Raw genomic sequence first — 57,671 nt, forward strand, 5'->3', positions numbered from 1 at the left:
TTTGAAGGCTTCAAAATCAAACTCGTTGGTCATAGTAGTGAAAGTTAGAGTTTTTATTCCCTTTATTCACCTGTGACACAGTTTAGCGAGCAGTCTCACGTCGTTAAAACTTTTTTAAAACAACAATGACTTAAAATGATAGAGACAGTTGTAAATAATTTAAATTTTATTTCAGAAGCTGAATTTATTATTTTAAAAATCGGGAAAATCGTTGCCTTAGTAAGGCGTTCCAGTCAACCAAAATCGTTCAGATAAATCCCTACTTCGTCAAACATGCTGCACTATTTAATTGAACGGTTTTTCTGAACGCAAAAAGGCCATTTCAAGCACCTTCCCTCCTACTCGGCCACCGTTCAGAAAAACGTCCAAATAAAATTCAGGATAAGACACACCGTAGGCTGCTACTTGAGTTGGGTAGCTATTAAACCTATAAAACGAATAACTCTAGCCTAATATTCGTATATGTTCCGTCTCAAAAAAATGCTCCCATGTGAGACAGAGGCTTACGGTACTGCCTCAAAATTGGGGCGTTTCGTGAAAGGGTACTTTAAGGTTGTTTGAGCGATTCGCAAAGTCAGCCCGCCTTCTCTCACGGTCTAGTTGTATATAGCTGCTCTACTCACTATAGAGTCGACTTTAAAAAGTCCAAACTACGGTGCACCCTAGGCACTCGTCGACTTAGGCTACTGCGTAAGCTTTGAGATCTGGCTACAATTCGAGCGCCAGTCCAAGTCGAGGCGACAATCATCCCGGCTGCCACCAAAATAATATCCTTGATAATATATTGAGCAGCTAGCGTGGGGGCATGGTGAGGTCCAGAAAAAAGCTCTCCCGGAAAGAGGAGAAGCGGAGACATAGCCCCGATCATTTGAGCCGCCATTAACCAAACACCCACCCGAAGGAAGCGACCCGAAATAAAGCAAATTCCTATAATACACTCCAGACCAGCCACGAAATCCATAGCGCCGTGTCCTCTTAGCATACCAAGGGTAAGGATGGTGGTAGTCCGGGTTGCCAAATCCTCAATCGGGCTGATGCCTGGAAAAAACTTTAATATCCCGAATCCCAGAAAAACCAGCCCTAAAGAGATTCGCAGTAAGGAGATACTATGAGCGACTAACCAGCCATTGATGGCGGTATCCAACCGGTCGAATCGGTCGAAAAGATGAGTTATTGTTTTCATGGTCGAGTGTATATGTTGATTAATTTCCATGAACCTACGATCATTCTTGATGGATGGATTTATCACCAAACATCTTACTACCAAGTTATATATGTATCCAATTATTGAAATTAATAGAAATGCACTTTTTTTTATATAATATTTTTTTTCATAAATCCAATTTTAAAACCCTTGCGTATGTGTGGAACTCTGCTTCGATTTTCGAGGATGGATTCACTAATCTTACGTACTCATTAATGGAAAATCAACCCAATGACCAGACCAAGGCACTAATGGGCCTGTCCGGTAAGGCATCGGCGGCCTTGGGACGTCGGCTATTTCTGCGGTATATCGGGGCTACTGCAGCCGCTGGTGTTGCCCTGAGTGCCTGTCACGATCAAGTATTTGATCCATCCAGCCCCGGCTCAGCCCGCGCTGGCTTTAATACCGTTGACCTTGGTGATGTAGGTGTTAACGATGTTGGTGTACTAAACTACGCTTATGCGCTCGAGCAGTTAGAAGCGGCCTATTACACCCAGGTGATTGCGACGCCCTACACCAACATGACTGACGCCGAGCGGATGATTCTAACCGAGATTCGGGATCACGAAATTGTTCACCGTGAATTTTTTAAGGCTGCTTTGGGTAGCGCGGCTATTCCTGGGCTGACCCCTGACTTTAGCAGCATCAACTTTAGTAGTCGGGCGAACGTATTGGCGGTGGCTCGGTTATACGAAAATGTGGGTGTATCGGCCTATAATGGAGCGGCCCAATATATTATGAACGCTGATTATCTGCTACTGGCCGGAAAAATTGTCTCGGTCGAAGCGCGTCATGCATCGCTGATCGCCACGTTGATTGAACCACAAGGTACTACGTTCGCCGGTGATGATGTGATCTTCCCCCAATCAGGTCTGGAAGAAATCCGTGTACCGGGCGAGGTGCTGCAATTAGTAGCTCCTTACATCAAAGAAACCGTCAATGGCATGATGGCAGCTCGTAAAGTATAACCTCTAAACGCTAACAATCATGAATTTACAAAATATTTTGAATGAAATTGAGCAGGTAGATGCTGATGTGTATGAGCGTATAGAGCACGTCTCTCGTCGACACGTATTCGGCAGTTTTCTCAAGAAGGCTGCAGCAGGTGTAGCACCAATGGCGTTTGCTGCGGTAGTTAACAAGACCTATGCGCAGAGCAACGTGGTCGTTGAAATCCTTAACTTTGCCCTAACGCTTGAATACCTGGAAGCTGAATTTTACAATCGTAGTATTAGCTCCGGTATCATTCCGACGGCTGCCCTGCCCTACTATCAGCAAATTGCCAAACATGAGAATGCGCACGTTGCCTTACTGCGATCTGCACTAGGTAGTGCGGCTGTTGCCAAGCCCACGTTTGACTTTACTGCCAAAGGAGCATTTCCAGATGTATTCACCAATGTTGTGACGAATTACGCGGTTGCTCAAGCTTTTGAGGATACTGGTGTTCGTGCCTATAAAGGTCAGGCTGGTCGTCTAATTCCATTTCCTGCCGTGCTGACGACAGCTTTGCAGATTCATTCGGTCGAAGCGCGCCATGCAGCTCGCATCCGTTATCTGCGTGCTCAGATCAATGGAGTTGGCCAGAAAGCGTATATCACCGCTGCCGGCGCTGGTGGATTACCTGCGGCTATTTACGCTGGTGAAGAAAACGTCATGCAGGGTGGCGTCAATGTATCTACTTTAGTGTCAGGTATGGGTATCAGCATGGATCGGGTTACCGAAGCCTTCGATGAACCCCTGACTAAAGAACAAGTGCTGGCTATTGCAGGTCCATTTATAGTTGGGTAACAGTAGCATTTATGTGGCCAGCGACTAGGAACTGGCTTTAGACTCAAAAATGTATTACAGAAAAAGAACCGGCCCATTTGAGCCGGTTTTTTCTTAGCCATACATGAAGTGAGCTTTGCTAGCAATAGAACTGATTTATATCGTTACTATAGTGCTTTTTTAATTGTTGCATCACTAATCGATACCGAGTTTTAACGGTGCCAAGTGGTAAACTAAGCTGGTCAGCTACCTCTTGATGAGTATACGATTTAAAATAGATCAACTCAATGATTTTCCGATATTTAGCGTGGAATCGTGCCAAGGGAAATGTCTCAGCATTTCCTTCTGGCATTCCTTGAAACGCATTTGCTGTTGATTGGTCATATATGTATTGATGCGCTACTGAATGGAGTTGCTTACTCTTTAATTCGTCCAGTGTCAAGCGTTTTGCGATAGTCACAATCCAGGTGAATAGACTACCAAGCTGGGGATTAAATGAATCACTTTTTGTCCAGGCTTTTACAAAGGTATCTTGTAATAAATCTTGGGCTACTGTTTCGTCTTTAACCCAGCGAACCAGCAAACGGTAAACAGGTTGAGCATAGGCACTATAGACTTGGGAGAATGTTTCTGTTTTTTGATGTTGAAAACCATAACTAAGTTGAGTGTCTTTCTGGTAGTGAGTGTCCATATGTAAGAAAAAAGTAGTGGAATCTATCTAATAGATTTCTGATTAAGAGACAGTTATGCAATACTATTAATAACTCTTTCATAACGTTGAGCCCTTACTATATTGCGTAAGGTGAATAACCTACCGGATAAAAAATGGTTATGTGTCTAAGGCTGATATCAGAGGATATATATTAAAAGGTATCAATTATAGTCTACTAAATACAGTGCCTTTGCGAGATATAAGAACTAACATGATATATAAAGCCTATGTCCTTACCCCGTTCGATGAGCCAGTTTTGACTAGAATTTAAGCCGCCTGTCGGTATTCAACCGGCGTCATAAACTTCAATGCTTGATGAGGCCGTTCAGTGTTGTATTCCAACAGCCACTCATCTACCAATCGCCGTACCTGCCTGATGCTCGTGAAAATGTGAGCATCTAAAACCTCTCGACGAAAGGTCCCATTGAAGCGTTCGATGTAGGCATTCTGAGTCGGTTTACCCGGTTCGATCCAATGTAAACCGATTTCCTTGCCCGAGCACCAATCCTGCAAGGCTTGACTAATAAACTCAGGGCCATTATCACTGCGTAATCGTTCTGGCTTACCATACTGCTCGACCAGCCGATCTAATAAGCGGGTTACCCGCTGGGCTGGCAGTGAATAATCCACTTCGATGCCCAGAGCTTCTCGGTTGTAATCGTCAACCACATTCAAGGTGCGAAACTTACGACCACCCGTCAAGTTATCCGAGGTGAAATCTAGCGACCAGCATTGATTACAAGCCGTTGCTTTAGGCAGCGGACGACGCACAGCCTCCGGTAGTCGTTTCTTCGTCTTTCGCCGTAAGCTTAAACCTAGGCTTCTGTACAAACGTCTAATTCGCTTATGGTTAACTAACTCTCCCTGCTTGCGCAACCGACGGTAAATCTTCAGTACGCCCCACTGTTTGTACCGCCGGGCCAATTGCTCGATCCGGCTTGCCAGTGCTTTATCCTTGTCTTTAATGACTACTGGCTCAGCCATTGCATTGCGGCTAAGGCCCACCCAACGACAGGCTTTGCGTTGACTAATCTGTTTCTGATCAACCATCCACTTGACCACTATTCGACGCTCGGCGGGCCTCACCACTTTTTTGCCAGGGCTTCCTTGATGATTTCGTTTTGTAAACTCAGCTCAGCGTACATCTTTTTGAGTCGGCGGTTCTCGTCCTCCAACTCTTTAAGGCGCTTCACTTCAGAGACCTGCATACCGCCATATTTAGCTCGCCAATTATAAAACGTGGCCTCGCTAATGCCATGCTCGCGGGTAATCTGGGCGACGGTCTGGCCGTTGTCCTGTTGTTTAAGAATCGCCACGATCTGCGATTCTGAGAATCGTCCTGCTTTCATTTCCCTTTCCAATTACCAGTGAAATTTAAGTGTTTTACTCTTTTTTTCACTGGCTCACTTTCAAGGGTTCAGGACACCTAGATCTTAGGACTAATAAAACCTTTTGGAAGACCAAGCACCATTTAAACCATATTTCTCACAAAACGCTCGATATAAACAAACCTCCCATCTTAGACTCTGAAACAGTTGACGCACAGCAGGTAACGATATGATGCCCGTCAAGGTAATGTTTGAGGGGGATCGGTAAAGCTGTGGTCATCGGTCATAGGCCAGATAGAAGAATCAGGCAATCTTTGTTCTGTATGATCAACGGCTATGGAAATGTTTACAGCACCCTCACCACGAGCCTTTACAAAATTCTATGATAAACATGCTCCACGACTTTGGGGACTTATTTTACTCGCCAATCTACCCCCATCTCAGTCAGAAACCATTTTAATTAATACAATTCGCAAAGCCTGGAAACAGGCTCAGTTACCCCAGTCTGACACGTTTTCTTTCTCGCAGATTTTATTGATAGCGCATCAGGAAGGCTTACCTAAAAATTCTTCCTTACTAACAACCCTACGACAGATTCGTCATTCGTAGCAGAAATGCTTTTCTGATCCTGTTTCACCGACTACCCATTAATGTCTATAATAGGTAGGTGTGCTGCTGGCGTTAGGAGTATTCCTGCTTCCTCAACAGCCCTGTATCATTGGCGTAATCTGCTTTTTTTGTTTACTTAGTAGCCTGCAGAAGGGATACTGGCAGTATTAGACAGGTTTCGTTTGCGTTTTTCAACCTAATGATTCAATGCGTCTATCTTAGTAGCCCATGCCAGACGATGCCCAAGATGAACTTTTCTCTCCCGACTGGTTAATTACCGATCCCATCCGAACACTGATCGATGCGGCTCCAATCGGAATTGCTTTACTACAGGCGTTTCGCAACGTAACGGGTCAAATTATTGACTTTCAGTATCAATTAGTCAACACAATGCAACAGGCACTGACCAACTATCCCGAAGAGGATTTAATGAGTTTGCCTTTAACGACGTTAAGCCCGGATGTGGTTGGAACGGGTGTGCTGGCGCAGTTAATCGAGGTTGTTCATTCAGGACAGCCCGGTTTATTTATGGAAGCGTATCGATTAGTTGGGGAGGTTGGTCTGTACGATCAGCTTTACCTAAAATCCGGGGATGGTGTTCTTCTGTTAGTGCAGGATATTACGTATCAGCCCTTATCGATCAGTGAACACCGACAGCAGGCCGACCTGTTGGAAGCGATTCAACACAAAGAATCTATTGAGTCTGTACGGGCAAAGCTGCTTGCACTGATCAGTGGCCAGACGTAGTAAGAGTTACGAATTAATAGCCATTCGGCAGGCATCATAACCGGAGTTGATGGTCATCATACAATATTTGTTTAGTAATAATCACCTTTGTCTGGAAACACTGCCTTTTTTGATACCTGTGTTACTTGTTAAATGGCCGCCAGGTTTATCCGGAATATGAAAGGGAAGTTTACCACAAATAAACGTACCACTTTCTCACGATTTAGGGTTTTGATACGTCCCACATGAACGGTTCCTTTATCAACTAAAACGATGAACAACCTACCTACCAAACAACCTGAAGAGAGCCAAGAAGCTAAACGCTCGCTGACTCAACTCGAACAAACGAACCGGAAACTGCTCCAGCAGATAGCCGACTACCGGCAGGAACTTGGCCGGGTTCAATCCGCCCTGGGGGAAGCACAGGGTGTAGTGGCACAGCGTCGTCAGTTAGAAATAGAACAAGGCAGACTATTAGTGCAGGAACGTGAGTTAAATGAATTAAAATCATCCTTTATAAACCTGGCATCTCATGAATTTCGTACGCCCATGATGACCATTTTATCCTCTGCTTCGCTCATAGGTCGCTATAGTGGATCAGACGAGGTCGGTAACCGGGAGCGCCATGTGCAACGGATTAAAACCGCCGTAAGCAGCCTAACTACGATGCTCAATGATTTTCTGGCGATCAGCCAGGTTGATCAGCATGACTTGCGCAGTGATCCACAGGAACTGGAGCTTACCGCGTTTTGCCATGAAGTGATTACGTCTATACAAGCCACGGCTAAACCCCGGCAGCGATTTCATTACCAGCCTCACACGGTACCCGTGAGGCTTCAACTGGATAGGCCGCTCCTGAAAAATATTCTGTCTAATTTGTTACTCAACGCCAGTAAGTACTCCGCCGAGGGTACGAACATTGAGTTAACCAGCACGATTCAAAACAGGCAGGTTGTTTTTACCGTAACCGACCAGGGAATCGGCATTCCCGATTCGGATAAAGGCAAGTTGTCTACCCTCTTTTTTCGCGCCCGAAATGCCATTCATATTCAGGGTGTGGGCCTGGGGCTATATCTGGCCAAACGCTACGTGGATTTGCTGGGGGGCTCCATTAGCTTTACGAGTGAGGCAGGCAAAGGAACGACCTTTACGGTCCAATTGCCGTTACTGAGTGAGCGGGCATGAAAACGATTCTGGTCATCGAAGACAAACAGGAAGTTCGCGAAAACATCGCGGAGATACTGAAACTGGCTCAATATTCGGTTGTTCAGGCTGAAAACGGCAGACAGGGTGTGGCACTCGCTCGCTCGACCAGTCCCGATTTAATTTTATGCGACGTTATGATGCCCGAATTAGATGGCTATGGCGTTTTACATATCCTGACCAGAGATTCCAATACGGCCCGAATCCCCTTTATTTTTCTGACGGCAAAAATTGACCCCGAACATATCCGCAGTGGCATGAGTTTGGGGGCTGATGATTACCTGACCAAGCCCATCGACGACATTGACCTGTTGGCGGCCATCGAACTTCGGCTTAAAAAAGCCGAACTGTCGCATCGGCCCATCGATCAGCCCGGACTGACCAATTTCCTGGAAGCCTTTCGTCAGGCCGATGGACTTCCGTATACGACCCTTCGCTACCCCAAAAAACAAGTTCTGTACGCGGAAGGTGATACGCCGGTATATCTTTACTATATCCGGAGTGGGCAAGTCAAGCGTTTTAAAACGGACGCTTCCGCCAACGTATTCATCACGGCCTTAGCGGGCGAAGGTGATTTTGTCGGTTTGCCGGGCTTATTACAGGACAGTTCCTATGACGAATCCGCCGAAGTGCTGCTGGACGCGGAAATCTGTCTGATTCCGCAAAACGAATTCCTGACTCTCTTACCGAATCATCCCGATATAGGGCTCTACTTCATGCGTATGCTGGCCAGTGAACTAAGCCAGCGCGACGAACGCCTGCTCAAACTGGCGTATCAACCCGTCCGTAAACGGGTAACGGAAGCCCTGCTGCTGGTTTACCTGAAATTTTATGCTCATTCAGACGAGTCGCAGCGTAAAACGGTCATGCCGGGCGCCAATCAATCTGCGTCCATAACGTTATCGCGGGAGAGCTGGGCTCAACTGGTGGGTGCGTCGATGGAAACCGTCATCCGGGTACTGAGTGATTTACGGACCGAAGGGATGCTGGAGCTATCGGGCAGTCAGATTACGCTACTGGACATTGACCGATTAACCCGGCTCAAACACTGACATTTTGATAAACATCAGGTGATAGGCTGACATTGGTCAGTAGGGCGACTGATAGCCATCGTGGTCATCCAGTTTACAATCATAGGGTAAGCCAGATGAAGGGGTGAACTTTGGGTTATGGTTAACGCAACGGCAACTGCCTACAAAACTCCTGCTTTCACCTGGAATTGGCTCATCTGTATCGCGAAGGGTTTTTCTCTACTTGTATTTGTGACACTTCGGTATGGACTCCGGTACCGATACGGGCTGATCGTCTCCAACCTGACGAACGCCTTTCCTGACCAGTCAATCCAGCAGTACAGGAAGCTGACGAATGCCTATTATCGACACATGAGTGATTTGTGCGTCGAACCGTTTTTATTCTTCTTCTCTTCGGCCCGCCAGCGGGCGCACCTGGCCCGGTTTACGAATCCTCATTTGCTGTCGGCTTTACACCAGGCTCATCGTCCGGTCGTTCTGCTGGCGTCGCATTACGGAAATTGGGAATACCTAGCCAAGCTACCTCAACTGACCGACTACCCGGTTTATACAGCCTATAGTCCCCTCAAAAACCGCTGGCTCGATCAGGTGCTGATTCGCTTACGGTCGCATCTGGGTATGCGAATGATTCCTAAACAAAGCTTTTACCGACAGGCCTTAACCGTACTGCGACGACCCGATGATTTACCCTTGCTGCTCCTGATTGCCGATCAGCGTCCCGGCCCTGGAAGTGCCAAATACCATCTGCCATTTCTCCATCAGGATACGGCAGTGCAGATCGGCGCCGAACGCATGGCGGTGTTGTCCAATGCAGCCGTGGTGAATATTGAGGCTCGTCAAACGGCTCGGTTTCAGTACCAATTTACCTTTCGGCTGCTCTGTGAGCAGGCCAGACGGACGGCATCGATGGCCATTACCCGACAGTATTACCAGGCCCTTGAACGGATTATTAACCAGGCGCCTAGGTACTGGCTATGGTCGCATAACCGGTGGAAAAACAGAACTACTAATCTGGAGTAGTTAAACACCAATCCGATTTTCCCCGACTTATCGGGATATATGCATACCGTCAGCTACCGCCGTAAAGTGGCTGAGTTTTACTCATACGTTACGATGAAGCCATTAAACCCGATCCATGATCCGGTCTTTACCGGGAAAAACTACTCGAGAATCGATAGGTTCTTTCTCCGGTTGATTAAGGATGAGCGTGATTTACCTTTCATGTACCTGATCATCCGTGTCAGTTTCAGTCTGCTTCCGATCAGTGTTTTACTGTTTATGCCGTTTATAACGGGCTGGCTGTGGTGGGGCCTGGCCGCCCTCCACTTTGGGGTGAGCAATTTCGGGATTAAAGGCCCTTTTGGGTTGATGCTTCACTGTACGAGCCACCGGCAATTGTTTAGAGCCCCGTATGGCTGGATGAATTACTACATTCCCTGGGTACTGGCTCCTTTTTTTGGTCATACACCCGAAACCTACTTTAGTCATCACATTGGGATGCACCACGCCGAGAATAATCTGGAGGACGATGACAGCAGCACGATGGTCTTCCAGCGGGATAGCTGGCGCAGTTTTCTGGCCTATTTCGGGCGCTTTTTCGTTATAGGTGTCCGGAATTTGCTGACGTATCTGCACCGAAAAAATCGGCTCAAACTGGCCAGCCGGGCTCTTACCGGCGAAATGGCCTTTGGCCTGGTCTGCGTGCTGCTCTGTTTTGTAAACTGGCGGGCTACAGTGGTGGTCTTTCTGCTTCCCCTGGTGATCTACCGCCTGGTAGAAATGCTGGGCAACTGGACGCAACACGCCTTTGTGGATGCAGACGACCCCGGTAATGCCTATAAAAACAGCATCACCTGCATTAATGTGGCTTATAACAAAAATTGCTGGAATGATGGCTATCACATTGGTCACCATATCCGGCCCGCTATGCACTGGAGCGAGCACCCCACGTTTTTCCTCAAAACGCTCGATCAATATGCCAGACACCAGGCCATCATTTTTGATGGTCTGGATTTCGGTCAGGTTTTTTTTCTATTGATGCGTAAACGTTACGATACGTTAGTTGGGCATATGGTCAATGTAAACGGCACCTTTTCCAGCGACGCTGAAGCCACTGCGCTTTTACGTCGACGGACGCAGCGAATTACCGCCCCGATAGCGGCTGAATCGATCTACTAAATGAATCCTTTCGACGGGGAATCAACGATACCATGAATTAAGACAACCTATGGACTCAACTATCGATGAATTAGCAGCTATCGGGCGCATTGTACAGGCGATTAAGCACTTTCGCCAACAATATCCCGACGTGCAGACGGCTCCAGAGCAGGCCAAAGACGACTACCTGAAAAAGCAGCTGTCAGACCAGGACTGGCTATTCTGGAAACAACTTCAGCAAGCCCCGCCGGAGTGGCTTACACACCCCCGGGTCACCTTGCCTGAATCGGCCTTATCCTATCCGCAATTTAAACGCTTATTGGGTCAATATAAACGAGCAGTCTTCGAAGTCTATCAAAGGCAGCTGCAATCTAATGTTGGAGAGGTCAATACGTTACCGCCCTGTTAATCAGTATTATTTGATCGTCGGGTCAGTCAAATGAACACTTTATAAGCACGCCCGTTCGAAACCTACCCGATCATGGATGAGCCCTACCGGCTACCGGCCTCGACCCGGCGTAACGTACAGCGAACTAAAATTCTCATCATCGATGATAATCCGGATCAGTGCGATTTAATCCGGACTGTGCTACAGGCGTGTATGCCGAAGGTGGATTTGCTAATCGCTTCAACCGGGGAAGCTGCTTTTAGCCAACTTCACCACTGCCTGGAGGCTAAACAGAAATTGCCCCGATTGATTTTGCTGGATCTTTACCTGCCGCTCGCTGACGATGGCTTACGCATTATCGAACAGATAAAACGAAACGATTCGCCTTATCGCTTAATTCCCATTACGTTACTAACCCATTCAGCCAGGCAACCGGATATTCAGCGGGGCTACGAGCTGGGTGCCAATTCCTACATTGTCAAACCAGCCAGTCATGCCCAGTGGCTGATTTATATGAAATCCCTGCGTCAGTATTGGTTGCATACGGTCACCCTGCCGCCGGGTTGAGCTACGTTCTTGACGTGTCTACTTCGTCTTGAGCATCAGTCAGCAGTTGATTAATCAGGTGGTTGGCCGTGCTCATATTCCGGCTTATCATATCCAGAAATTTCACTCGGTCATCATCCGTGGGCCCTTTCTGTAACAAGCTCGTTACCGTGCTAATGATGCCCAGGTAACTGTGCAGATCATGGACAACCTGACGCAGACGATCCACGCGCTGGCGGTTTCCCTGTTGGAGACGGGCAAGCTCGGCCTGAAGTGTTTTCACCTGCTCGTCGGCTCCTGTTTGCCATAATTGATCAACCGGCAGGGCCAAATTCTTGTTGACGGTCTTTACCAGTTGACGTAGCTGCGTATACGCCTGGGCAATCACGCCGGGGAGCGTTTGGGGATAGCGTTCCAGAAAGTGCTGAATTTCTGTATCTAAACTGTCATAAAAGTTGTCTAACTCCGCCAGCAGATCCGTTAGCGGATAGCCGTGTTGCCAGCGGTGAATCTGATAGAGACAGACTCTTTCCACCAGATCGCTTTCCTGAAGCTCGCCTGCAATACCCTGCGTAAAAAAAGTCAGCAGGGTCGGGAGGTGATCGACTAACTTCTCATTTGACAAATGGGTGCGCTCCTGAAGGTCTTTCTCCGGCGCGTCCGTCATCCGCCACCGATTCAGGACCGTCTCCCGGTGCGTAACCAGGTAGTCGGCTAATTGCCTGCATTGCCGCTTGTTATCCTCGGTTGAGTTAGTCATGGCTGTATCAGATAAGTCAGTCAATAGAGTCGCGATAAGGGTTAGGACGTCGGACGGCTTTTCGACGGAGATATCGAAGCCAGCAACTGAACCAATGCCTCCAGCTCAACGGGTTTGACCAGGTGCCCATCAAAACCAGCCTCCTGACTTAGCCGTTTGTCGTCAGCCTGCCCGTATCCGGTCAGGGCGATCAGGATCAGGCTGCGGCCCCAGGCCTGTTGCCGAATCAGCCGGGCCGTTTCATAGCCATTCAAACCGGGCATTCCGATGTCGAGCAGCACCACCTCCGGCTGCCCTTGTTCGGCAGCCACTATCGCCTGCTCACCGCTGTAGCGTACGGCAACGGTATAGCCGCTTAATTCCAGCAGCATGGCGAACGAATCGGCCGCGTCCTGATTATCATCCACGACCAGGATGCGTTGTTTCGGCGTGGCTAAATCAGCAGGAACCGGTTGAGCGTCCGTGTGCCCGTTGATGCCGGCTAAAACGGGTAGGTAAACCAGAAACTCACTGCCCTGTCCCAGCCCAGGGCTGCGGGCTTCCACCCGCCCCCCGTGCAGCTCAACCAGTCGTTTAACCAGCGTCAGGCCCAGGCCCAACCCGCCCTGCGAACGGGCGGGGGAATTATCGACTTGTGCAAACAGCTCGAAAATTCGCTCTAACTGATCATCCGCCAGACCGATACCGTTGTCGCTAACCCGCAGGCGGACCATTACGTCCGCTCCCTGACTCACCTGGTCTAGCTTGACCCAGACGTGACCGCCTTCGGGCGTGTAGCGAGCTCCGTTGGTGAGCAGATTAGTGATAACCTGTGTTAGCCGGGTCGTATCGCCCTGTACGTAGATGGGCTCATTCGGTGCGGAAACCGATACGTCGATCCGGCGCTGTTCAAAAAGAGGCTGCACGGCCGCTGAGGCCTCCTGCAGCAGCGTATTCAGATCGAGCGGTTCCCGCCGTAAGGTAATCTTGCCCTGGTTAATCCGGCTCACGTCCAGTAAGTCATCGACCAGCCGAACCAGATGATCGACCTGGCGATTCATCAAGGTGATGGCTGCGCGCATGGTTTCGTTCTGGCCGGCGCTCAGACCCAGCATTTGCAGGGTGTTGCGGACGGGAGCCAGAGGATTGCGCAGTTCGTGGGCCAGCATGGCCAAAAACTCGTCTTTCCGTTGATCCGATTCCCGCAGGGTCTCTTCGGCTCGTTTGCGCTTATCAATGTCGAACATCACGCCACTCATATGGAGGGCGTGACCGTCGCTTTCCTCCACTACGCGTCCGTAACCGCTCATCCACCGCTGCGAGCCGTCGTCCAGCACGGCGCAGAACTCCGCATCAAACACGCCCAGACTGGTAATGGCCTCCTGCAACTGGCGGGCAATCCGTTCCCGGTCATTGGGATGCACGTGCGCAAAGTAAAGGCTCGGGCTGACGGGATTAGGTTGGGGTTCCATACCAAACAGCCGGAAGTGCTGCTCATTCCAGATGATCTCGTCGGTTGCCAGGTCCCAGTCCCAGGTGCCCATCCGAGCGGCTTCGATGGTGAGCCGGAACCGTTTTTCCGACTCGCGCAGGGCGTCTTCGGCGGCCTTACGCTGGGTAATGTTACGGGCTACACTCGACACGCCGATGACCTGCCCCTGCAGATTTTTCACCGGGGAGAGCACCACTTCCAGGGCCAATTCCTGCCCGTCCTTTGTGATCCGAACGGTTTCGTGCGTTTCAACCCGCTGCGACTGTTTGATTTTTTCCGCCAGATTCAGGACTTCACTCAGGCCCTGGGGCAGCGTCAGCATCCCCAGCGACTGCCCAATGGCTTCGGCGGCCGAGTAGCCGTACAGGGTTTCGGACGCTTTGTTCCAACTCGTGATAACGCCTTCAAAATTGAGCGTGATGACCGAATCCTGGGATGATTCGATGATGGACGCCAGAAAATAGTTGGCTTCTTCAGCGGCCTTGCGCGGAGTGATGTCGACGAAGGTCAGCACAATCCCATTGATGCGGTCGTCGGTCGTTCGGTAAGGCAGCACGCGCATCAGATATACGCGCCTGTCGGTGGTTCGCACTTCCCGTTCCACGGGCTGGAGGGTCGCCAGCACCTGTTCCATATCCCCCATCAGGTGGGCATCGACTAATCGGTGGGTGATGTCGGTCAGTGGCCGCCCGTAATCCGTGGGGATCAGATTGAAGATTTCCCGCGTGGTCGGCGTAAACAAATTCACCCGTAAACTGCGGTCCAGAAACAGGGTGGCCATGTCGGTTGAGTTAATCAGGTTTTGCAGGTTGTCGCCCACCAGTGAAATCTCTTCCACTTTTACTTTCAGTTCCTGGTTAACCGTCGTCAATTCTTCATTAATGGACTGAAGCTCCTCCTTACTGGTTTCCAGCTCTTCGGCCGACGAACGCAGTTCCTCGTTGATAGCCTGTAGTTCTTCGTTGGTCGCTTTGAGTTCTTCGGCCTGTAATTCATGGTGCTCGTTGGCCGACCGTAACTGCGTTTTGGCCCGAATCAATTCTTCCTCCAGGTGATGGGCAACGGGTTCAACCGAGGTGAGCACCCGGTCTGGTTCGACATCCTCCTCGGGCGTGGGTTCAAAGAGGACCAGCATAAATCCCCGGGCCGAATCGCCTTCGCCAGTGACCGGACGCACGTGGAGGGTCAGCGTGTGGATCTGGTCGTCCAGGCGCAGTTTAAGCTGGCGCACCGCGACATTCGTTTGCTGCTGGCTGGCCTGGTAGAACGCCGTGCGCAGTTCCAGCCGCAATTCGGGCCGGATGAGTTTCAGCAGATTTTTGGACGGCTCGCCCCCGCCAATCTGGAGGTAGCGCCCCGCCCGTTCCGATACGTGCAGGATATCGTATTCGTCATTCACAATAATCGACGGGGGGGCATACTGCTCCAGTAACCGCTGGTGCAACTCCCCGTAGCTCAGCCGTACGTTCGGGCGCTCGTCCACCCTGGGGGCCGGTTCGGGTACGGATTCCCGCTGGGAGGTCGGCAACGCACTCGATTCGGGCACGGGAAAGGTGCGTGTCGGTACGGAGCGACTTTGGAACAGGTGGTGTTCCCGATTCACCGGCGCAAACAGATCGCTGCTGCCATCGGTGGTTTCGGCCAGGCCCAGCAACAGGTAACCACCGGGATTCAGGGCAAAATGGATGGTTTCCAGCACCCGTTGCTGAGCGGCCTGATTCAGGTAGATGAGCAGGTTGCGACAGCTCACCAGGTTCAGCCGGGAAAAAGGCGGGTCTTTGAGCACATTGTGGTACGCAAACAGGACCATCTCCCGAATTTCCCGGCGGATTCGGTACTGCTCACCTTCGGGGGTAAAAAAGCGACGCAGGCGCTCGGGCGATACATCGGCAGCATCATTGATGGTGTACAGCCCTTCGCGGGCAATGGCAATGGCGGCCTGATCAATGTCGGTGGCGAAAATCTGCACGTGGGGTGCGTCCAGCACATCCATCGTGCGCTCGGCGCACAGCATGGCCAGCGAGTAGGCTTCTTCACCCGTGGCACAGCCGGCCACCCAGATGCGCAGGGTATTATCCCCCTTTTTTTCGTGGGTCAGCAGCGGTATTACCTGCTGCTCCAGGGTGGTAAAGACGGGTTTGTCGCGAAAAAAGTTAGTGACCGAGATCAGCAGATCGTTGAGCAGGGACTGGGTTTCATCAGGATGCTCCCGTAGAAAGGCTGCGTACTCAGTCAGGCCCGGCAGGTTGCGGACGTTGATCCGGCGCTCCAGCCGTCGCAGCAGCGTGGGGCGCTTGTAATTGGCAAAGTCGTGGCCGGTGCGCTGGCGGAGTTGGGCGAACACCTCGCGCAGGGCCTGCTGCTGGTTTTCCACATCCGGCCGGGGTTCCAGGCTGATGACGACGGTATCCCGATTCTGGGCGTAGGCCAGCAGCTTTGCCGGAATCTGGGCCACGGGCAGAATGTCATCCACCAGCCCGGTGGCAATGGCATGGCGCGGCATTTCGTTGAAGGCAGCCTCGCGGGGGCTCTGGACAAAAGCCGCCCCGCCCTCTTCCTTGATCCGCTTGAGGCCCATGGAACCATTGGCCCCCGTTCCCGACAGGATCACCGCGACGGCCTGGGGGCCGTGGGACTCGGCCAGGGTGCGCAAGAAAATATCCACCGGTGCCCGCCGGTCTTCGATCCGTGCATTCGGTAAGACGAGGATGTCGCCATCGGTCATTTGCAGGTGCTTATCGGGGGGGACTACGTACACGTGATTGGCGAGAACCGTTACCCGTTCGGCCACCTTAATGACCGGAATGCTCGCCACACTCTGCAGGATCTGAGTAAGCTGGCTGTCATAATCGGGGGAGAGGTGTAGAATAACGACGTAGGCCAGGCCTGAGTCAGCGGTAACGAACTCAAAAAACTGGGTCAGTGCTTCCACGCCCCCCGCTGAGCAGCCAATGCCAACGATCAGGGTCTGAACCGGAACGGTCTTGTCGGTTTTTTTCGAGGCTGTTTTTTTCTTACTCACTGGATTGCGTTTGTCGGGTTAGGAGTGGTGTATCAGAAGTACGTAGTTCCGGAAGCCGATCATGGTCGGCTATATCGGTCGCCTGCTGCTGGATACGCTCAAGACTCAATGGCTCCTGCGCCCGGATGGCCTGCCGAATGAGTTCTCCGCGCCGGAGGGTCTCCTGGGCTTTCTGGAAATAAAGACCGGCCTGTTTGGGCTGATTGGCATCGGCCAGTTGGTCGCCTAACCGGTTGAGTAGCATCACACTTTCGTCCACCCCACGAATAGCCCCGTAGAGGTTATCCTCGATTTGCTCCGTGATGGCGGCCAGCAACGTATCAGCTGAGTAGGCATGACCGGTATGGCAGCGAAAGCGGGCCAGCGGACCCTCCTGAATTTGCGTGAGTACGCCGTGGCACTCCGGACACGCATAGTGAGTGGGTTGACCATACTCGAATACATTCATTCCCAGGGCCGTCTCGTCGGCTGCGATGCGAATCTCCATGTTCGTTTTTTCATTCACTTCCCTAGAAACCGGTGGAGGTTCTGAAACGTGTTCTCCAGCCAGTTGGACCAATTTCGTAGCTAATTGAGCTACGGGAAGCACATAATCGATGGCTACCTGGCGGATGGCATTCTCGGGCATGGCGGATACGAGCGCTTCCAGGGGGTCCTGTACCAGGGCCAGACCACCCCGGTGCTTGATGACCCAAAGGCCCGCCGTTCCGTCGTCGAGCGCCCCGGATAAAAGCACGCCCATGACCCGGTTGCCATAGGCATAGGCGGCTGACCGAAATAGCGGGTCAATGGCGGGCCGGAAGCGGTTTTCCTTAGGCCCGTGGGTGACGCGGAGGTGGTCATTGTCAACCAGCATATGACGATCGGGTGGCGCTACGTAAATGCGGCCCATCTGAATGGGCTCGTTGTCATAGGCATGAGCAACGGGAATGGTGGTAAATCGGCTCAGAAGCTGGGGTAGTACCCCATGAACAGTGGGAGCCATGTGCCAGACGATCAAGATGGCTGCGTCCAGATCAGGTGGTAAGCCGACCATAAGCTGTTGAAAGGCCTCGATGCCACCGGCCGATGCACCCATCACAATAATATTTCGTTTTTTCATCCGATGAGTGCAGTTAGGCTACCCGGCTACCGTAGCCAATTGAAGCGGATTCCAATCAGTTTTTAATCTAGGTGCCTTACTCGAAGGTGCTTCCACCCACGAATATACTGAACCCTGTTCAATAAAACCCTTGTATAAAATAAAGGGGGGCTTCTTGTTAACCCTTCCCCAATTTTGGGATTGTCTCGTGATTCTTCAGGGGCTTTCGGGCGTATAATTGAACCTCTACAGAAATGCTTTTACATTGTTTCGGAGCAATGACCCGGCGTACCGGTTAGACAAACTAGTGCTCCTGCTCACCTAGAGTGTACTTGGGGATTCAATAGTGCTTTCACAATCATTCGATTTCAGGATCAGATAACGGTCAACACAAATTAGGATGAGTCAAATCAATTTCGTCCAATAAAAGGCTAACTAACGATATTTATTGAACAAATAAATTATTATGAATGAATAGCTTATATTAATTCCATCCATCTGCAAAACCGTTCACGAAAACCTCCCTTTGATTAATATTAATATATGGGTAGCTAACTTGTTAGTTAGCTGGCAAAGCAGGAGTAAATCCTAATTTGACTAATATCCCCTCATACGAATTGACTCCCTCAAAGGCTAAAGCCCCGTTAATATCGGGTTCGTCGTCTTCATTCAGGGGAGCCACCCATGCTGTAGCCTTTTTTTCGGCAGACGCCGGTATGAGGCTTACGGCTACTTTCGTTACAATCGTCTCCACTTGAGTGTAAGTCTCTACGTCATCTGGGTGAGGAATTCGAAAAATCCACACCATGGGAGTTGGTAGTCTATAGTAACTATCAACAGTCCCATCTGTCCCAATGTCAATGCCTATAGGAATAAGATCTTTGATTAAGTAAGAATCCATTTTTAATATAACATGGCTTGTGTTATGACTGTAAACGTTTGAGAATAACATTATTAGAATAACCCAACTTCAAGTTCACACCGTAGGTATTTGAATGAATCCGTTCTTTTTTTATCCGTAGTCGTTTGGGCCGAGGTGGCTTAGTGATTTCAGTAGGTGATGGCTTAGTAGGCTGATTTATAAGGACTTTTTCGGTTTCCATTTTAAGGTTGTATTTCTAAGTTCAACTTTATTTGTATGGGTAGAGTTTTTGTAATTTAAGGTAAGGGTACTTAATTGACGACTGGTCTTTAATTGAGCTGCGGTACCAATAACACAGCATACTTGTCATTTCACTCCCATATGGCAATCGTGGTTTTATCGGAAGCAATACGACTTTTTTGTTCAAGAACTATTAGGGAAGCTTTTTGTAATTAGAAATTTCTAATTACAAAAAGCTCTTTTTATCTGATTTTATTTTGAAGTAGTAGCGATTTCTTCTATAATATGATGCTAAGTAAGTTACCCAATCAACCTTAACTCTTTGACACCTTACGAAGCATTTTGAAGTACACAGTATAAGAATCTCCATTCAAATAGAACCAGGATGATGGATCTGGCTCTATTTCATTTTGTTTCCCCCAATGAAAATCCCCAGTGGCTTTGTTGTAATAGTAGTTGAGAGCTACGTCATATTCATAACTCGTTAAGGTGCTAAAAGCATCGTACCGTTTTATTAATAAGGCAATGGGTTCAGCCATTGCCTTTCGTAATTGATATTCAGTTGTACTACCATTTTGTACGGTATATACTGTGTAGGTACCAATTGTATGGTTTGGCACTTTGGCGAAATTGGTGCTTGATCCTTCAACCGTAACCGCTACCGTTTGCGCTCCAGCCGGTTTCACCGTTAATTGATATCCTCCCCCTTTTATACTTCCATCAGGCTGACTAAGACTGTAGCTACCTTCTTGATATGCTTTAAAGCCATCTCCTACTTTAAACCCCGCATCGACGAATACTGCATTGTATGTACCTGATACCCGTTGAATTGGGTCAGGATTTTCACCTAACTCGATTTGGTTATTTAATGCAATTGGGTCAGGCTCTTTTTTGCATCCACTTACCAGAATAAGCAAAACCCCAGTGTAACTTATGATTTTATATGTGCTCATAGGATAAGATTTTCTTAGATTGGCCATACAATTACACTTTTTTTCCCCGCTGTTCTTATTCTTCGGATTGAAATAAACTCATGGTGCCAATGATTGAGCTAATTGCTTTAGGTGTACCTGTTCGACGTGGAGTGGCCGACTTGGGAGTAGTTTCTTTCTTTTTTACTTTAACGTTTTCAATACCAAGGGATTTTACCATGTAAGCCGTAGCATTTTTAACGTTTTTCCGCTTTCCTGAAGCTACCTCTGTATGGATTCGCAGGAATGTTTCTAACTTATCAGAGTTGTCGGTTATGGCTGCTTTCTGAGCCTCGTTGAGTGTGTAGCCTGCAAACCATTGCCACGCTAATGCAACGGCTTCTCCAATGGGCATTTTCTGGATATATTCTCTGCTCGCATCTACTTCGCTTTCAATCTGACTTAGCGGTGTTTTTTTAGTAAACTTTAAGCGGGTTACCCGTTTACCCTCTTTCTTAACCGGTTCGTAAGTAAATTCAATGCCCGTCTTCTCCTTGATTTCATTATACGCTACATCTAAGCACTTACGTGTAAAATCAAAATACTTGAACGTTTCGGGTACGTTAAGAATATGCCTCAAGTGATCGACCTCATAGGTAAAAGTATCGCTTCGGTAGTGACTCATTAGAATTTCATATACCCGTTTTGAATAGAGGGAACCTAACGAGCGCATTACTTCATAATCATAACTTGTCCATGTTTTTCCTAGCTCAGTGTAGTAAGGTACAGCGCCAGAGAACATGGTAATTTTTAAACACATCTTCCCCTTGTTCATCAGGTTCTCAACCAGTGGAAAAGGGATCATATACTTAAAATAGCGTTCACCCTTTTCATTGGTAAAGGCGAATCCCTGTTGCTTTAGCTGCAACGATTTTGCAGCCCGCTCAATTTCGCTGTAGTTTCTACTCTTACTGAGCTCAGCAAACGGGATTAGGAACTCAACATTTTGATTAGGGAACAAGGGCTGGCTTTTCTCAAAGTAGCGTATAGTCAACTGATTAATAATCATAACGACTATATTCTTCTCCAAAGCCGTGAACATCTGCCGAGACTCAGTTATCAGGTTGGGCTGGTAATTGTTTTTTTGCTTCTTACTGGGCACCACCATCAAATTTTCCGTTGAATCCGACATAGCGAATAAAAATAAGTTTTCAGGAAAAACATCCGCAATTTAGAAATAAAATAAGCACTACCAAATCGAATTGTACAAAATTGATGTAACTACAACTACTTATCTCTCAGAATGTTATTAAAATCGATCTTCGTTGCCAAGTCGCTTTTGCTTCGTATCTGAGTCGTTTTCTTGATTTAACAAATGGTAGAAAAATCTACCATTTGTTAAATCATTGGTTCTAAGGACTTAGCGAGCCATCCATTACGCTTATTTAGATCTAATTTTGTCCGTTTTACGGACTAGTAGAGGAGCTATTATTGTATTATATTGATACAAAAATTGTAATAAACTAATAAGTTGAACTTGCCTTCTACTTCGTACTCTGGTCGCTTTTCGCTGAAAGGTTATTAGGACATATTGCTTCGTACTCTGGTCGCTTTTAAGGGGGTTCTATATGCTTCGTACCCTGGTCGTTTTTCGCCTAGTTAATTCGTACACAAGTCGTTATTGCTTCGTACATTAGTCGCTTTAGCTTCGTACATTAGTCGTTATTGCTTCGTACATTAGTCGCTTTAGCTTCGTACATTAGTCGCTTTTCTTTTAGTAAAATACTAATAATCAACTAATTAAGTCATTCCTAATCTATCTAATTTTAGAAATTTTTAGAAAAATTTGACAATCTTGCTAAAAAAAGAACAAAGGGGAAAAAAAGAGAGACAAAATATGTTTAGATGTTCATATTTTACTAAAACCATTTATTATAAACTACCTAAATTACTAAAAAAAATCTTCCGGCAACTATATATGTAGTTATTATAGCTTTTAGCATTTTGTCCAAATTCAAAGTAGAAGATTCGAATACACTAACTGTTTGTGCCAAAATGACAGTAAATCTTAGATTATCCCCTTTTTTTGGTCATACCAAAAGTAAATGATATATTATGAGACCCTCGTGTATTCTGGTATCTCAGATCTGACTGTTAAAAATAGTGTGTCTTGATTAGTGTATAAAGACAAATCAGTTATTGCAATTTTTAATAATCGCCCCTTAGCTGTTATTTTACGAGAAACCGGAGGAATCGACCTATGAAAGATTCTGATAAGTCTGATTCAAAAAAATTATCAGACCTTATAAAAGAGTCAAATATAACTATGCAGGACCTGGCAGAGGTCTTGAATTATAACCGTGCCACTATAAGGGTACGCAAAAAGAACCCAGAGTTATACACAATTTTAGAAATTGTTACCCTGGCGAAAATGCTTAAGAAAACGCCTACCGCTGTTGTTAAGATAATTCTTCGCGAAATGAATGAATCAGCAGGTGACGTGGATAAGGAGGATGATTAATCCCCCTACCCTACCGCTTCGACTAATGCTTTTAGCTTAGGATATAATGGGTGTAATACAATCAGTTCATCAATAATGGCACTCTGGGTTTTATTTTCCAGCGAACTAATCATATTGAGTAGCTTGTGAGCCCTAGCTGATACTCGTGCTGCATTCAATGGCGATGGCGCTGGTGTCTCCATTTTCTTTTTTGATTTTGCGCCCCTTTTATTAACCGTGCTCCCCTTGTCTGCCGATTCAGTTACGGCCGGTTCAGTCTCCACAGAATTCACGACAGGCATGTTAGTTGGTGACTTCACATCAGCCACAGCTTCTTGCACCGGTGGAACGACTGGCGTATTAGAGCCCGATTCCTTCGAGTCTTGAACGTGAGCAGCTGGTACCTTAACTTCAGGAGCTGATTCATTTTGTATAGGTACTGCTTCTATTTCCGAAGAAGACTCGGTACTGTCTGTGTTATTAAGTGTTTTGGTACCTTGCTCGGCGGCTTTATTTCTAGCACTTTTCGAGATTAATCCAAAGCTTTTTGCCATCGGTGTCTTATTTAGTGGTTGGAATGTTCAGATCCGCTTCTATTTCATACTTCTCTAAAAACTCTTTGATAAAGGGCAAAAACTCATCTCTGCCTTCTTGGCTTTCTAACAGCGAGGTATATGTGTTATAGTTCTCGAAGATTTTTTTAAGCTTGATTTTTGATTGAAATAACTGGATCCCAATTTCTTCGGCAAATTCAGGAAGATATGTATTCTCCTTAATGTTTCGGAAAAAGTTGTGAAACGCATAGACGTACGTTGGATAGCCTTCGTCCTGTCTAATTTTTTTTAGTTCAGCCATAGTGGCCATAAAGTGGCCAGTCGCCAGGGCGTCAGCCCTGGCTGGTTTAATGGGGATGATAAAGCTGTCACACATGGCTAACAGAGCAATGATCGCATCATCTTCCAGGCCTGTCATACGGGGCATATCGATGAAAATGAGATCGTAACTTTCATTTTCATAAGCTTCCTCAATAATTGCCTGGGCTTCTTCGGGAGTGGCCGTTTTGAGATCCCAGTCAAAGGTTACTCCTCCCCCACCCGATTCAGCAATTTCCTTATCCTCCTGTCGGAGGTCAGTTATTGACTTCTGATTATCGGCGTCAATAACCAGTACCTTTTGGTCACTATGCTTAGCCAACACGTTCGCGATCCAGCAGGTTGTTGCTGTTTTACCGGCCCCACCCTTCATGGTCGATGCGCAAATGACTCTCATACATATTTGGTTTTAAATGTTACTTTGTATATTTGTTAACAAATATACAAAACATACTAGGAAATTAATTAATTATGCAAATAATTTCTCAATTTCAAACAATACAAATAATACAAACAATACAAACAATACAAACAATACAAACAATACAAACAATACAAACAATACAAACAATACAAACAATACAAACAATACAAACAATACAAATTTATTATGTACTTAGTTATTTAAGTAATTATTTGACATTGTTACCTATTGTATAAAATTATAGAATCTGTATAGTTACTGAGTTAACAATGTATGTTAATTACATTTTATTTTTACTGCGTAATAGACAAAGTAACATTACGAACAAATGGAAAGAATCGTGTGAAAATCATACTACCAGGTACTTTAGTGATGGAATGTGATTTATGTTAATTTGTGTACTATGTATAATACATAACATTGTTAATAAAATATTATATATTTTATGTTTTAAAATTAAATAAATATAATGTAGAAAAGTAAATAAATTATTTGTGTTACATTGTTAACAATATGAGATTTTTATCATTTATTTTCGCGGTAGTAAGAGATAGGAAGAAACTATACATCTATTTTTTAGCATGTATTTTTTAGCAAGAAGGAATGATATTATCATAGATAAATCATTGTAAATCAAAAGCATAGCTTTTTATAAAATATGATTTATATTAATAAAGTATTGATAGTCTTTTAGTTATAATAGATTTTTTTATATCTATGGCTAAAAATGTACGAGAAAATGGCAAATAGAGTAGTTGCAATAGATGAAACTGTATATGACGTAATGATCGAGGAAGTAGAGCAGTTAAATGCAAATGCTAACCGCGAATATCAGGATCAGTACAAATTAGCTGATACCACAAGACGTAGAAAGCTAAAAAAACCTGAAAAACTAACGTTGAAGTCATACACAGAAAGTGCACTAGAATACTTCCGAAAAAACCATATTGATCCAAGGTCGTTGGGTGAAGAGAAGGATGTGGTAGCAGAGGTGAAGAAGTTGCGGAACAATGTCTTTTCATTTATGCAGGTACAAGAACGAACCTATCTAATGCCCTTTGTTCAGGATGTTTATGAGTTGAGAAATCGAACAGAGGGCTTGGAGGAAACTAGCGTAGACATGCTGAATCTAATGGAAATATTCATTGATTTACTGTTGGCAGGCTTAGGATTAAGTGATCAGGAGCAAGAAAAATATAAAGCCAAAGCTGCCCAATTGTTTGCTCAGAAGAAAGCAAGTCGTAAACAGAGTGTTGGATGATAACGAAAGTTCTACCGCCGACAAAAAACCGGGAGATCAACTACGATAACAAAGGGAGTTGTGAGCGATTGGTGAATTATTTTGAGCACGAGGGGAAAGAGTTGGATCAGGAAGCCTACTATTTTTCCCAAGAAGATGACGGTCTGACTAAGGAAGAAGTAGTGCGGCAAATAGACGGAAATGTGAAGGGATTAAAGCGGGAGGATACCAAATTTGTGTCCATGGTTATATCGCCATCAAGTGATGAGTTGGCTCACATAAAGGATAACTCAGAAGATTTAAAAGAATATACCCGCCAGGTAATGGACAATTACGCAAGACACTTTAAACTCAAGAAAGGGAATGATCTAGAAGGGAAAGATTTAGTTTGGTATGGAATCGTGCATAAAACCCGAAAATACCAATGGAATGATAAAGGGGTAAGGGAAGGGGATGTTAGGCGGGGTGACCAAAAATCGGGAATACAAACCCATGTCCATATTGTTGTTTCAACGCGGGATAAGGAACAGAAAGTCACCCTAAACCCTAGAACTAGCAGGGCTCGATTCAATATCGTTGAGTTTCAAAGAAGCAGTGCTGAGTTGTTTCAAAAACAATTCAAGTACGAAAAACAAACCCACTATCACAAAGATAAACCTCTTAAGGAGCGAACCCATATAGATCAAGTTCGCTATTTTGAAAAGCGCATCAATCAATTAGCGGAAAAGTACGATTTAAACGAAAAGACGGTAACTAACCTACGAAATAAAGCCCTTGAAACCGGCTATTCGAAAGAGTTGTATCAAGCGATGAAAGAATACACCAAACGTCTTAATAGGGGAGAGGGGAGGAAAGATGAACTACCAGAATTTGAAAATCTTCGTAAAGCAGACAGACAGGAAACTCGGGTTTTTGCCAGAAATCAGGTCAATCAACCAATAAGGACAAAATCAATAAGTTTTGCAGTTGAGTCAGTACTTAAAGGTGCCAATGTCAATAAAGATGACGACAGAGAAATTTTAAAGGATTTGTCGAATAGGAGGAGAGGTAGCTTAGAGATTTAATTCATAATCACCCAATTAAAAGTAATGTCACAGTTTTATTATTTTTCTAATTACAAATTTATAATTAGAAAAATAACTCAAGTATAAAACTTGATAGAGAGCATGCCCAACAAATATAGCAACGCTTACTGTTGAGCCTAAAATGCCGAAAAAAGTAATTTTGTTTGAATATAAGTCTCACAAACTCAGCTAAAATGTAAGATTTTTGGTTTGATTCATGAGATAACTTTATGAGACTTTATTTCATAATGAAAGACTTTACTTGGGCTATATCTGTCTCCATCTCAAGAATAGGGCGTTCAAGGAGACACTTGAATGATTAAGCCGTTAATAGACGATCAAATTCGGTACCCAGGAATAGTGCTATGAAAGTCATGACTAGGTTTCTTTCTTTAAATAGGTCTACATAAGATATATAGTCTGGCGAGCGATTACTCGCAAATCCCATACTAATAGTAAATTAATCGTAACTTTACGATGAGAACCATTTTCGTGTAGGGAATAATAATGAATTGTGCTATGAAGCTTTTCAGTCTATTACCAATATGCTTACTGATTACAACCACCATCTTCTTGAGCAATGATCCCGATAAAAAAACGGAATTGAACGGTCCTTTAGTGACCTATATCAACAGCATCAAACAGGGTTTTTCAAAAATTCCGCAAGACCGCAAGGCTGAATTAGACAAAATTGCGGAGTTTGTTCAACTCAAAGTAAACGCCAAAGAGCCTGCCCAATTAACCTATATCTGTACCCACAATTCCCGGCGCAGCCATTTTGGTCAATTATGGGCAGCCACAGCCGCAGCTTATTATGGCGTGCCCAGGGTGAAAACCTTCTCTGGCGGAACCGAAGTCAGCGCCTTTAATGAGCGGGCGATCGCGGCTTGCAAACGAGCGGGATTCGATATTGCCAAAGTATCGGAAGGGCCAAACCCAACCTATGCCGTCAATTACGCGTCTGGCGTAGAACCCATTAAAACATTCTCTAAAAAATACGATGACGCCAGCAATCCCCAAAGCAATTTCCTGGCGATCATGACGTGTTCACAAGCCGACAAGGCATGTCCCATCGTGAAAGGCGCAGCGGTACGTGTAGCGACGCCCTACGACGATCCGAAAGCCTTTGATGGTACTCCCCAGGAAACCGCCAAATATGACGAGCGGTGCAAGCAAATTGCCACGGAAACCTTTTACGTTTTCTCGAAAGTGAAGGTGGCGATTTGATCGGTAAAAAACTTATTCATCGTAATATTGCAATGAATAAAAAACCTGTTACCTTTGGGCATGGGACTGACCAAAACCGAAATATTCACCGAAGAACAAAACCGCATCGCGGATCTGGCGAAAGCATTTGCGCACCCCGCACGGGTGGCCATTCTGCAATTGCTGATTTCCAAGAAAGCCTGCGTTTGCGGTGACCTGGTGGACGAGCTGGATTTAGCCCAGGCGACCGTTTCCCAGCATTTGAAAGAACTGAAACGCATCGGCATCATTCAGGGCGAAATCAACCCGCCCCGCGTGTGCTACTGCATCAATCCGCCCGTATGGGAGGAAGCCCGACACGCGTTCGGAGCCTTATTTGACACATTCGTGCCTGTAACCTGCTGCTAGTCAACGGCAGGTATTTTTTTGCTTGAGTCAATCGTAATATTACAATATACCAATAGGAAAGTATATGGAAACCGCCGAGCAAATCAAAGAAGTCGTGCGCCAGAAATACGGTGCGATTGCTGAACAACCGACCGTCGGCCCGGCTGATGCCAATGGCTGCTGTGGCCCCACCTCCTGCTGTGGCCCTGAAACAGTCGCCAGCGTGCCCATTGATATGACCGTGGGCTATGATGAGCTGAACGGTTATGTGGCCGAAGCCGATTTGGGATTGGGTTGCGGACTGCCCACGCAATTCGCGCAAATCAAACCCGGTGATACGGTGGTGGATCTGGGATCGGGCGCAGGCAATGACTGCTTTGTGGCCCGTGCCGAAACCGGCGAAACCGGCCGCGTGATCGGCCTGGATATGACCCCGGCCATGATCGACCGCGCCCGCAAAAACACGAAGACGCTCGGTTTTACCAACGTCGAGTTCGTCTATGGCGACATCGAGGACATGCCCTTGCCGAGTAATCTGGCTGATGTGGTGGTGAGCAATTGTGTGATGAATCTGGTTCCTGACAAACAAAAAGCCGTGGCCGAAACCTTCCGCATCTTGAAGCCCGGTGGCCATTTTAGCATCTCCGATATCGTGCTGAAAGGCGAGCTACCGGCAGGCTTGCAACAGGACGCCGAACTCTATGTGGGTTGCGTCTCTGGTGCCATCCAGAAGAGCGACTATTTGCAGCTCATCCAGGAGAACGGTTTTACCAACATCACCGTGCAGAAGGAGCGCGAAATCTCGTTGCCGGATGAAGTGTTGAAAAACTATCTGTCGGCCGACGAAATCGCCGATTACCGCCAACAGGACAAAGGCAGTCCAGCCCGGGGCATCTATAGCGTAACGGTATTTGCTCAAAAGCCCGAAGGAACGGCCACAGCAGCTTGCTGCCCTCCCGGTTGCTGCAACTAAATTCCATCAATCAGCCATGAAAAAAATCTTAGTGCTTTGCACAGGTAATTCCGCCCGCTCCCAATTGGCCCAAGGCTACCTGCAATATTTTGCCGGTGATCGGGCGGAAGTTCTTAGCGCCGGTGTGAACCCCAAAGGGGTGAATCCGCTGGCCGTTCAAGTGATGGCCGAAGACGGCATCGCCATTTCGCATCACACATCGAATCATGCCGACGAATACGTGCATATTCCCTTCGATTACGTCATCACCGTTTGTGACAACGCCCGCGAGCAATGCCCTTTTTTTCCCACGGTGGGCGAACGCATTCACCAGAGCTTTCCCGATCCTGGCCACACCGCATCGGCGGACCGACCAGGGGAAGACGCATTGACCTCCTTCCGCCGGGTGCGGGATCTAATCAAAACCTACAGTCAGGAATTCATCGCCAGCCGTTTGGGCGAAGCCGTCCCGCAATAAACTATGGCCATACACATCGAACCAGCCCAACCGGCCGATACGAAGGCCGTCATTGCCCTGCTGGAACAAGGGCAACTTTTGACCGAGGATCTACCAACCGGCCTTCCTGATTTTGTCATTGCGAAATACGAGGAAACCCCCGTTGGGGTGGCTGGTCTGGAACGATTCGGCCCGGTGGGCCTGCTGCGTTCGGTGGCCGTCGATCCCCACCACCAGGGCAAGCAGATAGCCGCTCAACTGGTCGGCCGACTGCTGGAAGCCGCCCAGGCATCCAGCCTGCAAGAAGTGTATCTCATCACCAATACGGCCGACCGCTATTTCGAGCGATACGGCTTTCAACCAGTTAACCGTCAGGAAGTGCCTGCGGCCATCCAACAGACACAGCAATTCAGCGATCTATGCCCATCATCGGCCATCGTCATGAAACGCGCGCTAACCCAGGAACCTGCATGAGTGCCCCCCGTCTTTCGTTTCTCGACCGTTTTTTGACTCTGTGGATCTTCTTAGCCATGCTGATCGGCGTGGGCATCGGGTATTTTTTCCCGCAGTCGCAGAATTTCATCAATCAATTCAATTCGGGATCGACCAACGTGCCGCTTGCCGTTGGCCTGGTGCTGATGATGTATCCGCCTTTGGCGAAAGTGCGTTATGACGAGCTGCCCAAGGTGTTTGCCAATACCAAAATATTAGGCCTATCGCTCGTACAAAACTGGATCGTCGGCCCCCTGCTTATGTTCGGTCTGGCGGTCATTTTCCTGCCCGACGAACCCGAATACATGACCGGCCTTATCATGATCGGCATTGCCCGCTGTATAGCGATGGTGATTGTCTGGAATGACCTGGCGGGCGGTGATCGGCTGTACGCGGCCGGACTGGTAGCCTTCAACAGCATTTTTCAAGTGCTGTTCTATTCGGTTTATGCTTGGTTGTTCATCACCGTGTTACCTCCCCTATTTGGGCTGCACGGATACGAGGTGAATATCACCATCGGCGAAGTGGCCAAAAGCGTATTCATTTATTTGGGCGTGCCCTTCCTGGCAGGCATGTTTTCGCGGATCATCCTTACCCGTTTAAAAAGCCGCCAATGGTACGAGCAGACGTTTTTGCCTGCCATCAGCCCCATCACGCTTATCGCACTGCTGTTCACCATCGTGGTCATGTTCAGCCTGAAAGGCCAACTGATTGTGTCCATTCCGCTCGATGTGCTGCGTATTGCCATTCCGCTGACCATCTATTTTGCCATCATGTTCTTTTCGGCCTTCTATCTCTCGAAGCGAGCCGGTGCGGATTACGCGAAATCGACCTCGCTCGCTTTCACCGCAGCCGGGAATAATTTCGAGCTGGGCATCGCCGTTGCCATCGCCGTATTCGGCATCAATTCGGGTGCCGCCTTTGCTGCTGTGGTGGGGCCACTGATCGAAGTGCCGGTGCTGATCCTGATGGTCAATTTTGCTCTGAAACAACAAGACAAATTCGCCCTTCACTACAAAAAAACGCTTCAAAAGCACGCATGAGAATTGCCCTGTTTTCCGACATTCACGCCAACTTACCCGCGCTGGAAGCGGTGTTGGCCGACATTGACAGCCGCCAGCCTGACGCGGTGTATTGCCTCGGTGATCTGGTCGGCTATAACATTTGGCCGAATGAAGTCATCGCCACCATTCGCAAACGTGGCATTCCCACCATCGCCGGGAATTACGATTTCGGCATCGGCCGCAGCAGCGACGATTGCGGATGCGCCTACCGAGAGGAAGACGAAAAGGCGATGGGCAAAGTCTCCATTGCCTACACCAACAAAACCGTGGGCGACGCCGAACGGCAGTATCTGCGCACCTTGCCGACCCATATCCGGGTCGAATTCGAGTTGGGCAACGATCCGGCCCATCTCTGGCAACAGCAGACCCCCGTTTCGCTTTTATTGGTGCATGGCAGTCCCCGGCGCGTGAATGAATATCTGTTCGAGGATCGGGGCGACCGTAGTTTAGGGCGTGTGCTGGAAGGAGCCAACGCCGACATTCTATGCTTCGGCCATACGCACAAACCCTTTCACAAGATGGTCAGTGCCGAAGCCGAAGGCCAGCAAACCTACTGGCGGCATGCCATCAATATCGGATCGGTGGGCAAGCCGAAAGACGGCGACCCCCGCGCCTGCTATGTCATCCTGACCATTGACGAATCCGCCCGGCCTGGTTCGGTGGATGGAGTTCAAGCGGAATTCGTGCGGGTTGCCTACGATGTGGAGAAAGCCGCGCGCGCGGTCGAGGAAAGCGAATTGCCCGACCCTTACGCGGACATGCTTCGTCGCGGCTAATCACCCGCCCATAAGAAAAGCCCTTCGTGGGCTTTTCTTATGGGCGGGTGATTAGCCGAAAGATTCTCTAGTTTTACGGACGATGCTGATGACTGTCTTAAAATCCATTTTAGTATTTATCCTGGCAGGGCTGTGCGAGATCGGAGGTGGTTACCTGATCTGGCAATGGATGAAAGAAGACAAACCCGTTTGGTACGGCGTTGTGGGTGGCATCATTCTAGCGGGCTATGGCATCGTGGCCACCTTCCAACCCGCTGGATTTGGCCGTGTGTACGCCACCTATGGCGGATTTTTCATTGTCATGGCCCTGCTGTGGGCCTGGAAGGTCGATGGGTTCCGACCAGACAGGTACGATATTATCGGCGCACTGATTGCGTTGGTTGGGGTGTGCATCATCTACTATGCCCCCCGGAACTAGACCCAAAGGACGACCTATCGAACGGCGCGCTTATCAAGTTTGTCGAGTTCCATGACCAGATAGACCATTTCTTTCGTTTCGGCAGAATCACCCATTTTCAGAGAAATCGGGCCTTCTTCGGGCTGGAAGGTCAGGTGAAACACCAGCCAGGGGCAGCATAGCCGCTCGAATTTGACGAATTCAGCCAGATCGCCAATGATTGTATTATCTGACCCTGCGAACACCAGTTCATAGCTATTGGGATGCTCAACGGCGCGCGACACTTTTTTAAAAAGCGTCCGGTGCAATTCATTCATTCGCTTGATCTGGTCTTTGTCCGTGAGCTTGCAGGCCAAGGCGATTTTCTTTTTTAATACGGCTTCGGTTTCCATTGTCTTTGTTGTTTTTGTCTGCGCCAAGCAGGACAGCGCGACCAGGCAGGCGAACCCGGTAAGCATGAGTGATTTCATGTTTTTTTCTGGTAAATTTAAACGATGGAGTATAGTCCACTGTCAAGCGTTTCACCGATAAATATTTATGCTCATCGGCATCATTGCCCAAGAGTCGGGCTTCTCCCGCAACACAATCCGGTATTATGAAAAAATCGGATTGTTGCGCCTGCCAAAACGAGCCCGGCGGGAAAACAACTACAAGGAATATTCACCGGCCATTTTATCGCGGCTTCGGGCCATCAAGGAACTAAAGAAAATTAGTTATACGCTGGCGGATATTCAGCGGGTCATTGCCTCTTACGAAACCGGTGGTCTGGACTGCATTGCGGGCAAAGACCAAGCATTAGAAAAAGTGCGGATGATCGACCAGCAAATCACTCAATTGTTAGCGATCAAGAATCAGTTATTAGAAGCCATTGCCGATTGTCCCGACCATTGCAAAATCACTGCAATCCTTGATGGAACGTTAGCCGAGATCAAAAAAATCAGTGGATGACACCGGCTACAAAATCACCAGCACAAAAACGCTTTAAGGAATGACCGTCACACTCGACTCCATGATTACATGCCCAAATTGTGGCCACCAAGCAGCGGAGATCATGCCAACCGATGCTTGCACCTATTTTTATGAATGCACCTCCTGCCAGATCCTTCTAAAGCCGCTGGTGGGGGATTGTTGTGTATTCTGTTCCTACGGGACGGCGAAGTGCCCCCCGATTCAAGAGCAAAGGATCTGTTGCGGCTAAGCCCCGATTAGGGGCTTTCTTTTCGTCCTTAGTGTTCCTATATAAACGAGCGTTTATGTAGGAACACTTTTTTACTTTCAAGCACATTATCTTAATCTCATAAATCGCTACCAATTGAGACTAGATAGGCTTACATAGTGGCCCAATTTTCGGGCGTTTGAAGAGACGCTTTCATAACAGTTATTCTAGGCCTAATACTGGATAACCAAACAAAGAGACGGACGGCCGCTGCCGCCGGGCCGACACTGCTGCCGTTGCGCTGAGGCCTGCCGCCAGATGGCACAAGGAGCGCCTGAGATAGTAGCTTAAATAACGATTCACCTAGTAAACCACTTGCTCTGTTCGGGAGCGGATTATTGAATTTCTTTTTGACTCCCTGTTGCACAAGCTTTTGCCGTACCTTTGCTGCCGTGAAGTGGTTGACCCTCTTGTTATCCGTCTATCTCCTTGGCCTGTCCCTTTGGCCCTGTGCAGATGAACCGCTGCTCTCTACCGGGCAGTTGGGGATAGCTGTGGGCTGGTCTTTTACAACCACTGAGTCGGATGCCGGTCATCAACACGAGCATGATGCCTGTTCGCCTTTTTGTACCTGCGCCTGCTGTGCCGTCACAATTACGACAGTTTCCCGATTCCATTACTCGCTTACGCCTTCGGTAGAGATTATCCCGATGGATGTAGCTTCCTTTCATTACGTATCGGCTCCCTTGTCCGATATGCTTACGGCCATCTGGCAACCCCCCAAACTCCGGGTCTGAACACCCTTTCCGTTCACGGCTAACTACTTCTCCACACCTTGCTCAATAGAACTGGTTGTGCGATTAGCGCGTGTATGGCATCCTCCTATTGTCCATTTGTTCAGATTCGTTTATGCTGGATTCCATTATTCGTTTTTCCATTCGAAATAAACTCATTATTGGCCTGTTTACCCTGGCCTTAGTGATCTGGGGCGGGTACTCGCTGAGTCGGTTGCCCATTGATGCCCTGCCTGATATCACCAACAATCAGGTGCAGGTCATTACCCGCAGCCCCGCGCTGGCGGCTCAGGAAATTGAACGGCTCGTGACATTTCCCATTGAGCAAACGATGGCCACAATCCCCCAGATTGTGGAAATCCGCTCGATTTCGCGCTTTGGGCTGTCGGTCGTTACCCTGGTCTTTACCGATAAGACCGATGTTTATTGGGCCAGGCAGCAAATCAGCGAACGCCTGACCGAAGCCCGCAGCCAGATTCCCGCTGGTACGGGCGAACCCACCATCGGCCCCGTTTCGACGGGTTTGGGCGAGATTTACCAATATGTGATTTACGCCAAACCCGGCTTTGAACATCGCTACTCGCCGACCGAACTGCGTTCCATTCAGGATTGGGTGGTCCGTCGTCAACTGTTGGGTACGCCCGGCGTGGCCGATGTGAGCAGTTTTGGAGGCTTGCTGAAGCAGTATGAAATTGCCATCGATCCTGATCGATTGCGGTCTTATGGGCTGAGTATTGGTGATTTGTTTGCGGCTCTCTCGCGTAATAACCAGAATACAGGCGGAGCGTATATTGATAAGAAACCGAGTGCTTATTTTATCCGTACGGAGGGGCTGGTGACCAACTTAGACGATATTGGGCGGATTGTGGTCCGGCGCACCACGGGCCGAACGCCGGTGCTGATTCGCGACGTGGCCACGGTGCAGTTTGGTTCGGCCGTACGCTACGGGGCCCTGACGCGCAACGGCGAAGGCGAAGCCGTGGGTGCGCTGGTGCTGATGCTTAAGGGCGAAAACGCCAACTCCGTGATTGGAGCGGTAAAAATGCGCATGGAACAGATTCGGCGGACGCTACCCGAAGGTGTGGATATTCACGCCTTTCTTGACCGGTCCGAACTGGTGGGCCGGGCCATTGGTACCGTCACCAAAAACCTCATTGAGGGCGCATTGATCGTTATTTTCGTTTTGATTCTGTTTTTGGGTAACCTGCGGGCGGGATTAATTGTGGCTTCGGTGATACCACTGGCGATGCTGTTTGCTGTCAGCCTGATGAATCTCTTCGGCGTATCGGGCAACCTGATGAGTTTGGGGGCCATCGACTTCGGTTTAATCGTGGACGGGGCCGTCATCATCGTTGAAGCGTCACTGCACCATTTGGGACTCAGCAAACTATCGCGGCTCACCCAGGAGCAGATGGATGAGGAAGTCTATGAATCGGCGAGCCGGATTCGTGACTCAGCGGCTTTCGGCGAGCTCATCATCCTGATCGTTTACCTCCCCATTCTGGCTTTGGTGGGCATTGAAGGCAAGATGTTCGGACCGATGGCGCAGGTAGTGGCCTTTGCCATTGCGGGGGCGTTTATTCTCTCGCTGACCTACGTACCCATGATGTCGGCGCTGTTTCTGAGCAAGACCATTGCCCACAAACCAAACGTCTCCGACCGGATGATGGCGGTTTTTCACCGGGGCTACGAACCCCTGCTGCGGGGAGCCATGCGGATGAAAATCCTCGTGCTGGCGGTGTCGGTTGCCTTGCTGGCCGGGACGGTATGGCTCTTTACTACGCTGGGGGGTGAGTTTATCCCCCAACTGAACGAAGGCGATTTTGCTGTGGAAACCCGGATTCGTACCGGCAGTTCGCTCAGCCAGACTATTGAAAAAACCGAGCAGGCCAGCCGACTGCTAAAAAAGCAGTTTCCCGAAGTACGTGAAGTTATCGGCAAAATCGGCGCGGGCGAAATCCCGACCGACCCCATGCCGGTAGAAGCCTGTGACCTGATGGTGATTCTCAAGCCACAGGACGAATGGACATCGGCGGGCAGCATGGACGAATTGGCCACCAAAATGGCTGAAGCCCTCGAAGTCATTCCGGGCGTAGAGTTTGGCTTTCAACAGCCCATTCAAATGCGCTTCAACGAACTAATTTCAGGGGCTAAACAGGACGTGGCCATCAAGATTTTCGGAGAAGACCTGGCCGAACTAACCCGGCTGGCAGGTCAGGTGAAGGGTCTGGTTGGCCAGGTATCGGGTGCCACAGACCTGTATGTAGAGCAGGTGTCAGGATTACCCCAGATTGTGGTGCAGGTAGATCGCGAGGCTCTGGCCCGCTACGGCCTGAGCGTGGAGGAGGTCAACCAAACGGTCTCGGCGGCTTTCGCCGGGCAGAGCGCGGGATTGGTTTACGAAGGCGAACGGCGGTATGACCTCACCGTGCGGCTGGCCCAGAATCAGCGGAGCAGCATCGAGGATGTCCGCGCCCTGACCATTCCCGTTCCCGATGGACCCGCCGTGCCGCTGGCTCAGTTGGCCAGTGTGGAACTACGACCCGGCCCCAATCAGATTCAGCGCGAAGATGCCAAACGGCGGCTCACGGTGGGCTTCAACGTGCGGGGCCGCGACGTGGAAAGCGTGGTATTGGAATTACAGCAAAAAATCAATGACCAAATCAAGTTTCCGACCGGCTACTACGTTACCTACGGTGGGCAGTTCGAGAACCTGATTGAAGCCCGCGACCGGCTGTCTATTGCCGTGCCAGGGGCACTAGCCTTGATTTTTGGGCTGCTGTTTCTCACGTTCGGTTCAGTCCGGCAGTCGTTGTTGATTTTCTCGGCTATTCCGCTGGCGGCTATCGGCGGGGTGTTGGCCCTGTGGCTGCGTGATATGCCGTTTAGCATCTCGGCGGGTGTGGGCTTCATTGCCCTTTTCGGCGTGGCCGTATTGAACGGTATTGTGCTCATTGGGGAATTCAACCGGTTGCGGTTAGCCGGTGAAACCGATTTAGTCAAAGTCATTTTTGAGGGAACCGCCGTGCGGCTGCGGCCTGTGCTGATGACGGCGACGGTGGCTTCGCTGGGCTTTCTGCCGATGGCCCTGTCGAGTTCAGCCGGGGCTGAGGTGCAGAAACCATTAGCCACGGTGGTTATTGGTGGGCTGATTACGGCTACGCTGCTGACCTTGTTTGTGTTACCGGTGCTGTATGTGCTGATTGAACGGCGGTTTGGCAAAAATTTCGGTCAAACCAAATCCGAAGTCAAACCAGATGTAGTACCTGTCCCGGTAGCGAACTGGCTGCTGATCGGGCTGGTCGGGCTGGGTACGTTGGGGTCGCCAACAGCTCAGGCCCAAGTTACGGCGCAACCAAGTGTGGCCCGACCCAACCCGGTTCAAGTGGGTAGCGGGGGCGGTCTTTCGCTGGCGCAGGCACTGCAACAGGCATCCACCAACAACCCTCAACTGCGGGTGTCACAACTCAATATCGACTACCAGCAATCCCTACGGGCAACAGCGGGCGATGTGGGCAAAACTGATATTGCCACCACGGTTGGCCAGTATAACAGCCGGTATTTTGACCAGTCGTTTACGGTCGGGCAGCGGTTGCCTAACCCGGCCCTGGTGCGGGGGTTGCGTTCGCTGGCCGATGCCCGCACCACCGGGGCCGAAGTTGACGGGCGGCTAACCCGCGCTGAACTGGCCCGGCAGGTGAAAGCTACATACTACCAGCTTTGGTACGTGCAGTCGCTAGCGGGTTTTCTGCGAAGCCAGGACAGCTTGTACGCGGCCATTGCGCAGGGGGCAGCCGTACGGCGAAGAACCGGCGAAGGGACGCTATTGGAACAGACAGCCGCCGAAGTGCAACGCCGACAGGCGCAAACGGCTCTGAACCAGAATGCCTTGCATCAACAGATCCTGGCCCGGCAGTTGCAGACCCTGCTGGCTTCCCCCGCCCCGCCCACCATTCCTGATACGCTATTGACCGAGCGAACGCTGCCCGGCGTGGATGGGCTCGTCGTAGACGCGGAGTGGCTGGCACAAAACGCCGAGCTGACCCTGCTGGGGCAACAAATAGAGATTGCCCGGCGTGAAACCGATGTAGAAGCCGCCCGGCTCAAACCCGATTTCACGGTGGGCCTTACCAACCAGTCGCTACAAGGCGTTCAGACCCTACCCAACGGGGCCGGTGATCGGTTCTACGGATTCGGTAGTCGCTTTACCTACGGGCAGGTGGGTATGTCGATTCCCCTATTTGCCAGAGCGGGCAAGGCCCGTGTAGCCTCCGCCCGGATTGGACAAGAGCGGGCCGCAGCGCAACGCACGGCCCGGCAACGGAGTTTGGAAGGCGAGGTAGCGACGACGATTCAGAGTTATCAGAAAGACCGGCAGGCCCTGACCTACTACCGCGAATCGGCCCTGCCCCAAGCTGCGCTGATTCGGGAGCAGGTCACCAAATCGTACCGGGCGGGCGAAATCGGCTACGTTGAGCTGCTACAAAACCTCCGAACTGTCAGTGAGATTCAGACCGGCTACTTAGCGGCCCTCAACGACTTAAATCAAACCTTAATCAATCTCGACTTTTTGTTGGGACGTACCGACTAATGAAACGAATCCATCTGCTTATCCGTCCTATTCTGCTGTTCGCACTGCTCACCGGTGCGTCGTGCAAACAGAAGCCCGAAGAAGCCAAAGGCGATACGGCAATCGCTCCATCAGCTACCGCAACCGCCGAAGCGGAAAAAGAAGAAGCGGGTTTGATTGAGCTGACCGAAGCCCAATACCAGACCGTAGGTGTGAAGCTGGGTCGGTTGGAGCAGCGGCAAATGAGCCAGTTGATTCGCGTCAACGGCTCGCTGACGGTGCCGCCCGGTCAACAGGTGTCGGTATCGTCGCCCTACGGCGGCATTCTTAAATCGGCGAATCTGCTGGCGGGTTCGCCCGTCCGGCAGGGGCAAACGCTGGCCGTGCTGGAAAATCCCGAGTTTATCCGCATTCAGCAGGAATATCTAGAAACGATCAGCCAACTCACCTTTCAACAGCAGGAATTTGAGCGGCAGCGCGAACTGAGTCGCGAGAACGTGGGTGCCCTCAAGACGCTGCAACAGGCTACGGCTCAATTGGGTACATTACGGGCGCGGGTGGGCGGGCTTCGGCAGCAACTCGCGCTGTTGGGCCTGAATCCGGCCCGACTTACCCCCGAAACCATCACCCGTACCATCAGCGTTCGTGCGCCCATCGGCGGTACGCTCACGCAGGTCAACGTGAACCGGGGGAGCTATGTGGCGGCTAACGACGCGCTGTTCGAGATTATGAACACGGCTGGTCTGCTGGCCGAGCTAACCGTGTTTGAGGGGGATTTGGCCCGCTTGCAGATGGGTCAGCGGGTCAGGTTGTCGGTCGTCGGCGTATCGGGCGAACGCACCGGACGGATCAAACTCATCAACCGCGAAGTGAATGCTGACCGGACGGTGAAGGTCTATGCGAGTTTAGACAACCCGGCTTCCGGCGCGCTGCGGCCCGGCACGTTTGTCAAGGCGGTCATCGAAACGGGTGCAGCTACTGAACCGGCCCTGCCCGAACCGGCGGTAGTTCAATCGGGCAATAGCAGCCAGATTTTTGTGTTTACCGGTAAGGAAGACCACGAAGGGACGGTTCACTACCGATTCCGGCCCGTGCCCGTGCGGGCGGGTGCGGCACAGAACGGCTACCGGGCCATCACGTTGCCGACTGGCGTAGCGGCTGATGCGCAGGTCGTCCTGGCGGGTGCGTATGATATTCTCTCGGCGAGTGCAGGGGGTGAAGAGGGGGGCGAACATGGACACTAATCGCATGGAACGAATCGACTCCGTATTGCTAACGCCAACAGGTAACAAAGTCCACCTGCACGCCCGCGATAATATTCGCAGCGTGCGGGTGAATCACCTGGTATCAGAAAACGAGCTGCCGTTTGCCCACTACCCGGCCCTTTCGCTCTCCATTGCTGACGAAGCGGGTTTGGTGCTGTGGAGTGAAGAAATATATGCCTATGCGCTACTGGAGAAACCTGACGAAGCCCGGATTGAAAGCACGTTTGCGGTTTGGGAAAGCCTGACCATTGGCATCGAGACCCACGGGGAAGCCCTTGATTTTTCAATTCGGGTATATTACACATTAAATCCAGACTGAGATAAACCCTTATTTGGTTTTGCTATGACTCCTCTGTTTCAACAGATCATTACCTACGCCCTGCTGCCAACCCTAGCCCTGACGGGCGGGGGGCTGCTGGCCCTGTTTATCCGCTTTGGCGTTCAGGCTCGTTCGGCCATTCTGCATTTTGCGGCCGGGGTGGTATTCTCGGTCGTAGCGGTTGAGATTTTGCCCGACGTAGTCCGTCTGCACAGCCCGGTCCTGACCACCGTAGGGTTTGCGCTGGGAATCGGGCTGATGCTGTTGATCCGCTACCTGACCGCAGCCCCGGCAAACCAAGAAACAGAGGCAGTCGTTTTGGTGACCCGCTTACCAACGGCGTTTCTGCTGGCTATCGGTGTCGATCTGTTTATCGACGGGCTGCTGTTAGGGATTGGCTTTGCGGCTGGGGCTAAAGAAGGGGTGTTGCTGGCGGTCGCTTTGGCCGTGGAAGTGCTCTCGTTGGGACTGGCTACCGCTACCTCCTTGCAGGAAAAAGGGCTGTCCAACGCCCGAATTATGAGTTTGCTGGCCGGGATGTCGGCCCTGTTCTTTGGGAGCGCACTGGCCGGGGCCACCCTGTTGCACAACCTGCCCGAAACGGGTTTAGACCTTGTGTTGTCGTTTGGTCTGGCCGCCCTGCTGTTTTTAGTAACGGAAGAGCTGCTGGTGGAAGCCCACGAAGCGGAAGAAAAACCCTGGTTAACCGCTATGTTCTTCGGTGGGTTTTTGTTGTTTCTAATTCTGGGAATGATTTCCTGATAGGTAGATTTTTATCTGTATTGTGCGTTAAAAAGCAAAACAACGAAACTAAATGCTCTGGAACTTACTGATTGGCAGCGTTTTACTGGGGTCTATCCACGCGGCCATTCCCAATCACTGGTTGCCGGTGGTGCTGATTGGCCGCGCCGAGGGCTGGTCGCAGCGCGAAACGCTGGGAGTGGTGGCCTTGAGCGGATTCTTCCATACACTCAGTACGGTGGTGCTGGGCATCGTCATCGGGGCCATCGGCGTGGAGGTTTCCGAACGGCTTGAAGCCCAAACCCGGCTGATTGCCTCGTTGCTGCTAGTGTTTATGGGGCTGATTTACTTTGCCATGCATGATGCCAACACTTCCCATGAACACGTACCCAAAGGGCTGGTGGGTCGCTCGAAAGCTGCCATTATCACGACCCTGTCGGTGGCCATGTTGTTCTCGCCCTGTTTGGAGATTGAAACCTTCTTTTTCACGGCGGGTACGCTGGGCTGGACTGCCATCAGCACGTTGGCCATAGCGTATACAATCGTGACCATCGCCTGTATGGTAGGGCTAACTGCTCTCTCGTACCGGGGGCTGGCCCGCGTTAATTGGCTCGGCGTGAATTCGCACTGGCTCGACCATAACGAGAAACGCCTGACCGGGGGCATCCTGATTGCCCTGGGTATTTTCACTTTTTTCATTGAACTCTAAAATTATCTATGGCACACGATCACGACCATGATGGTCACGACCACAACGACGGTGATGATGTCGAACTGATTGAAGCAGGCACCACACCCGCAGCAGCGGCCAGTAAAGAAGGGCCTGACCAGGCCTGGCGCACCTACCTACCTGCCACCATCAGCTTAGTGCTGTTGCTGGGTGGAATCACGCTGGATTACGTCAAACTAAGCTGGTTTAAAGACCCTATCCGGCTTACCTGGTACGTGGTGGCTTACCTGCCCGTTGGTTGGCCGGTGCTGCGCCGGGCGTGGAGCAGTATACTTCGTGGTGATGTATTCACCGAATTTTTCCTGATGGGCGTGGCTACCCTCGGTGCGTTTGGTATCCGCGAATACCCCGAAGGCGTGGCCGTGATGCTGTTTTACACCATTGGCGAATTGTTTCAGGATGCTGCCGTACTCCGGGCACGTCGAAGTATCAAAGCCCTGCTGGATGTTCGCCCCGACGAGGTAACTATACTCAAAAACGGACAGGCGCAGACCGTTAAAGCTGCTACGGTGGCCGTTGGTGACGTTATTCAGATCAAACCTGGCGAAAAAGTAGGGCTGGATGGCACCATGCGTTCTTCCTCAGGTACGTTCGATACGGCGGCTCTGACGGGCGAAAGCGTCCCCCGCACGATTGAAAAAGGAGAAGCGGTGCTGGCGGGCATGATTAACCGGCAGTCGCTGGTCGAGATGGATGTCACCACACCCTATCAGGATTCCAAGCTGTCGCGCATTCTCAAATTAGTGCAACAGGCTACGGGCCGCAAAGCGCAGACCCAGGAGTTCATTGCCCGTTTCGCCAAAATATACACACCGATCATCTGTCTGCTGGCGGTGCTGATTACTGTTGTACCCTACTTCTTTGTCGCTGACTATCAGTTTGCCGACTGGTTATATCGGGGTTTGGTCTTTCTGGTTATTGGTTGTCCGTGTGCGCTGGTGATCTCTATTCCACTGGGTTACTTCGGCGGCATTGGTGCCGGATCAAAGCAGGGTATTTTGTTCAAAGGCTCGGTGTTTCTGGATTTGATGACGCAGGTTAAAACCGTCGTCATGGACAAGACGGGTACGTTGACCAAAGGCGTGTTCAAGGTGCAGGAGGTGAAACCGGTAAGCATCGACGCGAAGGAACTGGCCCGGCTAACGGCCGCGCTGGAAAGCAAATCCACGCACCCGGTGGCTACGGCCATCATCGAGTATGCAGGTACGGGCTACGAGTCGGTCACGGTCGAAAACGTCGAGGAAATTGCCGGGCATGGACTGAAAGGGAGAGTAGACGGGAGGGAAATGCTGGCCGGCAACGCCAAACTACTCCGTAAGTTCAATGTATCGTTCGATGAGAGCCTGACCAAAATTCCGTTCACTATCGTCATGACGGCCATCGACGGACAGTTTGCGGGCTATTTCACCATCGCCGACGAGATCAAACCCGATGCCGCCGACGCGGTAAAACGCCTGAAGGCCGATGGTATCCGCACCGTGATGCTGTCGGGCGACAAATCGGCTGTGGTCGAGATCGTCGCCAAACAGGTGGGCGTGGACGAGTGGCACAGCGATCTATTGCCCGAAGATAAAGTGGCTCAAGTCGAACGGCTCAAAGCCGATTTAGCGAACAACCTTAAAGCAAAGCTGGCTTTTGTGGGCGATGGCGTGAACGACGCGCCGGTGGTCGCCTTGGCCGATGTGGGCATGGCGATGGGCGGCTTAGGTTCGGATGCGACCATCGAAACGGCAGATGTCATTATTCAGAACGATGAACCCAGTAAAATCGCCACCGCCATCGACATTGGCCGGGCCACCCGCCGAATTGTCTGGCAGAATATCACCCTGTCGATGGCGGTCAAAGCCATTGTCCTGATCCTCGGCGCGGGCGGATTAGCCACGATGTGGGAAGCCGTTTTTGCCGACGTGGGCGTAGCGATGCTGGCCATACTGAACGCAGTGCGGGTGCAGAATTTGACGTTTAAGTAAGCTCTGAGACAAAGAAACACCCCGCAGCCTATAGGCTGCGGGGTGTTTCTTTGTCTTAAGCCATGAAATATACTCACGCCAATTAGGCCACTGGATCGCTGTGGCCGCTGGTGTCGTGGGTCTCGGCGTGGTGTTCCGCAGCCGCCTGTGCATGCTGATCGGCTAAATTGTGATGACCATAGGCCACATAAGCCTCGTGGGCCTCTTTTTCGTGATCGCCTGCTTCGTGAAGTTGCTGGGCTTTCTCGTGATACTCGGCAGCTTTACGGAAGTGGTAAGCGGCCTCTTTATGATGTTCATGTGCCATACTAAACGTTGATATAGTGAATACGGGATACTCCTTTAAGAACTGTCTGATCTGATCAATGTTCGTCTCTCCAAATTAATAAGTCATTAAGAACCCCTAGCATATTTTTAATCAGGGATCACACCCGTAAGCTACTAGCTAAGTTGGACAATTATTAAAAAGCTCATCGTCTTATAAAAACGCTCCTAATTGAGACGAAGAATTAGTAGTTGTAAACTGTAAATCTAGTTTGGAATCGATAATTTACGCCCCGGTGCGATAAGAATCCCGGTTAAAGTTAAGTAATAGACTAGCGCAGATTACCGCCTATCAAATTATGTTCGTTCTCTGGCTGAATTAGTCCTTTTACAATGGCTTCGCACTCAACCCGTATACGTTCAAAATTTAAATCAGCATCGACGTCCGTATAAAAAACGGGTAGCTTACGGTTCGTCCCTTCGGCAAAGGTATAAGTAGGCAGCTTTAACCGAGTATGAAAAACGGGCTCAACCGCTTCGGCTGTAATGCCCACAAATTCGCCGGTTTCCATTCGGTTAACTTCATGAGGTTTAAACAATGCTTTGTCCTGAAGAGAAAAACTTACGCCTTGGCTGTGGGAGCCAGACTTTGAATCTATACCGTTGGGATTACTTCGGTTCTGGCTTTCATTCCGTTGAAGCATTTCCTCTTTCCCAAACATCTTACTCACATATTCGCCCGTTTCGATATTGGGATTCTTACCAAATAACTGGGTGTTTAAGTTGGATATAATCGCATAAGCTTCTTCCTTCCCGTATGCTTTAATCATTTGACTTATATCCTGTGCCATATAAATAGTAGCTACTTTATTGCTTCTCGCCGTTGCGGGTAGATCGGATAAATTCGGTATGTAGCACTGAGGCCCTTCATCCAGCAGAACCATACTATGTAATTTATCCGGATTATTCAGCTGTTTTAGCGAAGCCGTAATGAGTAAGGAAACAACCGGTGAAAGAGCTTCAATAATATCCTGTTTGGTACCGATGCAAAGCAGCTTAGGGTATTGGGGATCATTCAAGTTGATGTCAAAATCATCGCCCGACAGTACCCAGGCTATTTCCTTGGTATTCATTCGCCCCAGCGCATTTTGTAAGGTACCATATTGACCCGCTAACTGAGGTTCTGCTTTAGTTCGAATGGCTGTACTGACGCTAGCCACAATCGTTTTGGTCTCATAGTTGGTTTCTAATAACCCGATCAACTGGTATACATCATGACCCAGGATCATATTGAGTACGTGCGGGAGTGTGCAGTAATTCGGATAATGAATCTTCATGTACCAGATGACGCCCGCAAGTATGGAAATAGCAGAAGTATCCCAAAAGTCTTTTTCTCGAATAGCTTTTCGGTTAAGTGTACAATAGAACGCAGCTGCAAATTCATAGGCGTACGCCTGAAAGTATAACAGTTCGGGTAGGAGTGGATTAATCCGGTGGCTTCTGGAAAGGTCGACAAAATTGACGATGGCTAGATCGACCTGACATTCAGAACGGCTGTAGTGATTATAGGCATACTCGGTGAGAGAGGGAAACTTAAAATCAAAAAGCACACCCGTGTAATTCTTATAGGCAGCTTGAGCGATAATCTGGTGTGCGACCGAAGCCGTTTTGCCTGAGCCATTGGAACCAATAATTCCCACGCCCCGAGCCGGATTCGGAATGTTTACCCATGTTCCATTGGCTCCCCGAAAACTGAATGAATCTGGGTTATCGATCTGCTTTTTATCCGTTGGTATTTTATACTTCGTTTGATCACCTTTTATGGAGTGAGTTAAAAATGGGGTTGAGGGAATCACCAAAAGCAGCCCCACCAATTCCGCGTAATAGCTATAGTGAAAGAGCTCAAATGTAAACAGCAGTAGACAACCTAATAAAAAACAACCTCCTAAAAGCAGTAAGACAATCCGGCCTACACTAAATAAGCTCTTTTGCTTTTTTCGATCTAGTTCGGCCTGTAAAGAGGTTTCAGGCAGTAAGAAGCAGCAGGCGTACAGGAAAATAAACCCTACCCGGAGAACAAAGCCAGTTTTAAAAACCTGTTGCAATACAAAAGGGATAAATAGGAGCGGGTTATATTGAACCATCCCCTCCAGGCCAAGCAAAGCCAGTAGTAGAAGAGTTAGACTCCAGACTCCAATTTTAAGTTGATTAATATGCATAACCGGAGGGAAATGTAAACTAGTCTGTAATAAGATTACCTGAATGGCGATTTACAGGGACAGATCCTAAATGGGTCAGTTAATGTCACGTCCGTATGACAGGCCTAATTTCCACTGGCCATTCTCTTTGACGAATAGCTGATTAAATGTCTTGGAAAAGCCATCGCTATAGAATGCTCTTGCACTGACCATCGCTGAATCGGCACCCTGATTGTGTTGAGAAATCACCTCGACCTTTTTTAATCGTCCAATGCGCGTTTCCCTGGCAAACGTCTGTTCCATAATACCCGGCGTTTTACTGAATTCATGGATAAGCGGTTTAGAACAGTATTTAAAGACAGCCTGATTCAATACCGTTTTATCGCCAAGAAAGTATTTATTAGCCTCCTGGTAAACCGTCAGTAACACCTGCTTTGGCTCCATTGAGGTTGGGCTTAAGGTAGGCAACATGGCTTTATGTTTCTTAGCTGAAACATGTACGATGAGTTCAGCCACCATGACCGAAAACCCCAGTAATGCCAATGCAATAAACGTAATGAGGGGTAACCTGCTCTTTAGAGTGATTTTATTTTCCATGCATTTGGTGTTTGGGTTGAGTCTTTTTCTAACAAAAAAACAGAATCTAAATACGTCTCATCGGCATAGATGAGCACACCCTTAACTCGTACCCGACTCGAATCTTTTCCGTAGTCAGCCCCGTAAAAGTTGAACTTCCTGTACTGATAATTTTTGGTCAGCAGGGGTGACAGTTGCAGAAGTGAAGGCGTCGCATCGAATACATACCTGGACGCCAGCTCCCATTTTTGCGCATTAATGCAGCTCAGGTAAACTTCACAAATATGCTCAGGTGTATTCGGATTAGACGAGCACCCCATACACATTAAACTGATGAGCAGAATAGACAGACAGGGTTTCATAACTTAATGGCTGCTAAGGCATACCGTTGGAAACTTCGTTCTCGCGCCCCATCGACATATTTTTGTTCAGCAGTCCGCTGAACCGCTTCAAACATTAATTCGTCGCCCTTCTGACGGAGCTCAGCCGCTTTTACGTAAAGATCGATGGCCCCTTTTTGATTGGCGATCCGTTCACCGGTCGTCATGCGAAGACTGGTTGCGGCCGAAGATGTACCAAAGGCCGCAGCGCCGGTCGATGGATCTTGCGAAAAAGCTCCATAATTCACGCCTGAACTTCCCTGAAAGGAAGCCATCGCCGTTTTAAGGGCATCAGCCTGCGCTCGGGCAATCATATTCTGGACCTGGAGTTCCATCATTTTTTGGTCAGGTCCTTTAAACAAATCGCCAATCGCCTGTAGAAGCCCCCCCGTTCCTGTTCCTCCTGATTGAAGTTGTAGCATATTCTGCATCGCACCATCATTCCAGGTATTGTCAAATGAAAAAGGATCATTGAAGACATCGCCATTCGCTAAGGAGCCGGTGCTAAAAAGGCCTTTATTGGCGACCATCAGGGGCGTACCTTTGATGTCACCTTTTACGGCCAGGTTCATAGCGAAAGCTTTTTTCTCGATCTCCTCGGCCATTTTATAATATACGAGCGCCTGCTGGATCTTGCGTTTCTGCATAACGGTCTGTAGGCCATAGGTCCGATTCAGCGTATTCCGCTTTACTTCAAAATATTCCCCCAAATCCGCGACCTCAGCCTGACTTTCGGCGGTTCTACCCGTTTGGATGTAATCGTACAATTTCATGCCATCTGTTTCCTTCAAGTCCTGATTACTTTGAACAATACTGAAAATATAGGCCTGATCCCATAAAAGCGGCTGGATGTATTCATTGTAAGGAACCTTTGAATACCCACCGAAGGTATCCAGTTTGCCAACGTCCGAAAATTTATTGAATCGGGCAGCAATGTTGAGAAACTCGTCTGCTGTCCGTAACAGGTTTTCAATTTCAATCTCTGTTTCAAGCAAGGCACTGGTATTCTGCCGGGTACCATTGTTAATGGTATTCCCTTTTTGTAATTCACCAAGTTGTTTTTTTGCCTTATCAACCAGATTCTTAAGTTCAATTAATCGTTGAATGGCTGTCACGTCGATGGCGATTTGCGCGTTGACGGATCTGGTGATCAACATGCAGAAAGAAAGTACACCTGCTAAAATGATTTTCCGTTTCATGATCTTGATTTCTATTTAGTTGATTTGAAAAAAACCTGGTAGCCATCCTGAATTTCTACCTGTTGTATTGAGCGTTGGCGGCTGCCAGATGTAACGGCGTTGGCAATTCCACGAGCTGCTGAAGACCCAAGCGAACCTACTACACCCAACGCCGAACTATAGGGTATATACGTCGAAGCGTTACTGACGGCATCATTAACAGTTGAGCCGCCGACCTGACGCATATTGTCATTGACATAATCATAATTGTAGGTAATACCTGTCTGATAATCGGTATCAACACACATCAAATCAACGGGTAACTTCTGACCCGCTATCATACGGGCCGGTACCTGAAATTGAATTCGCCCGGAGCCTAAGTAAGCCACCGCCGTTAAAATGGTATTACGTGGTATATATACACTTTGAAAGGTTACAGCTTCTGTGGTACGAAAGCGAACTTTTCCGCCCGTTCGTATCATTTGCTTGCCGTAAACAGCCGCAGGAATATAGCGTACTCCGTCAACCTCTTTGCTGGAGCTGACCACCGATGGTGTAGCTGAAGGACGCGATTCAGAAGCAGTAACTGATTCTGCCGAGGTGACATGAACTGTATTAAACGGATCGTCATTCAGGGCAACATCCCTTGACTGTTGGCGCTTAGGATAATGTTTTCGAGCAGCTATTCTTACTTTAGAAGGAGTGGCTACTGATGAATCTTTTTTGATTGCCTGAACAGGGATGGGCAGAGTTGTCTTTAGTTGAGCTGTATCAAGGAGTTTTTTCGACGGGAGTTGACCGACCGGTTTGTAATTCCATTTACGGGCTATATAGTTTACATCAGGATTTGCTGATTGCCCATTCAGGTTGTTGTTATTGATTTCAGCCTCAACGGAACTAACCATACTCGATTTTCCTGTACTGGTTTTTACGGTTTTATACAGATTTGGGTCATCTGGAGTTACTCGCAGTCCTCTTAGCCCCAAACTGACCGTTCGTAAACCGAACAAAGCACCGGCGATTAAAACGAGTGCCAACAGGATAAGCAAGGTCATCTTGTTTTTTGCCGCTATTGCGCGGGCCTTTTGAACCCGTTGGTCTGGATAATCCCCTAACGAGCTATCTGCCGTTGGAGGATTCGGTTTCATCTCGGGTCGTTTTCGAATCCCCAGAATGCCTAATAGTTTGGCTTGGAGTGTCATATTGGAAACAGGTTGGAGTTACAACAAGGGGGCTTTCATGATTTTTTGAGCAGGTACTTCCAGAGTGACGACCCTGGCACCTACTTTTTCCCGGAAGATGATTTCCAGATAGCCATCTTCCGTGGTGGAGTAGAGCGGAAGGGAATAATAAAACGCTTCCGTCCGCCCCGCTTCAATTCGGGCGGGTTCTAGCCGATCATCCGGTTTCATTTCCTCAAATTGTGGAGCGACCTTGTTGCGCAGTCGACGGGGTAATTTTTCCTTGTAGGTGAACGAAACGATGTCCAGTACGTAGGCAACTGTGGTCGTATTGTGAAAAGCAATCTTTAAATAGGTGCGTTCGGCATCGTTAAAAAGCTGTACACATTCCAGATCAATCCCGTCCTTCTCTTCCCGAATATGGGTATTTGGCTTGATTACCTTCATCCGGGTAAGCTTCGAACTCGCCGGAGCTACCGTTGATGAAAGCTGATTAGACCTGGTATTTCCCTCATCCAATACCCGGTAATCATAAAAGCTTTTTGATGGGTTTCGCTCGTATCGAATGTAACCGGTAAACAGCCTGGACCCCGCTTGAATTAATAAGGTAGTCGGTGTCGCATTGGGCGCTAACGCTTTTAAAAAAAGCATACGTTCGTTTTCCACCTTACCCACGTAGGCTTTCGTTCCCAGGTTTACCAAGCTAATTGGCTCGTCAAAAATGACGTAGCTCGTTCCTTCGACAGAGACAGTGATCGTGTCTAAATGCTGCGCTGTGGCCGGAAGCAGGATGGACCAAAACGCCAGTGTCCATAGGATATTCATCAGGGTTCTCGTTTTGGGTTGTATTCAATGAAATTGAACTCTTTAATCTGTAATCCGAATGGATTATCCTCGGAGCGGTACGTCTGAATCAGATTGAACTTGGCTGCGATCGGGACGTATTGAACTTCGTCGGGATAAAGTACCTTCTGCTGCGTGTAGACAATACCCGTATACGGTTGGGAGGACACATTGACTGTGATGCTATCAATTTGCAGTTCCGTTCGAATCGAATAACGGTTATAATTCTCCAGGACTTTGCCTTCCCGAAACGTCTGATAAATGGCTAATCCATCCTGCCGGTTAATTAGCTTAAAGGCCAGATCGATGCGGTCTTTAAAGGTTTCCGCATCATGGCTGAACATCAGGCGCATAAAGTTTTTTATGTGATTTCTGGCTTCATACACCGAAGGAGTAGCGGTGGGCGATTCAACCGCAGCCGTCGTACCTTTATCTGAAACGACGTATACTGTTTGGCGAGCTTCCTTTAAACTAGTCGAATAGGTCCATCCCCAAAAGGCATTGGAAATAAATAAAAGTAAGACTGTAACGATTGTAATCCATTTCAGAGCCGTAAATGCCTTACTAAAATTGACGGCCACACCGAGTTTATTCGTTTCTGTTACCATGATTGCTCGTTTAGGCTGTTTGATCACTGCTTTCTAGCATTTTTTGGCGTTCACGCTGCTGCTGTTTTCGTTTGTCACGATCCTGACGATAATCATTCAGAGCTTTGTTGGCCGCTCCACCCGCCATCATGGCCGCTGAACCCGCAGCACCCTGTGCTGCACGTAGAAATGACGCTGATGCCGCACTGCCAATAAAGAAGGAGGTTAACAGGGGGACACTTAAGTACATGAGAATAACAGCTCCATTAATGACTAAGACGTCAAGGACGGCTGAGGCTTCGGAGAGCGTTGTTCCTGTTGGAATATCGAATTCCTGAATAAAACCGGCCATGATGGCATCCAGAATGGACAGGGTTAAACCCCAAAGTGATGTAGAGATAAAGATGCGCAGCCAGTGGCCAATGGTTCCACCAAAGCCTGGAATAGTGGCTATGGTAAAGGCAACCGGCCCACAGGCTAAGGTAAAAGCCAAGAGCATACTTTTTATCCGCTCAACAAACAGCCGGACTATCATCGCTAAGCCATTTTCAACGGCCAGAATCAACCAGGTAAAAAACGACGTGGCATCGTCGAAGGGCACTTTGACGTTCGGAAAGGAAAATTCAGACGTATGTTTCTTTAAATAACCCGTCTCTGAGAGTGTGTTTAAAGACTTTAAAATATCTGTACTGCTATCAATTCCTGTTAAGCTTGTGAACCACAGGGTAGCGTCATAAATGGCGTAAACTAAAGGGGAGTAAGCGGCCAGGCAAATCCATATGGCTATCACTTTGATGATAGCTGATGGATCAAACCGCATATCGCCAAAATACATTTTGGCCAGCGAAATCACCACGTGTAGAAAGAGCATGAGTGGAATGAACGTAAGGCATTTCGTAGCCATCCCGTCAATAATTTTCTGAGCCGCGCGAAAGAAAATTTCGCCTATGTTGTAGGAAGCCTGAAGCAGAATTAATCCGGCCATGTTCATAGTTTTCCCGTTTTTTTAAGTTCGACAAATTGTTGGATAGCCGCGTAAATGTCCCCGTATTCAGCTGTGAGCTGTCGCAATGTTTCTCGTTCCTGGGGCTTTGAGGTGGAAACGGCCTGGACGGCAAATGGAGCTTCTAAGCGGAATACCTTACCGTATTCACCTTGCTTTAAAAAGATTTCCCGGTAGTGCTTGTCAAGTTGTAGCGAGAGCACTTTATCTTTTTCGTGCTGGGTGAAGGCCAGCTCTTTGGAAAGCACATCAATTTCTTCAGTATCGGTGTGGCGTAGAATGTATTTGGTCGATGCATTTACTTTGATGGCCTTACCGATCGGAGAGGTGATGATTTCATTAATACCCTGGGTAATAATGGTCATACTGCCGTTGTTCTTCCGAATCGTGCGGTACATCAATTCAATAAAGTCGGTCATGGTGTCCGAAAGCATTGACCAAGCTTCGTCCATATAGATCCATTTATTGATTTTGGGATAGCGTGCTAGCTGATCGGCAGCTAATTCGGTAATGAGCATGCCCACAACCGGGTAAAGAATAGGGTTCGTTTTGATTTTTTTCATGTCGAAAATAATCAGCTTCTGTTCCGCTAAATCCTCGTACTCATCCGAGTTTAAGACCTCCTTATAGTGCCCGATGGCGAAGGGTTTTAGGCACAATAAGAACTCGTCAAAATGAAAAGATCCGGCCTGCTTCTGATACTCCCGATCCGCACTGCTTGAATCCATATAGTCTATTATGTATTCATAAAAGCCTGCTAAAGAAGGTACCGTAATCGCTGAATCTGTAGCTAAGGACTGCTTGTTGTAGTATACGTAATAGAGTAAAAGCAACTCGTTTAGGACAGACCGTTCTGACTGCCGAACGGTGCCGTTCTGCCCTTTCCAAATAACAGTTAATAAATTCGTTAGAAAATTATTTTTATCGCCATTCAGAACGAACGTTCCATCTGGATTTCGCTCCACTAAAAAGGGGTTGAATTTTAGCGGTCGCTCGGGGTCGTACTCAAAATATTTGCCGCCGAGCGCAATAGATGCACTGAGGTAGGTGCCGCCCACATCAATGATGATTTGTGGTTCGCCCCGGTCAAATCGTTGCAGGATAAACCAGGCCATCGTAAAGGATTTACCACTCCCCGTCGGCCCGATTACCAGGGCATTTTGATTCTCTAATTCGGTATTAAACAGATTGACTAAAACTGGAACCCCAAAGCGATCACACAGTAAATCACCTTTCACATCCGAAGTGTATTTGGTCAAAAAATTTAGATAGGCGGCCCCATTATCGCCCGTCATCGTCAGCCACCGGTAGTTTTGGTCGGAGTTGCCGGGTGCGTTGGCAATGAATAGATTAGCCGTATCCATGCTTTCAATAAAACAGTCCGATGAACCCATTTCCCGGAAAGCAGCCACGGTACGCTGGATATGACGTTCCAGCTCTGAGGTGTTTCCCCCATAGAGAATGACGCTAACGGAAGTCGAAACAATGTTTTTATTTTCACTACGGACTTCTTCAGTAAAGTCAAGGATTTCTTCCCGCTTGATTCGATTATCCTGCGTCATCATAAAGTCGAGGTTCTGAATGACCTTTGCCGTTGTGTCCATGTCGGATAAGATCTTTTCTTTATTCATGATCTTTATCGACACGCTTAGTACATGCGGGAAGTAGAGGTAATTGGTCAGTGGATACAACCAGGGCGACATTATGTTTCTGGCATTGCGCGCGAAGGGCTCCAGCGGACTACCCTGACCAGACATCGTGATCACATTCACCCGCTTTTCACCAATGGCCGCATGGGTTGAAGAAGGGGAGAACGTTCTTAACGCATCGGTTGGCTGATAATCCTTGTCAAACTCCAGGTTATAATATTGCAGATAGAGGTTTTGTAAACCTTCATCATCCAGGCGATTGAACGAAATACCATCAAACGAAGCCAGCGTGGTCGTAAAATCGGCCGCTACCTGCTCAATTGCAGCTTGTCGGTCCTCAATTCGGTCAAACGGATTTTTCGTTAAACTCCGACCTAGGGCAAATAAGGTATTGGCTGCATTGCGATCCCGTTCGAGTTTGGGTCCTATGCTGATCAGCAGATAGCCATCATGGAGTAATAGTTGTCGTTCGGAAAAATGCTCGATGGTTCGGCGCTGAAAGTAGGTTTTGTCACGGGTTGAAACCTGATACTCCTTGAAATAATAGGCGTCAAGCTTTTGAACAATAGTTCCTTCTGGTAGTACTTTCAATGCGCCGAAAAGAAGGGTATTCAAATAATCGTACTGCTTAGCGGACAGCTTTTCGGCCTCAATACCATTGACTGAAAATCCAACTGCCACCCGGCCATCTTTTAAAATAAGTTGGTTCGATTCTACCGAAAAGATGGGTATAATCTCATCAACTGTTTTTGTGTTGTTGTCGACGCTGAACATGGGGTTGGTTGCGTTTATCAAGGAAACTTAACTTTTTCATCCAAATCCGTCTGGGCTGAAAGAAGTGATAGGAGAGCAAACTGACGATGTATGAAGGGTGCTTGTTTTTTAGCCCATAGCGGACAATTCCTATGTATATGCCCATAGCTACAATGCCCGCAATGTTATACCAGACCGATATGGGAATAAACATGCGGAGGATGCCAATAAAGATCATGATCCCAAAAAATAAGGCCAGTGTGACGCCTAAATCGCGGATTTCAATGCCAAGAATCAGCGTCTTTTGTTCCAGTGATTTCCGTACTTCCATCGCTAGCTTATCTAGGCTCAAAACCACCTGCTGAACTGCCCCCAACCGATGAGGTGATATCTTCTACAATGGTGTTAAAGCCGTACCAGAGAATTGCTCCTACGACAAGCATTAGTAAGTTTCGGGCCGCATTGGGGGAGTTGGAAATAAAACCCGCTACGGTTCGAATCAGGCCGACTACCATGAGTATGATAAAAAGTGCATTGGCTGCCGTTTGGATAATCTTGGCAATGTTTTTTACCGAACCCGATACTCCTGACTGTGCGTAAGCCTCGGGACCCAGGATAATCAGCCCAAAGGCAATGATAAAAAAGGCTACCGATCGCGTTACTTGCTGCGTACTTCTTTGTTCTGAGAGTAACATAACGTGTTGTGTTTACAGGTGAATTAATTGATTAAGAAATCGAATGAAATTTTTATTTGCTGATATTCAGTGATTAATAGTAAGGGTCTGCATCAATGGTTAGGGCCGAACTGGCTTTTTTGTTATCCCTAGACGAGTGATAAAAGCCCTTGAATTTTTCGATGAGATATAGCTGAGTAAGTGGCCGGAAACTGAAAGGAAAAGGGCGGTAAACAGCACTGTACATACGCTGTCGATCAAAGCATCACCCATTGATTCTAGCACATCTATATAGGTGCTTTGCCATAGGAATCGATTGGGTAGGGGGCAGCTTGTTAGCCTTTTAGCATTCAGGATAAATAAATGGAGCATCATGCGTTTAGCTATGGTTTAGAGTTAGGATTGCGTTGTCTCCTTACGCTTGGGGCCAAAGTTTTTTAGGTTGGCCCTAAGTTTTTTTGCTTTCTCTTCGTCAAACTGACTTACCCCTTTTAGGGCCGTATTGATGGTTGCCAGCGGGCCTGATTCAATGGACTTTGCGGGTTGATTGACTCCAGTATATCCAGCGTCGTGGGCGTGTGAATTGGACTGCGGTTCTTCTTTTTTTACCCCGCCGTTTTGGAACTTGCCGGTGATTGACGTGGCTACAGGTTCCTGCTTTGATAAAGCCTGGGTTTTCGCGCTTGGGTCATGTTCGTTATTTTTATCGGGTTGAAAGCGGTTAATCACTCGTTTACTGCCTTCATTGTAGGCCAGCGCGGAAACGTGCAGTAACTGCTTTTCACGCAAGCCGGTAATTTGGTATAGGCTACCACGCTGGCTGGTTGCCTGTAAATAGCTTGTCTGATTTCCTTTAAGAAGAGCCCAGGCGATGCCTGTGAACCAGAGTATAGCCCAAAAAACACCAAACCCGTCGTAAGAATCTCCAATTAAAAAACTATAAAGATTGTGGAAGAAATTTATACCAAAATAAAAATAGAAAATGACTGGTATAGTTGCGATGGCAACAGGCCAATAAACTCCTATTTTATTCTTTATAGTCATATTAAATATTATATTAATACAATTAAACTGAAATTTATGACATATTTAGCCCATTCTTTAGCAAGTATAGCAAAAACTTCTTTAGAATTGTATGCTACTTTTTTATATCATAATGAAAATATTTTTTTACTTTAAAAATGGTAGAAAAAAGTAGCATTATTAAATGTTCCTACATTAATCCTAAGTAAGCTGTATGACGACCTTTGATGAGTATAAGAAGCGAATAGACCTGAGCGAATATGCCCAGCGTCAGGGATGGGAGATTGACCGTGATAAATCAACGAACTCGGCAACGGTCCTGGATAAAAAGGTTCTCGGCGAGACGCAGGATACGATTGTTGTGTATAAAGGAAAAGATCATGATTACTTTTATACACCCAACCACGACCGGGAGAAAGGAGACGTTATTAGCTTTGAGCGGATTAAAAACGGAACGGATTGGAAGGAAATAAATGACAAATTAGCCCGCTATGTGGGAGATGTCGATCAGCAGCGCATAGTACCTCAAGTAGTGAATACGCATTCGCATAACCAGGCTTTTCAGCATAACTTCAAGTTCCAGACGATCACGGAGACGGACTATCTGGAAAGTCGAGGGATAAGTAAAGCCACTATTTATGCTAAGGAGTTTAAGGACCGGATTTTTAACAAGGAATTTAGTTACAAAGAGTTTTTGGAGCGGGGCGTCAATCAGCTAAGTAAGTTGACACCAATACCAGAGGCTGAGAAAAAAGCCATTCAAGAAATTGGCCTGGAGAAATACTATTCAAAACCATTTTTTGACCAGCTTAAAACGATCCAGGGCCACGTAAAAGACACCGGCCAGTTGCCCGACAACTATTTAGAATCGTTGCGGAATACGTATGGTTATAAATCACCGGAAGGTGCTACTGACCGAATAATCGTGAATACTTCGTTCCCCTTACGGAATGAAGAGCATGTTATTGCGGCCATCAATCGAAACAGTGAATATAACCGTATTGAGCAGTCGAAAGAAAACGCAGTGTGGTCATCCAGGACAGATTATGACAAAAGACCGGTTAACACAGTAGTCATTCATGAAAGCCCAATAGATTCACTGTCTTACCACCAACTAAATCCACCCGCAGCAGATGAAAAACGATTGTATATCGCTACCGCCGGTAATATTTCCAGAGAGCAACCGGTGCTCATTGAAAAGCTGGTGAAGGAAAGCCAAGCCGACAAACTGATTCTGGCGAATGATAATGATCCGGGGGGGATCAGACAGAATATAAACCTGGCCGGTCGATTGAATATGTCACCGGAAAGCGAAAGCATCCATGCTCAGCTAAATGTGCATGAACGAACAGACGGCCGATTGCTGATCACGCTTGTTCATCAGAATCAGCAGGAAGGACAGCAGCGACTCACCCAACTGGCGGAACGGTTCATAACGGCCATTAATAAAACGATTCCAGAGGGTGCTGAGAAAGAAGCCAAAGCCACAATCATTCAAAATGGTACACGTTCCTCCGAGCTGGAGATAGCTTTTACTGCCAACCGTGAAAATCTAATTCGAGTGGAAAAGGCCTTACTTCAGGAACGTGGTCTTACCAATTACATGCAAGTCCAGCGGCCTACTGAAAAGGACTATAATGAAGATTTAAAGCGGGCTACCCCATTCATTGTAGCCTACCAGGAACCTAATGGACGGGAGAATATTGCCGGGCGCTATAAGAAAGAAGTAGAAGCTTATGCCGCAGTTGCTGAAAAAGCCCAGGAAAAGCCGCAAACTCAGGTGTCAGCCTATATGGAAATCAAAACACCAGAGGGGGCCAAAAAAGTAGAATTAGCCCATTATGATCAGGAGAGTCAAAAAGTGGTTGCTACGCCGGAATTTGGCAAGCGAGTGGAAGAGCAGCAGAAACAACAAGAAATTCAAGACCGTACTCAACAAATAACCCTAGCCTCAGCAAAAGCGAATAC

The 57,671-nt window shown here is 48.4% G+C and carries 55 protein-coding genes (1 of these 55 running past the window's edge); 30 read left to right on the forward strand and 25 right to left on the reverse strand.

Annotated features, from left to right (window positions below; all coding sequences use genetic code 11):
* Positions 1-622: 622 nt before the first annotated feature.
* Positions 623-1,183, reverse strand: coding sequence for a hypothetical protein (locus ACYVF1_RS31455; protein WP_461086565.1), 561 nt, complete (start codon positions 1,181-1,183; stop codon positions 623-625).
* A gap of 179 nt (positions 1,184-1,362) precedes the next feature.
* Between ACYVF1_RS31455 and ACYVF1_RS31460 the strand changes: the two genes are divergently transcribed.
* Together ACYVF1_RS31460 and ACYVF1_RS31465 are read left to right on the forward strand one after the other, a co-directional pair.
* The gene (locus ACYVF1_RS31460) at positions 1,363-2,172 is read left to right on the forward strand and encodes a ferritin-like domain-containing protein (RefSeq protein ID WP_461086567.1); all 810 of its coding nucleotides are present in this window, start codon (positions 1,363-1,365) and stop codon (positions 2,170-2,172) included.
* Positions 2,173-2,191: 19 nt separating this feature from the next.
* On the forward strand, positions 2,192-2,992 hold the full coding sequence (locus ACYVF1_RS31465) for a ferritin-like domain-containing protein (RefSeq protein WP_461086569.1): 801 nt from the start codon (positions 2,192-2,194) through the stop codon (positions 2,990-2,992).
* A 118-nt stretch (positions 2,993-3,110) separates the two neighbouring features.
* Here ACYVF1_RS31465 and ACYVF1_RS31470 read toward each other — a convergent pair whose 3' ends face one another.
* Together ACYVF1_RS31470 and ACYVF1_RS31475 are read right to left on the reverse strand one after the other, a co-directional pair.
* A complete protein-coding gene (locus ACYVF1_RS31470; RefSeq protein ID WP_461086571.1) occupies positions 3,111-3,662 on the reverse strand; it encodes an RNA polymerase sigma factor in 552 nt (183 codons plus the stop codon).
* Between the two features lie 288 nt (positions 3,663-3,950).
* Positions 3,951-5,032 (reverse strand): IS3 family transposase gene (locus ACYVF1_RS31475; RefSeq protein WP_461086573.1). Its coding sequence is split into 2 segments (ribosomal slippage): positions 3,951-4,780 and positions 4,780-5,032, totalling 1,083 coding nucleotides; the frame shifts between segments, so codons are not numbered across the junction.
* A gap of 816 nt (positions 5,033-5,848) precedes the next feature.
* Here ACYVF1_RS31475 and ACYVF1_RS31480 point away from each other — a divergent pair.
* From ACYVF1_RS31480 to ACYVF1_RS31510, 7 genes are all read left to right on the forward strand, one after another.
* Complete coding sequence (locus tag ACYVF1_RS31480; RefSeq protein WP_461086575.1) at positions 5,849-6,367, forward strand: hypothetical protein; 519 nt, start codon at positions 5,849-5,851, stop codon at positions 6,365-6,367.
* 252 nt (positions 6,368-6,619) lie between these two features.
* Positions 6,620-7,531, forward strand: a complete 912-nt coding sequence (locus ACYVF1_RS31485) for a sensor histidine kinase (protein ID WP_461086577.1) — start codon at positions 6,620-6,622, stop codon at positions 7,529-7,531.
* On the forward strand, positions 7,528-8,601 hold the full coding sequence (locus tag ACYVF1_RS31490; protein ID WP_461086579.1) for a response regulator: 1,074 nt from the start codon (positions 7,528-7,530) through the stop codon (positions 8,599-8,601). Before ACYVF1_RS31485 ends, ACYVF1_RS31490 begins: the two co-directional genes overlap by 4 nt.
* A gap of 117 nt (positions 8,602-8,718) precedes the next feature.
* A complete protein-coding gene (locus tag ACYVF1_RS31495) occupies positions 8,719-9,600 on the forward strand; it encodes a lysophospholipid acyltransferase family protein (protein WP_461086581.1) in 882 nt (293 codons plus the stop codon).
* A gap of 93 nt (positions 9,601-9,693) precedes the next feature.
* Positions 9,694-10,758, forward strand: a complete 1,065-nt coding sequence (locus tag ACYVF1_RS31500) for a fatty acid desaturase family protein (protein WP_461086697.1) — start codon at positions 9,694-9,696, stop codon at positions 10,756-10,758.
* A 49-nt stretch (positions 10,759-10,807) separates the two neighbouring features.
* On the forward strand, positions 10,808-11,146 hold the full coding sequence (locus tag ACYVF1_RS31505) for a hypothetical protein (RefSeq protein ID WP_461086583.1): 339 nt from the start codon (positions 10,808-10,810) through the stop codon (positions 11,144-11,146).
* A 72-nt stretch (positions 11,147-11,218) separates the two neighbouring features.
* Positions 11,219-11,692 carry a response regulator gene (locus ACYVF1_RS31510; RefSeq protein WP_461086585.1) on the forward strand — a complete coding sequence of 158 codons (474 nt, stop codon included), beginning with the start codon at positions 11,219-11,221 and terminating at the stop codon, positions 11,690-11,692.
* Between the two features lies 1 nt (position 11,693).
* Here the strand turns inward: ACYVF1_RS31510 and ACYVF1_RS31515 are convergent, their stop codons facing one another.
* The 6 genes from ACYVF1_RS31515 to ACYVF1_RS31540 all read right to left on the reverse strand — a co-directional run bounded on the left by ACYVF1_RS31515 (position 11,694) and on the right by ACYVF1_RS31540 (position 21,210).
* Entirely contained in the window at positions 11,694-12,431 is a 738-nt protein-coding gene (locus ACYVF1_RS31515; RefSeq protein WP_461086587.1) for an ATP-binding protein, read from the reverse strand.
* 41 nt (positions 12,432-12,472) lie between these two features.
* Positions 12,473-16,924 carry a CheR family methyltransferase gene (locus tag ACYVF1_RS31520; protein ID WP_461086589.1) on the reverse strand — a complete coding sequence of 1,484 codons (4,452 nt, stop codon included), beginning with the start codon at positions 16,922-16,924 and terminating at the stop codon, positions 12,473-12,475.
* The gene (locus ACYVF1_RS31525) at positions 16,917-18,026 is read right to left on the reverse strand and encodes a chemotaxis protein CheB (RefSeq protein WP_461086591.1); all 1,110 of its coding nucleotides are present in this window, start codon (positions 18,024-18,026) and stop codon (positions 16,917-16,919) included. The genes ACYVF1_RS31520 and ACYVF1_RS31525 overlap by 8 nt, the downstream gene beginning before the upstream one ends.
* A 538-nt stretch (positions 18,027-18,564) precedes the next feature.
* Positions 18,565-18,813, reverse strand: a complete 249-nt coding sequence (locus tag ACYVF1_RS31530; protein WP_461086593.1) for a hypothetical protein — start codon at positions 18,811-18,813, stop codon at positions 18,565-18,567.
* Between the two features lie 608 nt (positions 18,814-19,421).
* A complete protein-coding gene (locus tag ACYVF1_RS31535; RefSeq protein WP_461086595.1) occupies positions 19,422-20,087 on the reverse strand; it encodes a hypothetical protein in 666 nt (221 codons plus the stop codon).
* A gap of 28 nt (positions 20,088-20,115) precedes the next feature.
* The gene (locus tag ACYVF1_RS31540; RefSeq protein ID WP_020597262.1) at positions 20,116-21,210 is read right to left on the reverse strand and encodes a replication initiation protein; all 1,095 of its coding nucleotides are present in this window, start codon (positions 21,208-21,210) and stop codon (positions 20,116-20,118) included.
* 1,068 nt (positions 21,211-22,278) lie between these two features.
* On the opposite strand from ACYVF1_RS31540, the gene ACYVF1_RS31545 reads away from it, so the two are divergent.
* The gene (locus tag ACYVF1_RS31545) at positions 22,279-22,539 is read left to right on the forward strand and encodes a hypothetical protein (protein ID WP_020597263.1); all 261 of its coding nucleotides are present in this window, start codon (positions 22,279-22,281) and stop codon (positions 22,537-22,539) included.
* 5 nt (positions 22,540-22,544) lie between these two features.
* On the opposite strand, the gene ACYVF1_RS31550 is transcribed toward ACYVF1_RS31545, so the two are convergent.
* Positions 22,545-23,072, reverse strand: a complete 528-nt coding sequence (locus tag ACYVF1_RS31550) for a hypothetical protein (protein WP_461086598.1) — start codon at positions 23,070-23,072, stop codon at positions 22,545-22,547.
* Between the two features lie 7 nt (positions 23,073-23,079).
* Complete coding sequence (locus ACYVF1_RS31555) at positions 23,080-23,787, reverse strand: ParA family protein (protein WP_083928200.1); 708 nt, start codon at positions 23,785-23,787, stop codon at positions 23,080-23,082.
* A gap of 766 nt (positions 23,788-24,553) precedes the next feature.
* On the opposite strand from ACYVF1_RS31555, the gene ACYVF1_RS31560 reads away from it, so the two are divergent.
* The 10 genes from ACYVF1_RS31560 (at position 24,554) to ACYVF1_RS31605 (ending at position 31,870) form a co-directional block, all read left to right on the forward strand.
* Positions 24,554-25,075 carry a BfmA/BtgA family mobilization protein gene (locus tag ACYVF1_RS31560; protein ID WP_461086600.1) on the forward strand — a complete coding sequence of 174 codons (522 nt, stop codon included), beginning with the start codon at positions 24,554-24,556 and terminating at the stop codon, positions 25,073-25,075.
* Positions 25,072-26,118, forward strand: coding sequence for a DUF5712 family protein (locus ACYVF1_RS31565; protein ID WP_461086602.1), 1,047 nt, complete (start codon positions 25,072-25,074; stop codon positions 26,116-26,118). The genes ACYVF1_RS31560 and ACYVF1_RS31565 overlap by 4 nt, the downstream gene beginning before the upstream one ends.
* 519 nt (positions 26,119-26,637) lie before the next feature.
* A complete protein-coding gene (locus tag ACYVF1_RS31570; RefSeq protein WP_461086604.1) occupies positions 26,638-27,345 on the forward strand; it encodes a low molecular weight phosphatase family protein in 708 nt (235 codons plus the stop codon).
* 60 nt (positions 27,346-27,405) lie between these two features.
* Entirely contained in the window at positions 27,406-27,732 is a 327-nt protein-coding gene (locus ACYVF1_RS31575; RefSeq protein WP_461086606.1) for an ArsR/SmtB family transcription factor, read from the forward strand.
* Positions 27,733-27,796: 64 nt separating this feature from the next.
* Positions 27,797-28,684: an arsenite methyltransferase gene (locus ACYVF1_RS31580; protein WP_461086608.1), complete on the forward strand. Its 888-nt coding sequence runs from the start codon at positions 27,797-27,799 to the stop codon at positions 28,682-28,684.
* Between the two features lie 16 nt (positions 28,685-28,700).
* Positions 28,701-29,141, forward strand: coding sequence for an arsenate reductase ArsC (locus ACYVF1_RS31585; RefSeq protein ID WP_461086610.1), 441 nt, complete (start codon positions 28,701-28,703; stop codon positions 29,139-29,141).
* Between the two features lie 3 nt (positions 29,142-29,144).
* Positions 29,145-29,594 carry an arsenic resistance N-acetyltransferase ArsN2 gene (gene arsN2, locus ACYVF1_RS31590; RefSeq protein WP_461086612.1) on the forward strand — a complete coding sequence of 150 codons (450 nt, stop codon included), beginning with the start codon at positions 29,145-29,147 and terminating at the stop codon, positions 29,592-29,594.
* Complete coding sequence (gene arsB / locus ACYVF1_RS31595; RefSeq protein WP_461086613.1) at positions 29,591-30,655, forward strand: ACR3 family arsenite efflux transporter; 1,065 nt, start codon at positions 29,591-29,593, stop codon at positions 30,653-30,655. The genes arsN2 and arsB overlap by 4 nt, the downstream gene beginning before the upstream one ends.
* Positions 30,652-31,452 carry a metallophosphoesterase family protein gene (locus ACYVF1_RS31600; RefSeq protein ID WP_461086615.1) on the forward strand — a complete coding sequence of 267 codons (801 nt, stop codon included), beginning with the start codon at positions 30,652-30,654 and terminating at the stop codon, positions 31,450-31,452. Before arsB ends, ACYVF1_RS31600 begins: the two co-directional genes overlap by 4 nt.
* 88 nt (positions 31,453-31,540) lie before the next feature.
* The gene (locus ACYVF1_RS31605) at positions 31,541-31,870 is read left to right on the forward strand and encodes a YnfA family protein (RefSeq protein WP_461086617.1); all 330 of its coding nucleotides are present in this window, start codon (positions 31,541-31,543) and stop codon (positions 31,868-31,870) included.
* Between the two features lie 14 nt (positions 31,871-31,884).
* Here the strand turns inward: ACYVF1_RS31605 and ACYVF1_RS31610 are convergent, their stop codons facing one another.
* Entirely contained in the window at positions 31,885-32,319 is a 435-nt protein-coding gene (locus ACYVF1_RS31610; protein WP_461086619.1) for a hypothetical protein, read from the reverse strand.
* 67 nt (positions 32,320-32,386) lie between these two features.
* Between ACYVF1_RS31610 and ACYVF1_RS31615 the strand changes: the two genes are divergently transcribed.
* The 9 genes from ACYVF1_RS31615 (at position 32,387) to ACYVF1_RS31655 (ending at position 43,394) form a co-directional block, all read left to right on the forward strand.
* Positions 32,387-32,797, forward strand: a complete 411-nt coding sequence (locus tag ACYVF1_RS31615; RefSeq protein ID WP_461086621.1) for a MerR family transcriptional regulator — start codon at positions 32,387-32,389, stop codon at positions 32,795-32,797.
* Between the two features lie 40 nt (positions 32,798-32,837).
* Complete coding sequence (locus ACYVF1_RS31620; RefSeq protein ID WP_461086623.1) at positions 32,838-33,047, forward strand: GDCCVxC domain-containing (seleno)protein; 210 nt, start codon at positions 32,838-32,840, stop codon at positions 33,045-33,047.
* Between the two features lie 410 nt (positions 33,048-33,457).
* Positions 33,458-33,802 (forward strand): DUF6660 family protein, encoded by a 345-nt coding sequence (locus ACYVF1_RS31625; protein ID WP_461086625.1) that lies wholly within the window; start codon positions 33,458-33,460, stop codon positions 33,800-33,802.
* 112 nt (positions 33,803-33,914) lie between these two features.
* Positions 33,915-38,390 (forward strand): CusA/CzcA family heavy metal efflux RND transporter, encoded by a 4,476-nt coding sequence (locus tag ACYVF1_RS31630; protein WP_461086627.1) that lies wholly within the window; start codon positions 33,915-33,917, stop codon positions 38,388-38,390.
* Positions 38,390-39,613 (forward strand): efflux RND transporter periplasmic adaptor subunit, encoded by a 1,224-nt coding sequence (locus ACYVF1_RS31635; protein WP_461086629.1) that lies wholly within the window; start codon positions 38,390-38,392, stop codon positions 39,611-39,613. Before ACYVF1_RS31630 ends, ACYVF1_RS31635 begins: the two co-directional genes overlap by 1 nt.
* Before the next feature lie 4 nt (positions 39,614-39,617).
* Positions 39,618-39,953 carry a hypothetical protein gene (locus ACYVF1_RS31640; protein ID WP_461086631.1) on the forward strand — a complete coding sequence of 112 codons (336 nt, stop codon included), beginning with the start codon at positions 39,618-39,620 and terminating at the stop codon, positions 39,951-39,953.
* 24 nt (positions 39,954-39,977) lie between these two features.
* Complete coding sequence (locus ACYVF1_RS31645) at positions 39,978-40,715, forward strand: ZIP family metal transporter (protein ID WP_461086633.1); 738 nt, start codon at positions 39,978-39,980, stop codon at positions 40,713-40,715.
* Between the two features lie 52 nt (positions 40,716-40,767).
* Positions 40,768-41,403, forward strand: a complete 636-nt coding sequence (locus tag ACYVF1_RS31650) for a hypothetical protein (RefSeq protein ID WP_461086635.1) — start codon at positions 40,768-40,770, stop codon at positions 41,401-41,403.
* 8 nt (positions 41,404-41,411) lie between these two features.
* Positions 41,412-43,394, forward strand: a complete 1,983-nt coding sequence (locus ACYVF1_RS31655; protein ID WP_461086637.1) for a heavy metal translocating P-type ATPase — start codon at positions 41,412-41,414, stop codon at positions 43,392-43,394.
* Positions 43,395-43,476: 82 nt separating this feature from the next.
* Here ACYVF1_RS31655 and ACYVF1_RS31660 read toward each other — a convergent pair whose 3' ends face one another.
* The 13 genes from ACYVF1_RS31660 to ACYVF1_RS31720 form a co-directional block, all read right to left on the reverse strand.
* Complete coding sequence (locus tag ACYVF1_RS31660) at positions 43,477-43,701, reverse strand: hypothetical protein (RefSeq protein ID WP_461086639.1); 225 nt, start codon at positions 43,699-43,701, stop codon at positions 43,477-43,479.
* A 289-nt stretch (positions 43,702-43,990) separates the two neighbouring features.
* Positions 43,991-45,877 (reverse strand): type IV secretory system conjugative DNA transfer family protein, encoded by a 1,887-nt coding sequence (locus ACYVF1_RS31665; RefSeq protein ID WP_461086641.1) that lies wholly within the window; start codon positions 45,875-45,877, stop codon positions 43,991-43,993.
* 75 nt (positions 45,878-45,952) lie between these two features.
* Positions 45,953-46,453, reverse strand: coding sequence for a hypothetical protein (locus ACYVF1_RS31670; RefSeq protein WP_461086643.1), 501 nt, complete (start codon positions 46,451-46,453; stop codon positions 45,953-45,955).
* On the reverse strand, positions 46,432-46,794 hold the full coding sequence (locus ACYVF1_RS31675) for a hypothetical protein (protein ID WP_461086645.1): 363 nt from the start codon (positions 46,792-46,794) through the stop codon (positions 46,432-46,434). The genes ACYVF1_RS31670 and ACYVF1_RS31675 overlap by 22 nt, the downstream gene beginning before the upstream one ends.
* Positions 46,791-48,011 carry a hypothetical protein gene (locus ACYVF1_RS31680; RefSeq protein ID WP_293691145.1) on the reverse strand — a complete coding sequence of 407 codons (1,221 nt, stop codon included), beginning with the start codon at positions 48,009-48,011 and terminating at the stop codon, positions 46,791-46,793. Before ACYVF1_RS31680 ends, ACYVF1_RS31675 begins: the two co-directional genes overlap by 4 nt.
* Positions 48,012-48,022: 11 nt before the next feature.
* Positions 48,023-49,192: a conjugative transposon protein TraM gene (gene traM, locus ACYVF1_RS31685; RefSeq protein ID WP_461086647.1), complete on the reverse strand. Its 1,170-nt coding sequence runs from the start codon at positions 49,190-49,192 to the stop codon at positions 48,023-48,025.
* An 18-nt stretch (positions 49,193-49,210) separates the two neighbouring features.
* A complete protein-coding gene (locus ACYVF1_RS31690) occupies positions 49,211-49,996 on the reverse strand; it encodes a DUF4138 domain-containing protein (protein ID WP_461086649.1) in 786 nt (261 codons plus the stop codon).
* Positions 49,996-50,622 (reverse strand): hypothetical protein, encoded by a 627-nt coding sequence (locus ACYVF1_RS31695; protein ID WP_461086651.1) that lies wholly within the window; start codon positions 50,620-50,622, stop codon positions 49,996-49,998. The genes ACYVF1_RS31690 and ACYVF1_RS31695 overlap by 1 nt, the downstream gene beginning before the upstream one ends.
* A gap of 10 nt (positions 50,623-50,632) precedes the next feature.
* Positions 50,633-51,586: a hypothetical protein gene (locus ACYVF1_RS31700; protein WP_157634686.1), complete on the reverse strand. Its 954-nt coding sequence runs from the start codon at positions 51,584-51,586 to the stop codon at positions 50,633-50,635.
* 2 nt (positions 51,587-51,588) lie between these two features.
* Positions 51,589-54,027: a VirB4 family type IV secretion system protein gene (locus ACYVF1_RS31705; RefSeq protein WP_461086653.1), complete on the reverse strand. Its 2,439-nt coding sequence runs from the start codon at positions 54,025-54,027 to the stop codon at positions 51,589-51,591.
* Positions 53,993-54,337 carry a hypothetical protein gene (locus tag ACYVF1_RS31710; protein WP_020597334.1) on the reverse strand — a complete coding sequence of 115 codons (345 nt, stop codon included), beginning with the start codon at positions 54,335-54,337 and terminating at the stop codon, positions 53,993-53,995. The genes ACYVF1_RS31705 and ACYVF1_RS31710 overlap by 35 nt, the downstream gene beginning before the upstream one ends.
* 7 nt (positions 54,338-54,344) lie before the next feature.
* The gene (locus ACYVF1_RS31715; protein WP_020597335.1) at positions 54,345-54,701 is read right to left on the reverse strand and encodes a hypothetical protein; all 357 of its coding nucleotides are present in this window, start codon (positions 54,699-54,701) and stop codon (positions 54,345-54,347) included.
* Between the two features lie 375 nt (positions 54,702-55,076).
* Positions 55,077-55,724: a hypothetical protein gene (locus tag ACYVF1_RS31720; RefSeq protein ID WP_461086656.1), complete on the reverse strand. Its 648-nt coding sequence runs from the start codon at positions 55,722-55,724 to the stop codon at positions 55,077-55,079.
* Positions 55,725-55,917: 193 nt separating this feature from the next.
* On the opposite strand from ACYVF1_RS31720, the gene ACYVF1_RS31725 reads away from it, so the two are divergent.
* Positions 55,918-57,671 carry the 5' portion of a toprim domain-containing protein gene (locus ACYVF1_RS31725; RefSeq protein WP_461086658.1) on the forward strand. 286 nt of this gene lie beyond the right edge of the window, so 1,754 of the gene's 2,040 nt are visible here — the first part of the coding sequence; its start codon is at positions 55,918-55,920; the stop codon falls past the right edge of the window.

This window comes from Spirosoma flavus (assembly GCF_054778555.1).

What these genes read in the sequence shown, in the direction of transcription:
- ACYVF1_RS31650 (WP_461086635.1), top strand. Translation starts at nt 40,768, where the DNA reads ATGCTCTGGAACTTACTGATTGGCAGCGTTTTACTGGGGTCTATCCAC.
- ACYVF1_RS31465 (WP_461086569.1), top strand. Translation starts at nt 2,192, where the DNA reads ATGAATTTACAAAATATTTTGAATGAAATTGAGCAGGTAGATGCTGAT.
- ACYVF1_RS31640 (WP_461086631.1), top strand. Translation starts at nt 39,618, where the DNA reads ATGGAACGAATCGACTCCGTATTGCTAACGCCAACAGGTAACAAAGTC.
- ACYVF1_RS31660 (WP_461086639.1), bottom strand. Translation starts at nt 43,701, where the DNA reads ATGGCACATGAACATCATAAAGAGGCCGCTTACCACTTCCGTAAAGCT.
- ACYVF1_RS31720 (WP_461086656.1), bottom strand. Translation starts at nt 55,724, where the DNA reads ATGACTATAAAGAATAAAATAGGAGTTTATTGGCCTGTTGCCATCGCA.
- ACYVF1_RS31490 (WP_461086579.1), top strand. Translation starts at nt 7,528, where the DNA reads ATGAAAACGATTCTGGTCATCGAAGACAAACAGGAAGTTCGCGAAAAC.
- ACYVF1_RS31485 (WP_461086577.1), top strand. Translation starts at nt 6,620, where the DNA reads ATGAACAACCTACCTACCAAACAACCTGAAGAGAGCCAAGAAGCTAAA.
- ACYVF1_RS31550 (WP_461086598.1), bottom strand. Translation starts at nt 23,072, where the DNA reads ATGGCAAAAAGCTTTGGATTAATCTCGAAAAGTGCTAGAAATAAAGCC.
- ACYVF1_RS31630 (WP_461086627.1), top strand. Translation starts at nt 33,915, where the DNA reads ATGCTGGATTCCATTATTCGTTTTTCCATTCGAAATAAACTCATTATT.
- ACYVF1_RS31565 (WP_461086602.1), top strand. Translation starts at nt 25,072, where the DNA reads ATGATAACGAAAGTTCTACCGCCGACAAAAAACCGGGAGATCAACTAC.
- ACYVF1_RS31700 (WP_157634686.1), bottom strand. Translation starts at nt 51,586, where the DNA reads ATGGCCGGATTAATTCTGCTTCAGGCTTCCTACAACATAGGCGAAATT.
- ACYVF1_RS31525 (WP_461086591.1), bottom strand. Translation starts at nt 18,026, where the DNA reads ATGAAAAAACGAAATATTATTGTGATGGGTGCATCGGCCGGTGGCATC.
- ACYVF1_RS31600 (WP_461086615.1), top strand. Translation starts at nt 30,652, where the DNA reads ATGAGAATTGCCCTGTTTTCCGACATTCACGCCAACTTACCCGCGCTG.
- ACYVF1_RS31575 (WP_461086606.1), top strand. Translation starts at nt 27,406, where the DNA reads ATGGGACTGACCAAAACCGAAATATTCACCGAAGAACAAAACCGCATC.
- ACYVF1_RS31500 (WP_461086697.1), top strand. Translation starts at nt 9,694, where the DNA reads ATGAAGCCATTAAACCCGATCCATGATCCGGTCTTTACCGGGAAAAAC.
- ACYVF1_RS31705 (WP_461086653.1), bottom strand. Translation starts at nt 54,027, where the DNA reads ATGTTCAGCGTCGACAACAACACAAAAACAGTTGATGAGATTATACCC.
- ACYVF1_RS31480 (WP_461086575.1), top strand. Translation starts at nt 5,849, where the DNA reads ATGCCAGACGATGCCCAAGATGAACTTTTCTCTCCCGACTGGTTAATT.
- ACYVF1_RS31555 (WP_083928200.1), bottom strand. Translation starts at nt 23,787, where the DNA reads ATGAGAGTCATTTGCGCATCGACCATGAAGGGTGGGGCCGGTAAAACA.
- ACYVF1_RS31455 (WP_461086565.1), bottom strand. Translation starts at nt 1,183, where the DNA reads ATGAAAACAATAACTCATCTTTTCGACCGATTCGACCGGTTGGATACC.
- ACYVF1_RS31570 (WP_461086604.1), top strand. Translation starts at nt 26,638, where the DNA reads ATGAAGCTTTTCAGTCTATTACCAATATGCTTACTGATTACAACCACC.
- arsN2 (WP_461086612.1), top strand. Translation starts at nt 29,145, where the DNA reads ATGGCCATACACATCGAACCAGCCCAACCGGCCGATACGAAGGCCGTC.
- ACYVF1_RS31645 (WP_461086633.1), top strand. Translation starts at nt 39,978, where the DNA reads ATGACTCCTCTGTTTCAACAGATCATTACCTACGCCCTGCTGCCAACC.
- ACYVF1_RS31535 (WP_461086595.1), bottom strand. Translation starts at nt 20,087, where the DNA reads ATGGCCAATCTAAGAAAATCTTATCCTATGAGCACATATAAAATCATA.
- ACYVF1_RS31530 (WP_461086593.1), bottom strand. Translation starts at nt 18,813, where the DNA reads ATGGTGTGGATTTTTCGAATTCCTCACCCAGATGACGTAGAGACTTAC.
- ACYVF1_RS31605 (WP_461086617.1), top strand. Translation starts at nt 31,541, where the DNA reads ATGACTGTCTTAAAATCCATTTTAGTATTTATCCTGGCAGGGCTGTGC.
- ACYVF1_RS31540 (WP_020597262.1), bottom strand. Translation starts at nt 21,210, where the DNA reads ATGTCGGATTCAACGGAAAATTTGATGGTGGTGCCCAGTAAGAAGCAA.
- ACYVF1_RS31615 (WP_461086621.1), top strand. Translation starts at nt 32,387, where the DNA reads ATGCTCATCGGCATCATTGCCCAAGAGTCGGGCTTCTCCCGCAACACA.
- ACYVF1_RS31670 (WP_461086643.1), bottom strand. Translation starts at nt 46,453, where the DNA reads ATGGAAAATAAAATCACTCTAAAGAGCAGGTTACCCCTCATTACGTTT.
- ACYVF1_RS31680 (WP_293691145.1), bottom strand. Translation starts at nt 48,011, where the DNA reads ATGAAACGGAAAATCATTTTAGCAGGTGTACTTTCTTTCTGCATGTTG.
- ACYVF1_RS31580 (WP_461086608.1), top strand. Translation starts at nt 27,797, where the DNA reads ATGGAAACCGCCGAGCAAATCAAAGAAGTCGTGCGCCAGAAATACGGT.
- ACYVF1_RS31495 (WP_461086581.1), top strand. Translation starts at nt 8,719, where the DNA reads ATGGTTAACGCAACGGCAACTGCCTACAAAACTCCTGCTTTCACCTGG.
- ACYVF1_RS31560 (WP_461086600.1), top strand. Translation starts at nt 24,554, where the DNA reads ATGGCAAATAGAGTAGTTGCAATAGATGAAACTGTATATGACGTAATG.
- ACYVF1_RS31695 (WP_461086651.1), bottom strand. Translation starts at nt 50,622, where the DNA reads ATGGTAACAGAAACGAATAAACTCGGTGTGGCCGTCAATTTTAGTAAG.
- traM (WP_461086647.1), bottom strand. Translation starts at nt 49,192, where the DNA reads ATGACACTCCAAGCCAAACTATTAGGCATTCTGGGGATTCGAAAACGA.
- ACYVF1_RS31470 (WP_461086571.1), bottom strand. Translation starts at nt 3,662, where the DNA reads ATGGACACTCACTACCAGAAAGACACTCAACTTAGTTATGGTTTTCAA.
- ACYVF1_RS31585 (WP_461086610.1), top strand. Translation starts at nt 28,701, where the DNA reads ATGAAAAAAATCTTAGTGCTTTGCACAGGTAATTCCGCCCGCTCCCAA.
- ACYVF1_RS31620 (WP_461086623.1), top strand. Translation starts at nt 32,838, where the DNA reads ATGACCGTCACACTCGACTCCATGATTACATGCCCAAATTGTGGCCAC.
- ACYVF1_RS31690 (WP_461086649.1), bottom strand. Translation starts at nt 49,996, where the DNA reads ATGAATATCCTATGGACACTGGCGTTTTGGTCCATCCTGCTTCCGGCC.
- ACYVF1_RS31505 (WP_461086583.1), top strand. Translation starts at nt 10,808, where the DNA reads ATGGACTCAACTATCGATGAATTAGCAGCTATCGGGCGCATTGTACAG.
- ACYVF1_RS31635 (WP_461086629.1), top strand. Translation starts at nt 38,390, where the DNA reads ATGAAACGAATCCATCTGCTTATCCGTCCTATTCTGCTGTTCGCACTG.
- ACYVF1_RS31510 (WP_461086585.1), top strand. Translation starts at nt 11,219, where the DNA reads ATGGATGAGCCCTACCGGCTACCGGCCTCGACCCGGCGTAACGTACAG.
- ACYVF1_RS31655 (WP_461086637.1), top strand. Translation starts at nt 41,412, where the DNA reads ATGGCACACGATCACGACCATGATGGTCACGACCACAACGACGGTGAT.
- ACYVF1_RS31610 (WP_461086619.1), bottom strand. Translation starts at nt 32,319, where the DNA reads ATGAAATCACTCATGCTTACCGGGTTCGCCTGCCTGGTCGCGCTGTCC.
- ACYVF1_RS31710 (WP_020597334.1), bottom strand. Translation starts at nt 54,337, where the DNA reads ATGGAAGTACGGAAATCACTGGAACAAAAGACGCTGATTCTTGGCATT.
- ACYVF1_RS31675 (WP_461086645.1), bottom strand. Translation starts at nt 46,794, where the DNA reads ATGAAACCCTGTCTGTCTATTCTGCTCATCAGTTTAATGTGTATGGGG.
- ACYVF1_RS31715 (WP_020597335.1), bottom strand. Translation starts at nt 54,701, where the DNA reads ATGTTACTCTCAGAACAAAGAAGTACGCAGCAAGTAACGCGATCGGTA.
- ACYVF1_RS31515 (WP_461086587.1), bottom strand. Translation starts at nt 12,431, where the DNA reads ATGACTAACTCAACCGAGGATAACAAGCGGCAATGCAGGCAATTAGCC.
- ACYVF1_RS31545 (WP_020597263.1), top strand. Translation starts at nt 22,279, where the DNA reads ATGAAAGATTCTGATAAGTCTGATTCAAAAAAATTATCAGACCTTATA.
- arsB (WP_461086613.1), top strand. Translation starts at nt 29,591, where the DNA reads ATGAGTGCCCCCCGTCTTTCGTTTCTCGACCGTTTTTTGACTCTGTGG.
- ACYVF1_RS31665 (WP_461086641.1), bottom strand. Translation starts at nt 45,877, where the DNA reads ATGCATATTAATCAACTTAAAATTGGAGTCTGGAGTCTAACTCTTCTA.